This window comes from Aquifex pyrophilus, from assembly GCF_054656935.1.
On record NZ_BAAHXJ010000004.1, the window covers coordinates 1 to 56,716 of the forward strand.

General features: G+C 42.4%; 54 protein-coding genes and 2 tRNA genes (1 of these 56 cut by a window edge). 35 read left to right on the plus strand and 21 right to left on the minus strand.

The features are described 5' to 3' along the window. Positions 1 to 1,123: penicillin-binding transpeptidase domain-containing protein (locus ACYQZ0_RS02765; protein ID WP_459774993.1), on the minus strand; the 1,123-nt coding region annotated here is incomplete at its 3' end. Between the two features lie 8 nt (positions 1,124 to 1,131). Further along, positions 1,132 to 1,839 carry a hypothetical protein gene (locus ACYQZ0_RS02770; RefSeq protein ID WP_459774994.1) on the minus strand — a complete coding sequence of 236 codons (708 nt, stop codon included), beginning with the start codon at positions 1,837 to 1,839 and terminating at the stop codon, positions 1,132 to 1,134. A gap of 16 nt (positions 1,840 to 1,855) precedes the next feature. Here ACYQZ0_RS02770 and ACYQZ0_RS02775 point away from each other — a divergent pair, with 16 nt between their 5' ends. Then, positions 1,856 to 2,305 (plus strand): hypothetical protein, encoded by a 450-nt coding sequence (locus ACYQZ0_RS02775; RefSeq protein ID WP_459774996.1) that lies wholly within the window; start codon positions 1,856 to 1,858, stop codon positions 2,303 to 2,305. Here the strand turns inward: ACYQZ0_RS02775 and ACYQZ0_RS02780 are convergent. Further along, positions 2,302 to 3,504, minus strand: coding sequence for a methionine adenosyltransferase (locus ACYQZ0_RS02780; RefSeq protein ID WP_459774997.1), 1,203 nt, complete (start codon positions 3,502 to 3,504; stop codon positions 2,302 to 2,304). The genes ACYQZ0_RS02775 and ACYQZ0_RS02780 overlap by 4 nt on opposite strands. 46 nt (positions 3,505 to 3,550) lie before the next feature. Here ACYQZ0_RS02780 and ACYQZ0_RS02785 point away from each other — a divergent pair, with 46 nt between their 5' ends. The 5 genes from ACYQZ0_RS02785 to ACYQZ0_RS02805 are packed head-to-tail and all read left to right on the plus strand — an operon-like array spanning position 3,551 to position 7,704. Next, positions 3,551 to 4,531 carry a gluconokinase gene (locus ACYQZ0_RS02785; RefSeq protein WP_459774998.1) on the plus strand — a complete coding sequence of 327 codons (981 nt, stop codon included), beginning with the start codon at positions 3,551 to 3,553 and terminating at the stop codon, positions 4,529 to 4,531. Further along, the gene (locus ACYQZ0_RS02790) at positions 4,528 to 5,223 is read left to right on the plus strand and encodes a uroporphyrinogen-III synthase (protein WP_459774999.1); all 696 of its coding nucleotides are present in this window, start codon (positions 4,528 to 4,530) and stop codon (positions 5,221 to 5,223) included. The genes ACYQZ0_RS02785 and ACYQZ0_RS02790 overlap by 4 nt, the downstream gene beginning before the upstream one ends. 20 nt (positions 5,224 to 5,243) lie before the next feature. After that, positions 5,244 to 6,092: a UDP-3-O-acyl-N-acetylglucosamine deacetylase gene (gene lpxC, locus ACYQZ0_RS02795; protein WP_459775000.1), complete on the plus strand. Its 849-nt coding sequence runs from the start codon at positions 5,244 to 5,246 to the stop codon at positions 6,090 to 6,092. Continuing rightward, positions 6,089 to 6,391: a hypothetical protein gene (locus ACYQZ0_RS02800; RefSeq protein WP_459775001.1), complete on the plus strand. Its 303-nt coding sequence runs from the start codon at positions 6,089 to 6,091 to the stop codon at positions 6,389 to 6,391. The genes lpxC and ACYQZ0_RS02800 overlap by 4 nt, the downstream gene beginning before the upstream one ends. 11 nt (positions 6,392 to 6,402) lie before the next feature. Beyond that, positions 6,403 to 7,704 carry an amidohydrolase gene (locus ACYQZ0_RS02805; protein WP_459775002.1) on the plus strand — a complete coding sequence of 434 codons (1,302 nt, stop codon included), beginning with the start codon at positions 6,403 to 6,405 and terminating at the stop codon, positions 7,702 to 7,704. On the opposite strand, the gene ACYQZ0_RS02810 is transcribed toward ACYQZ0_RS02805, so the two are convergent. Genes ACYQZ0_RS02810 through rpoN form a run of 7 tightly spaced genes read right to left on the minus strand, consistent with a single transcriptional unit; the run spans position 7,676 to position 15,689 of the window. Beyond that, entirely contained in the window at positions 7,676 to 9,772 is a 2,097-nt protein-coding gene (locus tag ACYQZ0_RS02810) for a type IV pilus secretin PilQ (RefSeq protein WP_459775004.1), read from the minus strand. The genes ACYQZ0_RS02805 and ACYQZ0_RS02810 overlap by 29 nt on opposite strands. Further along, positions 9,769 to 10,422 carry a type II secretion system protein M gene (locus ACYQZ0_RS02815; protein ID WP_459775005.1) on the minus strand — a complete coding sequence of 218 codons (654 nt, stop codon included), beginning with the start codon at positions 10,420 to 10,422 and terminating at the stop codon, positions 9,769 to 9,771. Before ACYQZ0_RS02815 ends, ACYQZ0_RS02810 begins: the two co-directional genes overlap by 4 nt. Positions 10,423 to 10,439: 17 nt before the next feature. Continuing rightward, on the minus strand, positions 10,440 to 11,831 hold the full coding sequence (gene glmU / locus ACYQZ0_RS02820) for a bifunctional UDP-N-acetylglucosamine diphosphorylase/glucosamine-1-phosphate N-acetyltransferase GlmU (protein ID WP_459775006.1): 1,392 nt from the start codon (positions 11,829 to 11,831) through the stop codon (positions 10,440 to 10,442). Positions 11,832 to 11,844: 13 nt separating this feature from the next. Beyond that, positions 11,845 to 12,630 (minus strand): acyl-ACP--UDP-N-acetylglucosamine O-acyltransferase, encoded by a 786-nt coding sequence (lpxA, locus tag ACYQZ0_RS02825; protein ID WP_459775007.1) that lies wholly within the window; start codon positions 12,628 to 12,630, stop codon positions 11,845 to 11,847. Positions 12,631 to 12,653: 23 nt separating this feature from the next. Continuing rightward, positions 12,654 to 14,222 carry a hypothetical protein gene (locus tag ACYQZ0_RS02830; RefSeq protein WP_459775008.1) on the minus strand — a complete coding sequence of 523 codons (1,569 nt, stop codon included), beginning with the start codon at positions 14,220 to 14,222 and terminating at the stop codon, positions 12,654 to 12,656. Then, positions 14,222 to 14,473 (minus strand): hypothetical protein, encoded by a 252-nt coding sequence (locus tag ACYQZ0_RS02835; RefSeq protein WP_459775009.1) that lies wholly within the window; start codon positions 14,471 to 14,473, stop codon positions 14,222 to 14,224. Before ACYQZ0_RS02835 ends, ACYQZ0_RS02830 begins: the two co-directional genes overlap by 1 nt. A 13-nt stretch (positions 14,474 to 14,486) precedes the next feature. Continuing rightward, positions 14,487 to 15,689, minus strand: coding sequence for an RNA polymerase factor sigma-54 (gene rpoN / locus ACYQZ0_RS02840; protein ID WP_459775010.1), 1,203 nt, complete (start codon positions 15,687 to 15,689; stop codon positions 14,487 to 14,489). A 40-nt stretch (positions 15,690 to 15,729) separates the two neighbouring features. On the opposite strand from rpoN, the gene flgG reads away from it, so the two are divergent. The 5 genes from flgG (at position 15,730) to ACYQZ0_RS02865 (ending at position 19,576) form a co-directional block, all read left to right on the plus strand. Continuing rightward, complete coding sequence (gene flgG / locus ACYQZ0_RS02845) at positions 15,730 to 16,518, plus strand: flagellar basal-body rod protein FlgG (protein ID WP_459775011.1); 789 nt, start codon at positions 15,730 to 15,732, stop codon at positions 16,516 to 16,518. After that, positions 16,481 to 17,113: a flagellar basal body P-ring formation chaperone FlgA gene (gene flgA / locus ACYQZ0_RS02850; protein ID WP_459775012.1), complete on the plus strand. Its 633-nt coding sequence runs from the start codon at positions 16,481 to 16,483 to the stop codon at positions 17,111 to 17,113. The genes flgG and flgA overlap by 38 nt, the downstream gene beginning before the upstream one ends. 1 nt (position 17,114) lies before the next feature. Then, positions 17,115 to 17,870, plus strand: coding sequence for a 5'/3'-nucleotidase SurE (gene surE, locus ACYQZ0_RS02855; RefSeq protein ID WP_459775013.1), 756 nt, complete (start codon positions 17,115 to 17,117; stop codon positions 17,868 to 17,870). A gap of 45 nt (positions 17,871 to 17,915) precedes the next feature. Beyond that, the gene (locus tag ACYQZ0_RS02860) at positions 17,916 to 19,301 is read left to right on the plus strand and encodes an FAD-binding oxidoreductase (RefSeq protein WP_459775014.1); all 1,386 of its coding nucleotides are present in this window, start codon (positions 17,916 to 17,918) and stop codon (positions 19,299 to 19,301) included. Positions 19,302 to 19,405: 104 nt separating this feature from the next. Next, on the plus strand, positions 19,406 to 19,576 hold the full coding sequence (locus ACYQZ0_RS02865) for a hypothetical protein (protein ID WP_459775015.1): 171 nt from the start codon (positions 19,406 to 19,408) through the stop codon (positions 19,574 to 19,576). Here the strand turns inward: ACYQZ0_RS02865 and rpsT are convergent. Beyond that, complete coding sequence (gene rpsT / locus ACYQZ0_RS02870) at positions 19,567 to 19,851, minus strand: 30S ribosomal protein S20 (protein ID WP_459775016.1); 285 nt, start codon at positions 19,849 to 19,851, stop codon at positions 19,567 to 19,569. The genes ACYQZ0_RS02865 and rpsT overlap by 10 nt on opposite strands. A gap of 28 nt (positions 19,852 to 19,879) precedes the next feature. Beyond that, positions 19,880 to 20,527: a DNA/RNA nuclease SfsA gene (sfsA, locus tag ACYQZ0_RS02875; protein ID WP_459775017.1), complete on the minus strand. Its 648-nt coding sequence runs from the start codon at positions 20,525 to 20,527 to the stop codon at positions 19,880 to 19,882. A gap of 22 nt (positions 20,528 to 20,549) precedes the next feature. On the opposite strand from sfsA, the gene fabZ reads away from it, so the two are divergent. After that, positions 20,550 to 21,002 carry a 3-hydroxyacyl-ACP dehydratase FabZ gene (fabZ, locus tag ACYQZ0_RS02880; protein WP_459775018.1) on the plus strand — a complete coding sequence of 151 codons (453 nt, stop codon included), beginning with the start codon at positions 20,550 to 20,552 and terminating at the stop codon, positions 21,000 to 21,002. Here fabZ and ccsA read toward each other — a convergent pair. Continuing rightward, a complete protein-coding gene (gene ccsA / locus ACYQZ0_RS02885) occupies positions 20,986 to 21,741 on the minus strand; it encodes a cytochrome c biogenesis protein CcsA (protein ID WP_459775019.1) in 756 nt (251 codons plus the stop codon). The genes fabZ and ccsA overlap by 17 nt on opposite strands. Positions 21,742 to 21,765: 24 nt before the next feature. Here ccsA and ACYQZ0_RS02890 point away from each other — a divergent pair, with 24 nt between their 5' ends. The 15 genes from ACYQZ0_RS02890 (at position 21,766) to ACYQZ0_RS02960 (ending at position 36,771) form a co-directional block, all read left to right on the plus strand. Further along, positions 21,766 to 22,341 carry an RNA methyltransferase gene (locus tag ACYQZ0_RS02890; protein ID WP_459775020.1) on the plus strand — a complete coding sequence of 192 codons (576 nt, stop codon included), beginning with the start codon at positions 21,766 to 21,768 and terminating at the stop codon, positions 22,339 to 22,341. A 1-nt stretch (position 22,342) separates the two neighbouring features. Beyond that, positions 22,343 to 23,422 (plus strand): phospho-N-acetylmuramoyl-pentapeptide-transferase, encoded by a 1,080-nt coding sequence (gene mraY, locus ACYQZ0_RS02895; protein WP_459775022.1) that lies wholly within the window; start codon positions 22,343 to 22,345, stop codon positions 23,420 to 23,422. Further along, on the plus strand, positions 23,423 to 24,274 hold the full coding sequence (locus ACYQZ0_RS02900) for a UbiA-like polyprenyltransferase (RefSeq protein ID WP_459775023.1): 852 nt from the start codon (positions 23,423 to 23,425) through the stop codon (positions 24,272 to 24,274). Between the two features lie 2 nt (positions 24,275 to 24,276). Then, entirely contained in the window at positions 24,277 to 25,458 is a 1,182-nt protein-coding gene (tyrS, locus tag ACYQZ0_RS02905) for a tyrosine--tRNA ligase (protein WP_459775024.1), read from the plus strand. A gap of 2 nt (positions 25,459 to 25,460) precedes the next feature. Further along, positions 25,461 to 25,616 carry a hypothetical protein gene (locus ACYQZ0_RS02910; protein ID WP_459775025.1) on the plus strand — a complete coding sequence of 52 codons (156 nt, stop codon included), beginning with the start codon at positions 25,461 to 25,463 and terminating at the stop codon, positions 25,614 to 25,616. Positions 25,617 to 25,625: 9 nt separating this feature from the next. Continuing rightward, on the plus strand, positions 25,626 to 27,338 hold the full coding sequence (locus tag ACYQZ0_RS02915; protein WP_459775026.1) for a proline--tRNA ligase: 1,713 nt from the start codon (positions 25,626 to 25,628) through the stop codon (positions 27,336 to 27,338). Further along, a complete protein-coding gene (locus ACYQZ0_RS02920) occupies positions 27,335 to 27,715 on the plus strand; it encodes a RidA family protein (protein ID WP_459775027.1) in 381 nt (126 codons plus the stop codon). The genes ACYQZ0_RS02915 and ACYQZ0_RS02920 overlap by 4 nt, the downstream gene beginning before the upstream one ends. A 10-nt stretch (positions 27,716 to 27,725) precedes the next feature. Then, positions 27,726 to 29,129 carry a replicative DNA helicase gene (gene dnaB / locus ACYQZ0_RS02925; RefSeq protein ID WP_459775028.1) on the plus strand — a complete coding sequence of 468 codons (1,404 nt, stop codon included), beginning with the start codon at positions 27,726 to 27,728 and terminating at the stop codon, positions 29,127 to 29,129. A 30-nt stretch (positions 29,130 to 29,159) separates the two neighbouring features. Next, positions 29,160 to 29,235: transfer RNA gene (locus tag ACYQZ0_RS02930), tRNA-Asn, on the plus strand. Between the two features lie 31 nt (positions 29,236 to 29,266). Beyond that, a complete protein-coding gene (locus ACYQZ0_RS02935; RefSeq protein ID WP_459775029.1) occupies positions 29,267 to 31,480 on the plus strand; it encodes an N-6 DNA methylase in 2,214 nt (737 codons plus the stop codon). A 12-nt stretch (positions 31,481 to 31,492) separates the two neighbouring features. Then, a complete protein-coding gene (locus ACYQZ0_RS02940) occupies positions 31,493 to 32,908 on the plus strand; it encodes a restriction endonuclease subunit S (RefSeq protein ID WP_459775030.1) in 1,416 nt (471 codons plus the stop codon). After that, positions 32,905 to 34,695: an McrB family protein gene (locus ACYQZ0_RS02945; RefSeq protein ID WP_459775032.1), complete on the plus strand. Its 1,791-nt coding sequence runs from the start codon at positions 32,905 to 32,907 to the stop codon at positions 34,693 to 34,695. Before ACYQZ0_RS02940 ends, ACYQZ0_RS02945 begins: the two co-directional genes overlap by 4 nt. Further along, on the plus strand, positions 34,646 to 35,911 hold the full coding sequence (locus tag ACYQZ0_RS02950; protein ID WP_459775034.1) for a 5-methylcytosine restriction system specificity protein McrC: 1,266 nt from the start codon (positions 34,646 to 34,648) through the stop codon (positions 35,909 to 35,911). Before ACYQZ0_RS02945 ends, ACYQZ0_RS02950 begins: the two co-directional genes overlap by 50 nt. Positions 35,912 to 36,010: 99 nt before the next feature. Beyond that, the gene (locus ACYQZ0_RS02955) at positions 36,011 to 36,331 is read left to right on the plus strand and encodes a hypothetical protein (protein ID WP_459775036.1); all 321 of its coding nucleotides are present in this window, start codon (positions 36,011 to 36,013) and stop codon (positions 36,329 to 36,331) included. Continuing rightward, the gene (locus ACYQZ0_RS02960) at positions 36,331 to 36,771 is read left to right on the plus strand and encodes a ribonuclease H-like YkuK family protein (protein ID WP_459775038.1); all 441 of its coding nucleotides are present in this window, start codon (positions 36,331 to 36,333) and stop codon (positions 36,769 to 36,771) included. The genes ACYQZ0_RS02955 and ACYQZ0_RS02960 overlap by 1 nt, the downstream gene beginning before the upstream one ends. On the opposite strand, the gene ACYQZ0_RS02965 is transcribed toward ACYQZ0_RS02960, so the two are convergent. From ACYQZ0_RS02965 to ACYQZ0_RS02980, 4 genes are read right to left on the minus strand one after another with little or no spacing between them, the layout of a single operon-like run. Next, complete coding sequence (locus ACYQZ0_RS02965) at positions 36,768 to 37,394, minus strand: methylthioribulose 1-phosphate dehydratase (RefSeq protein WP_459775040.1); 627 nt, start codon at positions 37,392 to 37,394, stop codon at positions 36,768 to 36,770. The two genes, ACYQZ0_RS02960 and ACYQZ0_RS02965, sit on opposite strands and share 4 nt — an antisense overlap. Further along, on the minus strand, positions 37,391 to 37,756 hold the full coding sequence (locus ACYQZ0_RS02970; RefSeq protein ID WP_459775042.1) for a cupin domain-containing protein: 366 nt from the start codon (positions 37,754 to 37,756) through the stop codon (positions 37,391 to 37,393). Before ACYQZ0_RS02970 ends, ACYQZ0_RS02965 begins: the two co-directional genes overlap by 4 nt. Next, positions 37,753 to 38,424, minus strand: coding sequence for an acireductone synthase (gene mtnC, locus ACYQZ0_RS02975; protein WP_459775043.1), 672 nt, complete (start codon positions 38,422 to 38,424; stop codon positions 37,753 to 37,755). Before mtnC ends, ACYQZ0_RS02970 begins: the two co-directional genes overlap by 4 nt. Further along, positions 38,417 to 38,968 carry a 1,2-dihydroxy-3-keto-5-methylthiopentene dioxygenase gene (locus ACYQZ0_RS02980; RefSeq protein ID WP_459775044.1) on the minus strand — a complete coding sequence of 184 codons (552 nt, stop codon included), beginning with the start codon at positions 38,966 to 38,968 and terminating at the stop codon, positions 38,417 to 38,419. The genes mtnC and ACYQZ0_RS02980 overlap by 8 nt, the downstream gene beginning before the upstream one ends. Positions 38,969 to 39,008: 40 nt before the next feature. Here ACYQZ0_RS02980 and ACYQZ0_RS02985 point away from each other — a divergent pair, with 40 nt between their 5' ends. Then, positions 39,009 to 40,667 carry an ATP-binding protein gene (locus tag ACYQZ0_RS02985; RefSeq protein WP_459775045.1) on the plus strand — a complete coding sequence of 553 codons (1,659 nt, stop codon included), beginning with the start codon at positions 39,009 to 39,011 and terminating at the stop codon, positions 40,665 to 40,667. Continuing rightward, complete coding sequence (locus ACYQZ0_RS02990; protein ID WP_459775046.1) at positions 40,639 to 41,712, plus strand: N-acetylmuramoyl-L-alanine amidase; 1,074 nt, start codon at positions 40,639 to 40,641, stop codon at positions 41,710 to 41,712. Before ACYQZ0_RS02985 ends, ACYQZ0_RS02990 begins: the two co-directional genes overlap by 29 nt. Here ACYQZ0_RS02990 and ACYQZ0_RS02995 read toward each other — a convergent pair. The 3 genes from ACYQZ0_RS02995 to aspS are packed head-to-tail and all read right to left on the minus strand — an operon-like array spanning position 41,693 to position 44,874. Further along, complete coding sequence (locus ACYQZ0_RS02995; protein ID WP_459775048.1) at positions 41,693 to 42,508, minus strand: MotE family protein; 816 nt, start codon at positions 42,506 to 42,508, stop codon at positions 41,693 to 41,695. The two genes, ACYQZ0_RS02990 and ACYQZ0_RS02995, sit on opposite strands and share 20 nt — an antisense overlap. Then, the gene (locus ACYQZ0_RS03000; protein WP_459775050.1) at positions 42,501 to 43,058 is read right to left on the minus strand and encodes a Fe-S-containing hydro-lyase; all 558 of its coding nucleotides are present in this window, start codon (positions 43,056 to 43,058) and stop codon (positions 42,501 to 42,503) included. The genes ACYQZ0_RS02995 and ACYQZ0_RS03000 overlap by 8 nt, the downstream gene beginning before the upstream one ends. Before the next feature lie 4 nt (positions 43,059 to 43,062). Then, positions 43,063 to 44,874, minus strand: coding sequence for an aspartate--tRNA ligase (aspS, locus tag ACYQZ0_RS03005; protein ID WP_459775052.1), 1,812 nt, complete (start codon positions 44,872 to 44,874; stop codon positions 43,063 to 43,065). A gap of 93 nt (positions 44,875 to 44,967) precedes the next feature. Here aspS and ACYQZ0_RS03010 point away from each other — a divergent pair, with 93 nt between their 5' ends. Further along, complete coding sequence (locus ACYQZ0_RS03010; RefSeq protein WP_459775054.1) at positions 44,968 to 47,991, plus strand: AAA family ATPase; 3,024 nt, start codon at positions 44,968 to 44,970, stop codon at positions 47,989 to 47,991. A gap of 36 nt (positions 47,992 to 48,027) precedes the next feature. Then, a tRNA-Pro gene (locus ACYQZ0_RS03015) sits at positions 48,028 to 48,100 on the plus strand. A gap of 3 nt (positions 48,101 to 48,103) precedes the next feature. On the opposite strand, the gene ACYQZ0_RS03020 is transcribed toward ACYQZ0_RS03015, so the two are convergent. Then, complete coding sequence (locus tag ACYQZ0_RS03020; protein ID WP_459775056.1) at positions 48,104 to 50,524, minus strand: cellulose synthase subunit BcsC-related outer membrane protein; 2,421 nt, start codon at positions 50,522 to 50,524, stop codon at positions 48,104 to 48,106. 35 nt (positions 50,525 to 50,559) lie between these two features. Here ACYQZ0_RS03020 and ACYQZ0_RS03025 point away from each other — a divergent pair, with 35 nt between their 5' ends. The 4 genes in view from ACYQZ0_RS03025 to ACYQZ0_RS03040 are tightly spaced (at most 1 nt apart) and all read left to right on the plus strand, a layout consistent with a single transcriptional unit that may run on beyond the window. Beyond that, a complete protein-coding gene (locus tag ACYQZ0_RS03025) occupies positions 50,560 to 51,330 on the plus strand; it encodes a hypothetical protein (protein ID WP_459775058.1) in 771 nt (256 codons plus the stop codon). A gap of 1 nt (position 51,331) precedes the next feature. After that, positions 51,332 to 53,557, plus strand: coding sequence for a UDP-forming cellulose synthase catalytic subunit (gene bcsA / locus ACYQZ0_RS03030; protein ID WP_459775060.1), 2,226 nt, complete (start codon positions 51,332 to 51,334; stop codon positions 53,555 to 53,557). Then, on the plus strand, positions 53,550 to 55,754 hold the full coding sequence (locus ACYQZ0_RS03035; RefSeq protein WP_459775062.1) for a cellulose biosynthesis cyclic di-GMP-binding regulatory protein BcsB: 2,205 nt from the start codon (positions 53,550 to 53,552) through the stop codon (positions 55,752 to 55,754). The genes bcsA and ACYQZ0_RS03035 overlap by 8 nt, the downstream gene beginning before the upstream one ends. Continuing rightward, positions 55,744 to 56,716 carry the 5' portion of a family 8 glycosyl hydrolase gene (locus ACYQZ0_RS03040; RefSeq protein ID WP_459775064.1) on the plus strand. 14 nt of this gene lie beyond the right edge of the window, so only the first 973 of its 987 coding nucleotides appear in the window; it begins with the start codon at positions 55,744 to 55,746; its stop codon lies beyond the right edge, outside the window. Before ACYQZ0_RS03035 ends, ACYQZ0_RS03040 begins: the two co-directional genes overlap by 11 nt.

The following is a 56,716-nucleotide window of genomic DNA, read 5'->3' on the forward strand; positions in this document are numbered from 1 at the left end:
AGGAGTACACGACTATATCCTCTGGTTTTATATACCTTCGCTTCCGAAGGTAGATTGAGATATCCCTTATTGTTTTTTTATCGAGTTTAAAGACACCGTAATTAATCTCTATTAGGGAGTTCTTTTTTATATATCCCCTTTCAAAGGCATACGCAACAACAAAGGGTTTGAAAGTTGAACCTACCTCAAATAGGTCGTTAACTCCGTAGTTCTTAGTGTATTTTGGGAAATACTTAACGTAGTCATTCGGGTTGTAGTCGGGATACGTAGTAAAACCTCTTATCTTTCCTGTTTCAGATTCCATAACTATAATGACTACCCTCTTAGGACGCCACTTTCTCACAATTTTTCTCTTAATTCTTTCGAGAAGGGTTTGAACCGTGTAATCTATAGAGAGCTTCAAGTTTTCTGGAGGTGTAAAATTATCCTCCTTAAGTTCAAGGAGTTTAAGACCTTTATCGCTGTAAACAAGGAGTTTTTTGCTGTTCTTTCTGCCTCCGGAGAGATATTCGTCAAATTGGTACTCTAAGCCCTCACCTCCTATCCCCTCTTTATTAACGAAACCTATAAGGTTTGAGGCCAGACGTCCGTGAGGATAAAAGCGCTCATACTTTTCCGAAACGCCGACATGTGCGGAAAGAAAGGGCTTTGTGTAGGTTTTATGTTCTTTATCGTAATCAATTTCCTTTATTATTCTTTCAATTACGGCTTTTTTTTCTACAGGAAATGTTAGGAACTCTGTTATACTTTTGTTTCTCACTCTATCCAGTTTCGCTTTTAAACGATTGTATGGTATTTTTAACTCTTTTGAAAGTCTCATTAAAAATTCCTTTTCCTTATTCTTATCCTTAAAAAGATAAAACTTATACAGATATATATATCCGACGGGATAGCTTATAGCGAGAGGGACACCATTTCTGTCCGTGATACTTCCCCTGAAGCGCTGAACCTTAAGTATTTCCGTGGTTCTTCCAAACTCTTCAAGTAAATTTTCCTTAAAAAGATTTATGTAAATTAATCTACCGAAAAGGATTATGGGGAAAATGAGAATTAGAATCATCAGTCCTATAAGTCTGTTTCTAAAAGTTCTTTCCCTTTCCCTGTATCTGATTAAGTGCTCCACTATTAATATTATCTAATCTTCTTATAGCCTTCTGGAAGCCTGTATATGTAATCGGGAATGCTTATCTTCCGAACCTCTATCACCTGAGAGTAAGTAAGGAAAACCTTCCTCTGTTCGGTCCTTATCACTCCTCCGAACTCCCTTACGATGTAACCCAGAAAGTTTTTTATCTCTTTTAGGGGAATATTTTTCTCGCTCAGATTCATTTCCTTCATAATTGCTTTTATAAAGTTTATGTAAAATTCGTTCTCAAGGGTATTTGCTTCTATCAGTTCCTTCCACTCCTTTGTATACCACTGAATAATCTCCTGATTTTCCCCCATAAAGCTCGTTTTTACTATCACCTTTCTCGCTTTATACTTTCCTATTTTTCTGTATTCATTTGTAGGTTTAAAAGAATCTTTGTTTAGTTTACATACTCTCTTTTCACAATCTACAAAGGGAAGGGAGACGAGAAATAGGGGAGCCATCTTTGAGAAATCCATATAGGACTTTGTGCTCTTTATCACCCTGTATATCTTTGGTCTTCCGTTTTCAACTTTCTGAACCATAAACTCCCTTTCCGTCTCGGTTATTAACGCATCCTTCGTTATATAAACCTTTCTTTTTATCTCCTTTTTCAGGCTAAAGCTTCCTAAACTCCCGTTTACTTCCGTTATGAGATACCCTTCTACGCCGAAGGTGAGAGAAATTATGAGTAAAATTATTAAGAGCATAAAATAATATTAACTTATGAAGGTTGATTTGAGCAATCTCTTAAAGAAAGAGGAAACCCCTTTTAAAAGCATTGAAGAGGCAAAGGATTACGTTGCGAGGTATACGCTCAGCTTCATAAACATAGAGCTTGAAGGGACAAAAAGGGAGGAGTGGGAGAAAACCCTTGAGACCTGGTGTAAGATGTGCGAGTTTGCAAAGAGCTTGCTCAAGCTCCCTGAAGAGAAGAGGAAAGAGCTATACAGGAAGTTCAGTTTTGATACGATGATGGAGGGGGTTATGGAGGACCTCGTTAAAGTTTTATACGGCTTTTACTCCCTCGGAATACTTAAGGAAAAAGAAAAGGCTTACAGGGTTCTTGAGAGGGCCGTTGAGCTTATTGAGAATGAAGAGGGTTTAATAGAGAGGGAGAGGTTAAACAGGGAAGCACTCAAGTTTATAAAGGAGTTTGTGAGGAAGAGGGGTTAAGCGACCGCAAACTCTTTGTTAAGGAACTTCTTCCAGGTGTTTGGCATCTCGTCAAGCTCTTCGTTAACTATCCGTTTTATGGGTTCTTCAATCCCCTTTATCTCTTTCTTTGTTCTTACCTTCACGTCGCAGACCTGAGGTTCGTTTATGGGCTTCCCTATCTGGGAAACGAGATAGCAGTATGCTTCCTCAACCTCTTCAATCTCGCTCACAACCCTGTCCGCTATTACGTTTGCGACAACGTTGTAAATCTTACCTATGTGGGATACAGGGTTTTTCCCCGCTGCAGCCTCAAGGCTCATAGGTCTGTAAGGGGTTATGAGTCCGTTAACCCTGTTTCCCCTTCCCACCTGTCCGTCGTCCCCCTGTTCCGCGGAGGTTCCCGTTACGGTTATGTAAACGCTTTCCCTTTCGGGGTCGTCCGCTGTATTCACGAATACCTCAACCTCCCTCTTTGTTAATCCCCTTGCCATTTCCTCAACGGTTTTCCTTATGTACTCCTTCTTTTCAAGGTAGTCATTTAGGTCCTTTACGTATTTGCTCACGAAGGCACAGGCAATCGTGAGCCTTATCCTGTCCCTAATCCTTACACCCATAACCTTTATATCTTCACCGACGTAAGGGTTCTCGTCTTTGAAGCTGGGGGAGTTCAGGAGCTGTTCCGTTTCAAAAACTATCCTTTCCAAGTCGTCAAGGGGTGCGTATCCGACACCGAAGGAGGTGTCATTCGCGAGGGGAACTTCCCCTTTTTGTTGAAACCTGAGGAAAAGGTCAACGAGGTCCTTACTTCCGGGCTTTATTCTCGGTTTTATTATTACGTGCTTGTCGGGGTCAAGATTTCTTATATTTTCCTTTATCCAGTTTCTCGCAACTTCTACAGCGAGCTCTTCAACGGGAAGGGCTTTTCCCTCAAACTCCTTTAAAGCCCTTCCAACGAGGTATATCTCTATCGGGGATATTACCTCCCCTCCTCCGAATACGGGATTAGCCTCACCACCGACGAGGAGAGCCTTATCAACGTTGTGGTGCATAATAGCACCGAAGCGTTCTATATAAAGCTTTGAGAGTGCTACGGAAAGCTCCTCCGCAAGGTTATCGCATATGGTATCGGGATGGCCTATTCCCTTTCTCTCAACAATTTCCGCATCCTGCTCGTAAACGGGTTCAAAGGTCATGGGCGTTACGACAATATTCCTCAATCCCTTACCTCCTGAGGTTCTCACGAATTTTATTAGTATATATTAAATGGAAAACAGCGATAAGGTTTTAAAACTCGCTAAAGAGCTGGGAGCTAAAGTTGTTCAGACCCATGCTTCTTGGGTATTAATCCTTCCCGAAATCGTTTACAAGATTAAAAAGCCCGTGAACTTCGGATTTCTTGACTACTCAACCCTTGAAAAGAGAAGGGAGATGTGTTTTAAAGAGGTTGAGCTAAACAGGAGGCTTTGCTCTTGGATATACCTCGGGGTAGTTCCCATAAGCGAAGAAGGGGGAAGGTGGGTAATTGAGAGCAATAAGAACGTAGTTGAGTATGCGGTAAAGATGAGGAGAATTCCCGAGGAGAGCCTACTCTCAAACAGGCTTGATATAACGACGGAAGAAGATATGAGGAGAGTTGCAGAGGTTGTTGCAAACTTCCATATGAGGGCGAAAAGGGTTGACGAGTTCGGGAAACTTGAGGTTATGAAGTTTAACACCGATGAGAACTTCCAGCAGACGGAAAAGTATATAGGGATAACCATATCAAGGGAGGACTACGAGTTTATAAAGGAAAGAACGAATAAATTTTACGAGGTTCACAGGGGATTGTTTGAGAAGAGAATGAGAGAAGGGAAGATAAGGGACGGCCACGGGGATATAAGAACGGAACACGTCGCTTTCCTGAAGGAGGGCATATGCATATTTGACTGCATAGAGTTTAACGACAGGTTCAGATACGGGGACGTTCTGAACGATATGTGTTTCCTCTCCATGGAGCTTGAGTATTTCGGGAAGAAGAACCTCGCAAAAGCCTACGAGGAGGCCTACAGGGAGGCAACGGGAGACGAGGACTTTGAGGTTATGCTCCCCTTCTTCAAGTGCTACAGGGCTTACGTAAGGGGAAAGGTAAACTCCTTTCTGCTTGAGGACCCAAATCTAAGCAAGGAAGAGAAGGAGAAGGCAAGGGATAGGGCTAAAAAGTTCTTTGAACTTGCGAAGGAGTATGCCAAGATTATACCTTTATGAGGGTAATTCTAACGAGAGAAGAGGAAGACCTTAAGAAGGATAAGGAGATTTTCATAAATGAGGGCTTTGAGGTTGTTGAGCTCCCCCTCATAAGAACCGTTCCTCTTGAGTTTAAGCTTCCCCTTGAGGACTACGATTACATAGTCTTCCAGAGCAAGAGAGCGGTTAAGTACTTCCTTGATAGGGAGAAGATAAGGGAAGGGGCTAAGATAGTTTCGGTAGGAGGAACAACTTCAGAAGAGCTAAGGAGATACGGATACGAGCCCGATTACGTCCCCGAAGAGGAGAACGTGAGGGGGTTGATAAGGCTCTTCAGAATACTCAGGAAGGGAAAGGTTCTAATCCCCCGCTCAAGCATAGGGAGAAAAGAGCTCATAAACTTCCTCCTTGAGGAGAACTTTGACGTTTTTCCCGTTGACGTTTACACCGTTGAACCCGTTCTTTATGACGAGAGGACCCTAAAAGAAAAGCTTAAAGGGGACTACATTCTCTTTTACAGCCCCTCCGCGGTTGAGTCCTTTTTTGCAAATCTGCAAAAAGCCGGAATAAAAAGGGATAAGCTAAAGCTCAATTACGTAGCCATTGGCAAAACTACAAAAAAAGCCCTTGAGAAGGAGGGGATAACGAATATACTCGTCTCCCCAAAACCCTCAACGGAGGAGGTTGTGAAGCTCCTGAAAGGTATGGCATAAAACTTGCATTAATATAGGTGATGGTGAAGGAGAAGACGCTTAAGGAAGAGGTGAGCTTTGAAGGAGTGGGCATACACACGGGAGAGAAGTCAAAGGTTATCCTCTTTCCCGAGGAAGAAGGAACGGGAATAAGGTTCTTCAAAGAAGGCGTTTTTATACCCGCAAGTTATGAGTTTGTCGTAAATACAAACCACTCAACCGACCTCGGAAGGGAGGGCAAGGTTATAAAGACCGTTGAGCATATACTCTCGGTTCTCCACCTCCTCGGTGTAACAAACCTCACTATAGAGGTAAAGGGAGAGGAAATCCCCATAATGGACGGAAGCGGATGGGAATTTTATAAGGTCCTCAAAAACTTAACCCTTGAACAGGATAAGGAAGCGGAGATTTTCAAGGTTGAGGAAATGGTTGAGGTCTTTAAGGAAAACTCATACATACGTGCGATGCCCTCCGAAGAGCTTGAGATTACCTACGAGGGTGAGTTTAACAACTTCCTCGGAAGGAGGGAGTTCACCTTCAGGAGGGGAAGGGAAGAGGATATCGTTCTTGCAAGGACCTTCTGCTTTGATTGGGAAATAGAGTTCATAAAGAAGGCGGGACTCGGAAAGGGTGGAAGCCTTGAGAATACCCTCGTTATGGGAAAGGAAAAGGTTTATAACCCCGATGGCTTGAGATACGAAGATGAGCCCGTAAGGCACAAGGTTTTTGATATACTCGGAGACCTTTACCTCCTCGGAAAGCCTTTTGTGGGAAGGGTTTACTCCTTTAGGGGAGGACACAGCATTAATTACGAGCTCGTTAAGAGGCTTGCGGAGTTTGAGAAATCTCAGAGAATAAGCGTAGAAAAAGCCCCACAATACACAACATGAAGGTATTTCTATACGATACGAACCTTATTCTCTCTTCCAGGATAAAGAGCCAGCTCAAGAACCTTAACGCGGAGCTTGTAAAAAAAGAGGACGTCGGAGAGGATACCGTAGCCCTCATAAACCTCGAGTCCCCAAAGGCCTTTGAAGTTTTAAAAGAGTTAAAAGAAAAAGGGGCAAAGGTTATAGGATACTGCGGGCATAAGAACATTTCCTTGATTGAGGAGGCGAGGAAGCTGGGTGCTGACGAGGTGGTTCCGAATAGCCGTATAGCGGGAGACCTGAGAACTCTCCTGGGTTAAAATTTCCTCTTATGAAGTATGACCTCTTGATAAAAAACGTATTAATTCCCGAGAAAGGTTTAAGGGATATAGCAATTTCCGAGGGGAAAATCGTTAAGATAGGCGAGAATTTAGATGGAGAAGCAAAGGAAACCATACTCGGAAACGGGAAGATAGCCTTTCCCTCCTTTGCGAATATGCACACCCATATATCAATGACGCTCCTTAGGGGGCTCGGTGCGGACCTCCCCTTAATGGACTGGCTCCAAAAGGTTATATGGCCCCTTGAGGGTGAGTTTGTATCTCCCGAGTTTGTAAAGGACGGCGGACTTCTCGGGATTGTTGAAGCGATAAAGAGCGGAACTACCCTTTTTATGGATATGTATTTTTACGAGGAACACCTCGGTGAGGTTTGTGAGAAGGTGGGCATAAGGGCGGGGCTCGGGTTCGGAATTCTCGATTTTCCAACTAAGGTTGCGAAAACTCCCGAGGAGTATATAGAGAAGGCCAGAAGGTTTGCAGAGGAGTTCAAGGGAAGGGAGCTCGTATTCCCCGTTATATGCCCCCATGCTCCTTACACATGCTCACCCAAAACATTGATGAAGGCGAAGGAGCTTGCGGACCAATACAACCTAATGCTTCACATACACGTTTCCGAGACGAAGGGGGAGGTTGAGAGAATAAAGGAGGAATACGGTAAAACCCCGATAAGGCACCTTGAGGATATAGGATTTCTTGGGGAAAACGTTCTGTGCGCTCACGTTGTATGGACCGACGAAGAGGAAAGGGAGATTTTAAGGGAGAGGAAGGTGAAGGTAGCCCACTGCCCTGAAAGTAATCTGAAGCTCGCTTCGGGCATAGCACCCGTTCCAGACTATGTGAAGAGGGGCATAACCGTTTGTCTCGGGACCGACGGGGCAGCCTCAAACGACAACCTGAACATGCACGAGGAAATGTCAACCTGTGCCAAGCTCCACAAAGGTGCAAATCTTGACGCAAAGGCAATAGACGCAAAAATCGCACTGAAGATAGCAACCGAAAACGGATTTAAAGCCGTGGGGATAAAAGCGGGAAAAATAGAAGAGGGGTATGAGGCGGACCTCATTCTCGTGAGGACGGACCTCCCCGAGATGGCTCCCCTTTACGACCCCGTTGCCCAGTTCGTTTACTCCGCACCTTCTGAGGCGATAGACACGGTTATATGCAGAGGAAGAATTCTTATGGAAAAGAGGGAGCTAAAGACAATTGACGAGGAAGAGGTTTACGGAAAGGCAAAGAAGTGGGAAGAGAGAATTAAGGAATTTCTCACTCGCTCTCAACAAGCTCTGGAGTGAGGAATATCAAGAGTTCCCTGTCCGCGTTTTCCTTTATCTGGTCCTTAAAAAGCCAGCCGAGCAGGGGAACCTTTCTTAGCCCTGGAATCCCTCTTTCTGTCTCTCTCTTCTCTCTCTCAACTATACCCCCTATCACAACGGTGTCCCCGTTGTTCACGGGAATCTTTACGTCTATTCTTGAGCTTTCTATTACTGGTATATCCTGCGTTATATTAACGGACTGAAACCTTCTTATCTCAACAATCCTTCCCCTGAGGAGTCCGATGTCTAAGAGTATCTGGTTGTTCGGAAGAACTACGGGAGTCGCTATTAAGGTTAATGGAATTTCCCTATACTCAACGGTTATATCCGCGGTATTTTGGCTAATCGTCACTTTGGGAATAGGCCACTCAACTTGGGTGTTTATCACCGCAGGCTCCCCGTTTAACGTAACGATATATGGCTCGGATATAATTCTCGCCTTGTTTTCCCTTTCGTAAGCCTTCAACCTGAGGTCAAGTAGGTTAAGCTTTCCTTTCTGGAATATAAAAGTAAGAAGTCCCGCGGATTCCGTCGCAGGCTCAAAGGTCGTTTCTGTCTGCCAGAATTTCGGAACCGAAGCCTGGGAAAAGAGAACGTTCCAGCCTGCCAGACCGAGTTCCCTTTTTAAGTCCTTCCTTATTTCAAGAAACCTCGCCTTAATTCTTATCCTTAAGGGCTTTTCGGAGAGAAATTTTTTGAATTTATTGTAGATTTCCCTTATCCTTTCGGGATAATCCTTTATTAAGATTGCGTTCCTCACCTCAAAGTAAGTCTTTCTGGTTTTACTAATACTGAACTCTCCCTGTGTAATTTCAACATTGTCCGTTCCGGTGCCCTGGGCCTCACGCCCTCCCTTTTGAGAACCTCCCGTCTTAAGAACGTAAACTTCTCCTTCTTCGGAAAGAAAAGGTTCTATTTCCTTTTTCAGTTCAAAAGGAGAGATATATCTCACGAAGAAAACCTTTGTTGTAATGTAAGTTTCCGATACACCTTTTGTTAAAGGTTTTAGAATATTTTCCAGTTCTTTATAAACTGCTTCCGAATTTGTGAACACGATTAGAGCGTTGAAATCTTCATCGGTTTCTGTAACAACACCTTCCCCAAATCTCTCCTTCAAGAGAGATTGGGCTACTTCCAAATCTCTTCTGTTTTTAAAGTAAAAAATTCTTATTAGTTCTTTTTCAGCCTTCTTTCTCTTTTCCGCCTTCAGTAGTTCCTCTTTTAAGTCTTTTAATTTCTCAATATTTTCTTTTAAATCCGTTATATAAATCTTCTTCAAATCCCTGTCGTAAACTATCCTTGCGGAAGGGGAAACTCTTTCCTCTAATTTTTTCAACACCTTTTTTATCTGATTCTCATCTAAATCCGAAACATCAATTTCGTAATTTCCTTTAACCGATATTTTAATTATGTTTCCCCTCTCCTTTACCGCCATTAAGTTGTACTCCTCCAGAATTGTATTGAACAAATCTACCGCGGAAATGGGGGAATTAATAACGAGAGATATATCCCTGAATAGGTATGAGGGAAGGGATATGCTCTCGGTTATCCTTTTGTTCTTCCTTAATGCCTTAGTCTCCTTTTTAGGTGAGCTCGTTTCGGACTTCTTTCCTTGTATACTTCCTATTGATATATCTTCGGTTGTAGTTATTTGAAGGGTATACTCAGAAGTTTCTTGTAAATCTTCCGATACATTTTTACTTACCTGAAAACTTTTCCAGAGTTCCGTTCCGAATATTACATTCTTCTTAAGTATCTTGGCGAGGGAAACGATGACTGTTCCCAGTTTAAGGTTCTGGAAATCCGCCCTCAATACGGTGAAGTTTCTATATTTTTTCCCAATTTTCTTTACATCTTCCGTGTATACGTAAGCGTTAACGGTTTTTTCCCTTCCTTTTATAACCTCAAAAATCGTGTATTTATAAACGTATCCGTCAATGTAAATCTCTATCTTTCCTATTCTGTTTATGTTCTCAAGGGGAGGAATTTCCTGCGAAGCACCGAAGCCAAAAATTATTAAAATAAGAATGTAAAGAAGTCTCATCATTTTCCTTCCTCCATTCTTATAGTCCCCAAGGTAACTATATAGAAAGGTATATCCTTGCTTTCCTTATCGCATAAAAACCTTTTGTAATCACCGACCTCACACACAAGAGGTGGATTTTCCCTTCTCATGAGCTCTCTTCTTGAGATGCAGCCTGTGTAGAGTCCTATAACAAAGGTTAAAGAATCCTTCGTTAATCCGTTTAAAAAGCTCTTTAGATTTTCCTCGGAAGCAATTACCTTAAGCTTATAAATATCTAAAGAAGTCTTTATACTTCCTTTCAATTTAGAGGAATCGGAAAACATAAGTCCGTTTTTTTTCGGTAATATATTCTTCGTAAAACTCGCAAGTTCCCATTCAAGTATGTGTACTCCCTTTTCCCTCGCTTTACTGTAAATCTCCTTTACAGTTAAGAACCTTATTTCCCTTTCCCCTTTCAGTTTTTCTATCTCCTTTTCAAGGGCTTTTTTCCTTATGAGGAGGTAAGATACATCTTTCAAATCTTTCAACTCCTTTTCAACCCTATTTATTTCGCTGAGCAATGGATTCAACATGAGGTAGTAGAATACACCGATAAGGAGAAAGGGAAACACTACAAGTATTATCTTTTCCCTTTCGGTTCTCTCGTTAAACCACTCAAAGAGTTTATTCATAGCCCCTCAATTTAATTTTATTCCGAGAGGAGTTTCTTTCCCCTTTTCGGAATTATCTTAAGCTCCGGACGGGATACCGCGAGGGCTTCGTCAGGAACATCTTTATTAAGAACGCTCCCCCCTGCTATAAACGCGTAATTCCCTATCTTTATGGGAGCTATAAGGAGGGAGTTGCTCCCTATGAATGCGTTGCTTCCCACGTGGCTTTCATGCTTTTTCTTTCCGTCATAGTTTGCGAAAACCGCTCCTGCTCCTACGTTTACGTTCTCCCCGAGAGTCGCATCACCTATGTACGCGAGGTGCTTTGCTTTCGTTTCTTTTCCTATCTTGCTCTTTTTAACCTCAACGAAGTTCCCTATTTCCGCTTCTTCCCCTATCTCGCTTCCGTTCCTTATTCTCGCAAAGGGACCTATTACAGCGTTGCTCTTTACGTGAGAGTCTTCTATAACGCTATATTCCTTAACGACCACGTTCTCCTCTATAGTTGTGTTTTTTATCACGCTTCCCTGTCCTATTACGCTTCCCTTCTTTACCTTCGTTCTTCCCTTAAGGGCTGTGTTCGGGAATATCTCAACGTCCCTTTCAAGGGAAACGTCGGGTTCTATCCAAACGGTTTCGGGAAAATGTATGGTTACGCCCCTCTCGCTCCAGTATCTCGCTATCTTCAGCTTTATGACGTTCTCCGCAAGGGCAAGCTCCCACCTCGTATTCACCCCGAGGGCTTCCGTCGGCTCTTTTGCCATGAAGCTCCTCACCTCGTATCCCTTAGCGGTCATATACTCTATAACGTCCGTGAGGTATAGTTCTCCCGTTGTGGGACTCGGCTTTATGCTGTAGAGGGCTTCAAGGAGATGGGGGGCGTAAAAGATGTAAGTTCCCGCGTTCACCTCGTTTATAGCCTTCTCCTCAGGCGTTGCGTCCTTTTCCTCAACTATCCTTATTATCCTGTCCGTTCCCTCCTCCTTTATAACCCTTCCGTATCCCGTGGGGTCCGCCATGTAGGTTGTGAGAACAACACCGCTCAGCTTAACACCCTCGTAAGCCTGAACCATGTAAATGAACTGTTGCATATTCCTTATGGTTTCCCCGCTAACGAGCGGTGTATCCCCGTTTATTATGAGGACGTATCCATCGTAAGAACTGAAGAAGTCCTTCGCGGATAATACCGCATCTCCCGTTCCCCCTTTTGGATTTTTCTGAAAGAAAAACTTTAGGTTTTCTCCCTTAAAGGCTTCCATCACCTCTTCCGCCTTGTGTCCTACGACTACCGCTATATCCTCTATTCTCCCGTTTCTCACGTTTGTTATCACATACCAGAGCATGGGCTTGCCGAGTATCTCGTGGAGAACCTTTGGTTTATCGCTCTTGAACCTCGTTCCCAGTCCCGCTGCGAGTATTAAAGCTTTCATTTAATTCATGATATCAATCCTTGTGGTGTCTCGCTACACCCCTCCTCGTGCTCTTTATAAACTCAACCATCATTCTTACCTCTTTGTAATTCCCGAGCTCTTCAAGAACTACCTTTATGGCTTCTTCTTTTGGCAGGGGACTTCTGAATAGAATTCTGTAAGCTTTGCTTATAGCCTTTATCACCTCTTCGGAAAAGTTTCTCCTCCTGAGACCTATGATGTTTACGCCGTAGAGTTTTGCGTGCTGTCCAGATGCTATAGTGAAGGGGGGTATGTCAAGAGAGACGCCTGTGAGTCCGCCCACCATCGCGTAAGCCCCCACCCTTGCCCACTGGTGAACAGCGGCAAGCCCCCCTATAAATGCGTAATCCCCCACTTCAACGTGTCCGCCAAGGGTTGCACAGTTTGCCATTATAACCCCTCTGCCGACAACACAGTCGTGGGCAACGTGGGAGTAAGCCATAAGCATAACGTCGTCCTTTATAACAGTTTTCTCCTTGTCAAGCTTTGTCCCCCTGTGTATCGTTACGTACTCCCTTATTATCACGTTGTTTCCTATCTCAACCGAGGTTTCCTCTCCCTCATACTTCAAATGCTGGGGCTCCTCTCCTATAACAGCCCCATCGTAAATCCTGCAGTTTTCCCCTATACTCACCTTTCCCTTTATCGTTACCCTGTTTCCTATTTTCGTTCCCTTTCCTATCTTTACATCCCCCTCAATTACCGTGAAAGCTCCTATCTCCACATCATCGGGAAGTTTTACGTCTCCGCTTATAATGGCGGTCTCATGTATACCCATTCCCAACTCCTTTAGGCCATATTTTACATTTCGGGGGAAGGTATATAAAAGGGATACCTTGAAAGCTCCTTTAAAATACCGAAAAACTTCTCTTTATCCCTTACGGAATTAAGGAGTGCCTTTATACTCATCTCGTAAACGAGATTCGGAGATGCGTAAAGGTTTGAGGGAATTCCCTCCTCAACTTCTACAGTCCCCCTAAGGTTAGCTATAAAGTTCTCCCTTTCTTCATCGTCAAGAAGCATAAATATCCTATTTAGAAGCGTTAAAACGATTTCACCGTCAACGGGATACTCTTTCGGATAGTCCATTTCACTTAACATCTTTACCGTATTATTAAGCTTGTAAGGTTTTCCGTACCATGGAAATACTTTTATATCTTCAGAAAGCTCCTTAAATAGGGATAGATTTTTCTTTAGAAACTCCTCGCAGGGAAAGTACGCTGTGTGAAAAATTTTCTTCAGCTCCTCTTCTTCTCCATTGAAGTTCCCGAGAAATCTTCCCGTAAATAAAGCATTTCTCTCTTCAAGAAGGTAGACAACCGAGGGAAAACCAGGGTAGGGAGTAATAGGAAACAACCTTATACTGTATCCCGTCGGTATTTTTATAAGCGAGGTAGGTATATCTTCAACAGCCCTGAATTTTACGTTTCTCAATCCGAGATTCTCAAGGTAGAACTTCAGTCTCTCCCTTCCTACTGTTATCACATTGGGATTTGAGGCGTAAATCCTTCTCAGAATTTCCGCACATTCTGTATCAAAGTCCGAAAGAAGAATTAACTTCACATCTTTGAAACCTATCCCCCTCTCTTTGAGACCTCTGACGAGCTTCCTCAAAACCTTTGAAGGGCACAGGTTCACGAGAATGTAGAAACCATCCAGGTCCAAGAAGTATACGTTTTTTCTGAAAACACCTTTGTACTCTTCTTCCCAGAAAAGAAGTATAAAATCCTCTACAGCTTCCCCTCTTTTTTCCTCCGATTTCCAAACAACTTCCCTTTCCTGAAGGAGATAATCCAGAAGTGCACTTAAACGCTCCTCATTCCCTTTTACATCTCCATCGTAATCCTCAAGGCTATAGACCGCGGATAGAATTTCCCTGAGTTTATCCCTTTCACAGCGGAGTATTAGAGGGTAAGTTTTAAAACAGCATTCCCCCTTTTCGGAAAATACTTTTAGGTTCAATCCTCTTTTCTCAAGGAAGGATTTTAGAATCGTGTTTATAAAGCCGAGCTCTTTAAAGTTCTCAACGCTTAACTTATCAAGAGCTCCGAGCTTCTCAAGAAGTTCTAAGGGATTGAAGGGAATTCTCAGTATGTTAAGCTCGTTAAATCCCGCTTTTAGAAGCCTTTCCTCTTCACTCTCATCCTTCACTATGAAAACGGGTATTAATACCTTCTCCCTCAGAAGCTCAACCCAGTTTTTCACGTGGGAAAAGGGGAGTATGAAGAGCTTTATATCCTGGGAAACAACACGCTTTATATCCTCTTCCTTATTTATCGTTAAGAGTTCGTGTCCCGTTACTCCGAATATGTCCGAAAGGAGTAGCTCTATATCCTCTTCGGGGTCAAAGAGTGCTACCCTCAGTCCCATCACTCAATTTCCTTCTTCTTTGACGCTACATCAAGGAGTTTTAACTGCTCCCTTAATATGTTAATAGATTGAACGACCATAAAGAAGGCGTGTTCAACGTTTATGAGAGCACTCTGAAAGGAGGGACTCCTGTCCTCAAGGAGTCTTAGCTCCCTGAACCTTCTGTAATACTCGTCTATCTCGGTCCCGCACTCCATCAGCTTTAAAAGAACTTCCCTTGAGAGCTTTTTAGCCTCTTCCCTCGTGTCCATAAATAGAAGTTTATTAGATTTTCCTTCTTTTTCTGGATGAAGGAATGCCCAAAATCTCCCTGTATTTTGTTACGGTTCTCCTCGCGACGTTTACCCCCCTGCTTTGGAGAATTTTCGCTATCTCCTCATCGCTCAGGGGTTTTGATTTGTCCTCCTTCTCAATAATCTCCTTGATTAAGGTGAGTATCTCTTCCTGAGACGTTCCCTCAACCGATTCCCTCACAAAGAAAAACCTGAGGGGATAGGTTCCAACAGGTGTTTTTACATACTTTGAGTTAACTATCCTGCTCACCGTGGACTCGTGAACTCCAAGCCTTTCGGAAACCTCCCTGATTGTTAATGTCTTTAAGGTATCCCCGCCCTTGAGGAATCCCTCCTGCTTTTGAACGATTATACCGAGTATTTCTCTGAGATTTCTTTTCCTTATCTCAAGGGCTTTTTTAATAGCCTCATACCTCTCAAAGGCCTCCCTCAGGTATCCTTTAACCTTCCCCTTTGAGCTTCTGTAAATCTCCCAATACTCCTCGTTTAGGTCAATGTCAATAAACTCCTCATACAGGTAATACCTTAGCTCCCCGTCTTCCTCTTCAATAATCGCGTCAACCTTGTAAAGCCTTACATTCTCACCCTGGGGTACAAGGGGTGAGAGCCTAAGTCTTGAGAGCTTCTCCTTTACTTTTTCCTGTATTCTTCCCGTTTCACGAAATTGGGAAAGGGCTTTTTTCAGCTCCTTAGCTTCTTCGGGGTAAACCTCCTCAATTTGAATCTCAAGGAACTCCCACACGTCCCTTGAGCAGACTCCGAGGGGTTCAAGCCTCATTAACTTTCTTCTTATCTCCTCAAGGCTCTGAGGGCTAATCCCGAGCTCCCCCGCTATTTTATTTATATCTTCCCTCAGAAATCCCTTTTCGTCTATAAACCTTAAAAGCTCAAGGGCTATCTCCCTCTCCCTTCCCTTGAATTCTATTCTCACGTTCTCCTCAAGAACCTCAATCTCCTTCGGCTCATAGGGGACTTCGTAAGTGAACTCCTCGGATGTATAAAATCTTTTTGGAATCTTCCTAAAAATACCTTTAACGAAGGGATTACTTATCGCCTCTTCGTTTATTATTCTTTCAAGCTCCTGAACGGGAAGGCTGAGAACTTCAACCTGTTGTTTTAAAAGGAGGTTTAGACTCGTCTTAAGTTTGAGTTCCAGGCTCTGATTAATCTTCATTACCTAAATTAAAATTTTAAGTAAGGGAGGTGGATTTGTAATGTTCAGAGCCCTTTGGACCTCAGCTTCCGGTATGACAGCCCAGCAGACAAACCTTGACATCATATCCCACAACATGGCAAATGTGAACACGGTCGGATACAAGAAGATGAGGGCAACCTTTCAGGATTTACTATACCAGACGGTTGAGGAACCAGGTGCTCCCACATCTCCGACGACCCGCTCGCCTTCGGGATTCCAGATAGGACTCGGAACCTACGTGGCGGATACATACGGGATATTCACTCAGGGAAACTTGACGAAAACGGACAACCAGCTTGATATAGCCATACAGGGGGACGGATTCTTTAAGGTAGTTCTGCCCGACGGGACGATAGCGTACACGAGAAACGGCCAGTTCAGGCTTGACTCCGAGGGGAGGATAGTTAACAGCGACGGTTACCCCCTTGACCCCGAGATAACGATACCCGCGGACGCGATAAGCATAAGCATAGCCTCAGACGGAACGGTGAGCGTTCTAAGGCAGGGGGCAACCGAGGTTGAAGAGGTGGGAAGGATAGAGCTCGCCAAGTTCATAAATCCCGCGGGATTGAGAAGGATAGGAAACAACCTCTATATACAGACATCCGCTTCTGGAGAGCCCATAATAGACAACCCAGGAAATCAGGGACTCGGAACGCTCCTCCAGGGATACCTTGAGAGTGCAAACGTGAACATAGTTGAGGAGATGGTGAACCTCATAATAGCCCAGAGGGCTTACGAGTTTAACTCAAAGGGCATACAGGCAGCTGATGAAATGCTATCTCAGGCGGCTAATTTACGCCGTTAGCCTTCTCCCCTTAATAACCCTTTCCCTTGATTTAGAAAGCTTAATAAAAGAGAAACTAAAGAAAAGGTTCGGAAACGAGGTAAAGTTAAAATCCTACGAAATCCTAACAAAAATCCCCGAAGATTACAAAAGCGTTGAGCTGAAAGTTTATAAAAATCATCCGAGAGGCTTTATCTACTTCAAGAATAAAAAAGTCGGAACCGTTAGGCTTAACCTCCTCTGGAAGTGCGAGGTTCTCGTCTCAAAGAGGGATATAAACCCCGGGGAGAGGTTAAGTAAAATAAACGTTGAAAGAAGGGAGATTTATCTCGGCAGATGTAAGCAAATAAAAGAACCCGTTGAGAACTTCATTTCAAAAAGATTTATAAAGAAGGGAGAGGTGATAAAAAGAAGGGATTTGAAGAAGGATTTTCTCGTAAAGAGGGGGGAAAAGGTGAGAGTTTATTACGAAAAGGGGAATTTATTCATAGTTTTTGACGGGAAAGCTCTTGATAACGGATTTATGAACGAAAACGTTAGGGTTTTGTCTCCCTTCTCGGACAGGGTAATAAGGGGAAAGGTGATAGGGGAGGGAGCGGTTAAAATACTGGATTGACATGGCTGTTTTCTTAATCGTTAACGACGACGGATACTTCTCGCCGGGGATAAACGCCCTCAGGGAAGCCCTGAAGCCCCTCGGGAGGGTTGTTGTGGTTGCTCCCGACAGGAACTTAAGCGGAGTTGGGCACTCCCTCACCTTCACGAAGCCCCTAACGATGAGAAAGATAGATACAGATTTTTACACGGTTATTGACGGGACCCCCGCGGACTGCGTTCACCTCGGATACAGGGTCATACTTGAGGGAAAGAAGCCCGACCTCGTTCTTTCGGGGATTAACGAGGGACCAAATCTCGGGGAGGACATAACTTACTCGGGAACGGTTTCGGGAGCGATGGAAGGGAGAATTCTCGGCATTCCCTCCGTTGCCTTCTCGGTTTTCGGTAAGGGCTCAATAATGTTTGACGAGGTGGCGAAGGTTTGCGTTGACATAGTGAAGAAGGTTCTTGAGAACGGACTTCCCGAGGATACATACCTCAACGTAAATATTCCCAACCTCAGGTATGAGGAGATAAAGGGGTATATGATAACGAGGCAGGGAAAGAGGGCTTACAAGGAAAGGGTGTTCAAGTATCTAGACCCCTACGGAAATCCCTTTTACTGGATAGCGGCCGAGGAGTTCGGCTGGCACGCTGAGGAGGGGACCGATTACTGGGCTGTTATGAACGGTTTTGTCTCAATAACACCCCTTGACCTTGACCTGACAAACCACAGAGCTATGAAGGAGCTTAAATTCCTTGAGAAGTTCTTATGAGTTCCCTCCTTTTTTCATTCTTCCGTTATCTCCTATATTATTCCCATGGCTGTAATTACGAACAAGGTTGAGAGGCTGAAAAAGGCCCTTGGAGAGAGAAAGGTAAAGGACTCAATAGTTGAGAGGAAGTTATACTCCTACGATGCGACGCCTATACCTATTGAGAGGAGCATACCGGCCGCTGTCGTTTTCCCTGAAAACAGGGAAGACGTTATAAAGCTCGTTGAGGTATGCTACGAGGAAGATATTCCCATATTCCCGAGGGGAGCGGGCTCGGGCCTTACGGGCGGTGCTGTTCCCACGAGGGAAGACGGAGTGGTCGTCTCCTTTGAGAAGATGGATAAATTTACCGTTGACGTTGACAACGCTACAGCTACCGTTCAACCGGGCGTCATAACCTATCAATTCCAGGAATACGTTGAGAAGCTCGGACTCTTTTATCCTCCGGACCCATCCTCCTTTAAATACTCAACTATAGGAGGAAATGTTGCGGAAAACGCGGGAGGTCCCAGATGCCTGAAATACGGAGTGACGAGGGAATACGTTCTCGGGCTTGAGACGGTTATAAAGGAGGGGAACGTTATAAAGACGGGAAGCCCCGTTTTAAAGGACGTTGCGGGATACGACATAACAAAGCTCCTCGTAGGTTCTGAGGGAACGCTCGGTCTTTTTACGGAGATAACCCTCAAGCTCATACCCAAGCCCAAGGCACGCATGACAGCACTTGCGGTTTTCAACGACCTTGAAACGGTAGGAAAAGCGGTGAGCAAGATTCTCACATCGGGCATATTCCCCTCCGCCCTTGAGTTCATGGACAGGGATGCAATAAGGGCTGTTGAGGACTACAAACCCGTAGGACTCCCAAGGGATGCGGAGGCTCTTCTTCTCATAGAGGTTGACGGACACCCCTTGGCGGTAAAAGAGGAGATTAAGGAAGTGGGAAGAATTCTCTCGGAGCTTGGTGCGAAGGTTGAAGTTGCCCAAAGTGAGGAGGAAGCCCAGAAGCTCTGGACCGCAAGGAAGAACCTCGGGCCAGCCCTCGGAAACCTGAAGAGCGGAAAGATAAACGAGGATATAGTTTTTCCGAGAACATACCTCCCCGAAGCCCTGCCCAAGCTCAGGGAGATAGCGAAAAAATACGGACTCCTCATGGTTGTTTTCGGACACATAGGGGACGGAAACCTGCACGTAAACCTCCTGTATGACAAATCAAACAGGGAGGAAGAGGAAAGGGCGGAAAGGGCGGTTGACGAAGTCTTTGAGCTTGCCCTCTCTTACCACGGCTCAATCACGGGAGAGCACGGCGTCGGACTAACCAAGAGAAAGTTCTTAAAGTGGCAGTTCGGGGAAACGGGATACGAGCTCTTAAAGGGAATAAAGAAACTCTTTGACCCCAAAAATCTCTTCAATCCGGGGAAGCTCTTCGCCTGATTTTAAAACCCTGTTTTAGAATTTCTCAAAAAATTGTTTTAAATTTGCCTTTTTCGTTTTAAAAATTTAGATTAAAACTCGTAAAAATCCCGAGGAGGTGTGTTATGAGCAAGGAATTAATCCAATTGCTTGAGGATGCAAACCTGATAACCTGTCTTGAGGAAGACGATTACTGCACAACTCAAGACCTTAAGGAGGAATACATAAGGTTAATTAAAGAGGAAGAGAGAAAGGAAGACTCCTACGTTGATTTCAGCGACACACCTCAGGATTGAGCCTGTTGTTGCTGGAGGGCTTTATTCAGGAGTGCGTAAACCCTTGAGGCTCTTCTCGCAGCCTCGTTCTTGTGAATAACTCCCTTTGAGGCGGTGTGATAAATAACGCTTATAACCTCGTTTATATACTCCTTAGCCTTCTCAATCTCTCCGTTTTCAATCATCCTCCTGAAGTTCTTTATGTAGGTTCTCATCCTTGAGAGGTGATACCTGTTTCTCAACCTTCTTCTTGCGTCCCTTCTCATTCTCTTCTTTGCCTGTCTCGTATTCGGCATTTCCTACCTCCTTCAGAAGTTTATTAGTTTAAATCTCAAAAGGTATCTTTTCAACAATTTTAACCTCCTCAAGCCCAACACTGCACTTATAAATTTCAACGGGAAAACCCCTCTCAACGTATTCGTAAAAAGCTTCGCAGAACTCCCTGTCCCTCTCGCAGTTAGGCATGAACCTATAAAAATCCTCCCTTTGAACCACAAAAACAAGAAGGGGATTATACCTCTTACTGAGCTTGATAAGCTCTCTTATGTGGCTTGCTCCCCTCTTTGTAGGAGCGTCGGGAAATAGGGCAACCCCGTTTTTAACGAGGTTAACGGATTTTACTTCAACGAGCTTATTTCTCACGAGGAAATCAAACCTGTGTTTTCCCACCTTTACCTCTCTCTTTATATCCTTAATGCCTTTTTCCCTTAAATACTCCTCGTAAAGCTTTACCGCGTAATGGGACTCTATGCAGACAAGACTCTTTTGTGCCCTTGAAAGTATGATTTCGTATCCGTACTTTCCGCCTTTCTTCTCCCTAACGAATACCGCGTTCCCGAACTTGAGGAGCTCCTCAAGCCTTCCCGTATTCCTTATAAGAGCCTTCTCAATTCTCCCTTTTAGGAAAATCTCTCCCACGAAACGGTTAAGCCTTCTGAGAAAGACAGCGGGCATTAAAGGAGGAAGAACCATAAAAAAATGTTAAAATGTCCTTATGGATATTCAGGAAATAATGAATATCTTGCCCCACAGGTATCCCATACTCCTCGTTGACAGAATACTTGAGATAGAAGAAGGGAAAAGGATAGTGGGGCTTAAGAACGTGAGCGTTAACGAGCCCGTATTTCAGGGACACTTCCCCGGCTTTCCCCTCTTCCCGGGCGTTTACATTCTTGAGGCCATGGCACAGGTCGGCGGGATACTCATGATAAAGTCCCTGAACCTTGAGATAGGGAAGTATGCTGTGGTTTTTGCGGGAATAGACGATGCGAGATTTAAAAAGCCCGTTTACCCCGGGGACCAGCTAATCCTTGAGCTTGAGGTGATATCCCTAAAAAAAGTTCTCTCAAAGATGAAAGGTGTCGCTAAGGTAAACGGGGAGGTTGTGGCGGAAGCAGTGTTGATGGCGGCAGCCAGAAAGCTTGAAGATATTAAAAGGAATGCCTGAAAAAGAGAAGGGCTATTAAACCCAGAAAGGTTCCGAGAAGGGAGAGAAAGGAAATTTGGGAAGGTTTAAATGCCCTTATTAAATACATATGGGAGAGGAAGGCGTAATAAATCCATAGAAGGAGCGTAGCGAGAAGTTTCGGGTCATTTACCCAGTGGATACCGAGGTACGCCTTCGCCCAGAGACTTCCGAATATCAACGTGAGCGTTAAACCCACGAAGGTCAAAATTATAAAGCTCTTCTCAAGCTTCTTTAAAATCCTCAGGGGAGCGAAAGGAAGCTTTATATTACCCCTCTTTAAACCCCTCTCAACGAGAATCTTTGAAAAGGAGGTAAAGCCCCCGAAAATAAGAAAAACGTAGGAAAGCCCCGCACTTATTATGTGAAGTATATAAAGGGGATTTGAAAAGCCGAGGGACCTTGAGGGAATGGTGAAAACGGTCGTCAGGAAGGCTATGAAGGAAACTATAGCCCCGAAAAGGGAGAAGTCATACTTCCTTGAGAGAAGTATAAACATAAATGCGGAAAGGTTTCCTATCAAAGAAACCATTCCGTAAATGTCCCCTACGGGAAAGGTTTTCGTTTTAACGTATTCCGAAAGAAGTGAAAGGAGATAAAGGGAAAAACCGATTCCCAAGAGGGCATAAGATACCTTTAATGCTCCCTTTCTCTGGGAGAAGTTCGCAAATAGAAAGGTAAGGAATGCGAGAAAGTATGAAAGCAATATAATGAAGGTCATAAATAGGAGTATAATTCCATTTCTATGAAAAACGATAACGTCTTTATAGCTCTTCTCCATTACCCCGCAATGGATAAGGAGGGAAAAATTATAGTAACCTCCTTCACGACGATGGACCTCCACGATATAGCACGTCCCGCAAGGGCTTACGAGATTAACAGGTTTTACATAGTCCAGCCCATAGACGCCCAGAGGATTGTTATCCAGAGACAGATAAACTACTGGCTCTCGGAAGAAGGAAGGAGGGCAAACCCCACGAGATACGAGATTGTTCAGCTCGTCAGGCTTGCCTACACCCTTGATGAGGTGATTGAGGATATAGAGAGGGAAAGGGGAAGGAGGCCAGTTCTTGTGGGAACGGATGCGAGAAAGTATCCGAACACGATTAAGTATTCTGAGTTGAAAAGGGAGATAGAAAAGAGGGACAGGGACTGGTTGATTATCTTCGGAACGGGGCACGGCATACCCCCCGACCTTATGAACACCTTTGACTACATACTTGAGCCCATATACGGAGCGGGGGACTGGAACCACCTTTCGGTAAGGAATGCGGTCGCCATAATACTGGACAGGCTTTTCAGCAGGAACAGGTGCGACTGAGATGCTTTACCACCTTGCCATAATCCTGAGGGATTACTGGTTCATCTTTAACGTTTTCAAGTACATCACTTTTCGTTCATTTACCGCCACGTTAATAGCCTTCTTCATAACACTCCTCCTTTCTCCCGCCTTCATAGAGAGGTTAAAGAAAATTCAGGGAATTTTCGGGGGATACGTCAGGGAGTACACGCCCGAGACCCACCAGAGCAAGAAATACACCCCAACTATGGGGGGTATAGTTATCCTCATAGTTCTTCTCATTTCCTCACTCCTCCTGATGAGGTGGGACGTAAGGCACACCTGGGTGGTTCTCTTTTCCCTTCTCTCCTTCGGACTCATAGGCCTTTGGGACGATTACGTCAAGCTGAAAAACAAGAAGGGGATAAGCATAAAAGCTAAGTTCTTAGCCCAGCTTCTTTTTGCTTTCATAACCTCCCTTCTCATTTACCTCTGGGCGGGAATAGATACGAAGCTATACTTCCCCTTCTTTAAGGATTTATACCTTGACCTCGGTCTTCTTTACATTCCCTTTGCCGTCTTCGTTATAGTGGGAAGTGCGAACGCGGTTAACCTAACCGACGGGCTTGACGGACTTGCGATTGGGCCCGCTATGACCACCGCGACAGCCCTCGGGGTTGTTGCCTACGCGGTCGGACACCACGGGATAGCGAAATACCTCGGCATACCCTACGTTCCCTATGCGGGGGAGCTTACGGTTTTCTGCTTTGCCCTCGTCGGTGCTGGGCTCGGGTTTTTGTGGTTTAACTCCTTCCCCGCACAGATGTTTATGGGAGATGTCGGAGCTCTCAGCATAGGCGCGTCCCTCGGGACGGTGGCACTCCTCATAAAGTCCGAGTTCATATTTGCTGTTGCCTCAGGCGTTTTTGTTTTTGAAACCATAAGCGTTATACTCCAGATAATTTACTTCAGATGGACCAAGGGGAAAAGACTTTTCAGGAGAGCTCCCTTTCACCACCACCTTGAGCTTGCGGGTGTTCCCGAGCCGAAAATCGTTATAAGAATGTGGATAGTATCCGTTCTCCTTGCTATAGTAGCGATTGCGATGCTAAAGTTAAGATAGATGGAAAGGATAAGGAGTTATGCCCAGCTCGTCAAGTTTGAACACACCATATTTGCCCTACCCTTTGCCCTCGCGAGCGTCTTAATCCTTGCGGAGGAATTCCCTTCCTTCTGGAAGCTCTTCTGGATTGTGGTCGCCCTCGTGAGTGCGAGAACAGTGGGCATGGCCTTAAACAGGCTGATTGATGAGCCCTACGACAGGTTAAACCCCAGAACCAAGAACTGGCCCCTCGTAAAGGGAGAGGTATCAAAGGAAGAGGTGAGGAGAATAATCCTTATAGGAAGCCTCATATTCATGTTTTCCGCCCTTATGCTTAACTTCCTTGCCTTCCTTCTATCACCGATAGTTCTCTTTTTACTCTGGTTTTACCCCCAGGCAAAGAGGATAACCTATTACCCCCACCTCGTTCTCGGTCTCGTTTACTTCCTGATACCCGTTGCGGTTGACGTTGCCCTAAACGAGAGGGTTTCCTTTACCGCTTTCATACTCGGTCTTGCTATGGCCTCCTGGGTTGCGGGATTTGACGTCCTTTACGCCCTTCAGGACTACGAGTTTGACAAAGAGGTGGGACTCAAGTCCATTCCCGTTAAATACGGAATAGAAAAGGCCATAAAGTTCGCAAGGGCCTTTCACACAATAACTTTTTTATCCCTCTTTATTCTCGGTTTATACCACGAGAGGCTCGGCTTTTTATACTTCCTCGGTTTAATCCTGATAGCCCTCTTCCTCCTTTACGAGCACAGCCTCATAAAGCCCTACGACCTTTCAAAAATAAATAAGGCCTTCTTTACGGTGAACGGCTGGATAAGCGTCGCTTTCTTTCTTATAGTCCTTCTGGATTACTATATTTAAGTATGACTCCCGAGGAACAGCTAAAGCTCATAAAAGAGGGAACGGTTGAGATAATAGAGGAAGAGGAGCTCCTAAAAAAGCTGAAAGAAGGAAGACCCTTAAGAGTTAAGGCGGGATTTGACCCCACCGCTCCCGACCTTCACCTCGGACACGTCGTTTTACTTCAAAAGCTGAGGCAGTTCCAACAACTCGGACACGAGGTTTACTTCATAATAGGGGACTTTACCGCGATGATAGGAGACCCGACGGGGAGGAATGAAACGAGACCTCCCCTCTCAAGGGAAAAGGTTCTTGAGAACGCAAGGACCTATGAACACCAGGTTTTTAAAGTTCTTCTGCCCGAAAAAACTACTATCGTTTTTAACTCAACCTGGCTTGAGGAACTCGGGACGAAGGGACTCATAGAGCTCTGCGCTAAATACACCGTAGCGAGAATGCTTGAGAGGGATGACTTCTCAAAGCGATTCAGAGAGGGCATACCCATATACATACACGAGTTCATATACCCCCTCCTTCAGGCTTACGACTCTGTAGCCATAAAGGCGGACGTGGAACTGGGAGGAACGGACCAGAAGTTTAACCTCCTAATAGGAAGGGACATACAGAGGGAATACGGACAAGAACCCCAGGTGTGCATAACCCTTCCCCTTCTTGTCGGACTTGACGGCGTGAGGAAGATGTCAAAGTCCTACGGGAATTACGTCGGCATAACCGAGGACCCAAAAACGATGTTCTCTAAGATTATGTCCATACCCGACGAGATAATGTGGGACTGGTTCCTACTCCTCACGGACTACACAAAAGAAGATATAGAGAAGTTTAAAAAAGAGATGCATCCTATGGAGGCGAAAAAGCTCCTCGCATACACCATAGTGAAACGCTTTCACTCCGAGGAGGAGGCAAAGGAGGCGAAGGAGTGGTGGGAAAGGACTTTCTCCCAGAGGGAGTTTCCCGAGGATGCACCCCTCGTTAAGCTGAAAGAGGATAAACTCAAGGCGGTTGACTTCCTTCTGAAGATAGGCGGGGCAAGTTCAAAGAACGAGGCAAAGCGTATAATTCAGGGAGGAGGGCTTAAGATAAACGGAGAGAAGATAACGAGCCCTCAGGAGGAGATAGAGATAAAAGGGGAGCTCAAAGTAAAGGTGGGAAAGAAGAAGTTCTTCAGAGTGATTAAGGAGGCGTGAGTATGAAGGGAGAGGCACTTCTCTTTATGCTCTTTTCCTGGATGCTCATATGCTCCCTTTCGGTATTTTGCTTTACGATGCTCTTCACACACCCCGAGGTTAAGAAAAAGGTAGAGAGGGAAGAAAGCTTTTACGAAGAGAGGGAAGAGATAACTTAAAATATTTTCATGCGTTGGAGCAGGTATTTTTTATACACAGAGAAGGAAGAACCCAAAGAAGCTGAAGCACCTTCCCATAGATTACTCCTAAAGGCGGGCTTCATAAAACAAGTTTCCGCGGGCATATACGAGCTTCTTCCCCCCGCATACAAGGTTCTCAAGAAGGTTGAGAACATAGTAAGAAAGGAGATGGACAGGAGCGGAGCTCAGGAGCTCCTTTTAACGGTTCTAAACCCTAAAGAGCTGTGGGAAGAAACGGGAAGGTGGGAGAGCTACGGGGAAGAGCTATTCAAACTCAAGGACCGAAACGGAAGGGAGTACTGCCTCGGACCTACCCACGAGGAGGAGATAACGGACCTCGTTAGGAGAGTCGTTCGCTCTTACAGACAGCTTCCCGTAATCCTCTACCAGATACAGGTGAAGTTCAGGGATGAAAAGAGACCGAGGTTCGGACTCATAAGGGCAAGGGAGTTCATAATGAAAGATGCTTACTCCTTTGACACCGACGAGATGTCCGCAATGATTTCATACGAAACTATGAAGTTCGCATACCAGAGGATATTCAATAAACTGAGGTTAAACGTGATAATGGCTGAAGCGGACGTCGGACAGATAGGGGGAAAGATGTCCCACGAGTTTATAGCCTTCACCGATTACGGGGAGGCTAAGGTCGCCTACTGCGAGAACTGCGGATACGCCGCAAACGCCGAAATAGTGAGCCTTCCAAAGCCCCCGGAGGAAAAGGAAGAGGAAAAGCCACTCCAGAAGGTTCACACGCCCAACGTTCACACAATTGAGGAGCTTGCAAACTTCCTGAAGGTTCCTCCATCAAAGATAATGAAAGCGGTTCTCTACATGGTTAACGAGAAAGAGCCCGTCCTTGTTCTGATAAGGGGAGACAGGGAGATTGACGAGAACAAGCTTGAGAAGGTTCTCGGAACCGATAACTTCAGGCTCGCTACCGACGAAGAGGTTCATAAGCTCCTTGGAACGAAGAAGGGATTTATAGGCATATTTAACTTGCCGAAAGGCATAAAGATTCTCTGGGATAACTCCCTTTACGGCGTCAAAAACCTCGTTGTCGCCCTGAACGAGCCCGACTGGCATTATATAAACGTAAATCCCGGAAGGGATTTTGAATACGGGGAGTTTGTTGACGTTGCCCAGGTGAGGGAAGGAGACCCCTGTCCCAAGTGCGGTTCACCCCTCAAGGTGAGGAGGGGGCTTGAGCTCGGACATATATTCCTCCTCGGAACGAGGTATTCGGAACCGATGAAGGCTTACTTCACAGACAGGGACGGAAAGGAAAAGCCCATAATAATGGGATGCTACGGGATAGGCATATCAAGAATTCTCTCGGCACTCGTTGAGCAGTATCACGACGAGAAAGGTATAAAGTGGCCGACACCCGTCGCACCCTTTGAGCTTGACGTTATACTCCTGAATACGAAAGACGAGGAAATGAAACAGGTCGCGGAAAAGATATACCTTGAGGCGGAAGAAAAGGGCATAGACGTTATATACGACGACAGAGATGAAACTCCCGGATTCAAGTTTGCGGACGCGGACCTCGTCGGATTCCCCTACAGGATAGTTGTCGGAAAGAAGGTAAAGGAAGGAAAGGTGGAGGTCCAGAGCAGGCACACAGGCGAAAAGTGGGACGTCCCGATAGAGGAAGCGGTTAACTTCGTCAAGGAGAAGATTGAGGAGGACAAGAAGTGAGGGAGATAAGAACCAATAGGACCCCCTCCCCCGTAGGGCCCTACTCCCAGGCGGTTGAGGTGAACGGATTTATATTCCTCTCGGGACAGATAGGCATAGACCCCGAAAGCGGAAAGCTGAGGGAGGGCTTTAAAGCTCAGGTTGAGCAGATATTTAAAAACCTTGACGCTATCTTAGAAGAGGCGGGAATATCAAGGGAGAATATAGTTAAGGTTAATATTTACCTAACCGATATAACTAAATTTAAAGAGTTGAACGAGATTTACGAAGAATACTTTAAGGATGTGAAAGTTAAGCCTGCGAGAGTTACCGTTGGCGTGAAGGAGCTCCCCCTCGGTGCGGAGGTAGAGATAGAAGTGACCGCGGTCAAGAAGTAAATTTTTAAGAATGCAGTTTCAGGAAAAACTACCCTGCGACGAGTCCGCTGAAAGAGCCGTTCTCGGGAGTATGATTGTTGACCCCGAGAACATTCCCATAGTCCTTGAAAAACTCAGATTAGAAGACTTCTGCAACGAGGACCACAAAATCCTTTTCTCCCTGATACTTGACCTATGGCACGAATACGGGAATGAGTGGGATGCAGTTATTCTTAACGATTACATAAGAAAGAAAAACCTTGAGACGAGGCTCCCCCCCGACTGGATAGACGAGCTCATGGACGAGGCGGTCGGCCCCGAAACCCTTGAGCACGTATGCCAGATAGTTAAGGAGAAGTCCGCAAGGAGAGCGATAATAGAGCTCGGAATAGACCTCATACACAAGGCGAGGGAGGTGAGCGATTTTTATACACTCATAGAAGACGCCCAGATGAAGATATTCAACATAGCGGAGGGGGCTACACCCACCCAGTTTTACCACGTAAAGGAAGTAGCGGAAAAGGTTATAGAGCTCATAGACAAGTTCAAGCACTCCGAAAGAGTTGTCACGGGAATTCCCTCGGGATTCATAGAGCTTGACATAAAAACGACGGGATTCCACCCCGGGGACCTCATAATCCTCGCGGCAAGGCCTGGTATGGGAAAGACCGCCTTTATGCTATCCATCGCTTTTAATATAGCGAGCCAGGAGGAAAAACCCGTTGCCATATTCTCCCTTGAGATGAGCAAGGAACAGCTCGTGATGAGACTTCTCTCAATGATTTCCGAAATCCCTCTATTTAAGATAAGGAGCGGTACTATATCGGATGAGGAGATGAAGAAGCTTGAGGCTGCAGCCCTTGAGCTTTCCAAATACGAGATATTCCTTGACGACACGCCCGCCCTTACGACGACGGACCTCAGAATAAGGGCGAGAAAGCTGAAAAAGGAGAAGGGAGTTGAGTTCATAGCGGTTGATTACCTTCAGCTACTCAGGCCTCCCGTAAGGAAGCAGTCAAGACAGGAAGAGGTCGCGGAGGTATCAAGGAGCTTGAAGGCACTCGCGAAGGAGCTCGGCATTCCCGTTATGGCTCTGGCCCAGCTCTCCCGTGAGGTTGAAAAAAGAAGCGACAAAAGACCCCAGCTCGCGGACCTCAGGGAATCGGGGCAGATAGAGCAGGACGCGGATCTCATTCTCTTCCTCCACAGGCCCGACTACTATAAGAAGAAACCCTCACCCGAAGAGCAGGGAATAGCGGAGCTCATAATAGCGAAGCAGAGACAGGGACCAACAGACATAATAAAGCTCGCTTTCGTTAAGGAGTTTACGAGGTTCTCAAACCTTGAGGTTGATGAAACCGAAAAACAGGAAGAGGACATATCCGAAATCCTTGATACTCAAGAGGAAGAAGAGGAGCTTGATATTGACTTTTAAAAATTGAGGAGCTATAATATTTGACTGGTATCCGGGGTAGCTCAATCGGCAGAGCGGGTGGCTGTTAACCACCTGGTTGGGGGTTCGAGTCCCTCCCCCGGAGCCATTTTAATCGTTATAAGAGTAGGTAAGATAAAATGAGCTTGGTAACAGAAATCCAAAAAGTACATGATTTTTTATATAAGGAAATAGGAAATACGAAAATTTTATTGCCTTTAATGTTAACAATACTGGATAAATACAAAGAAAAAAAGAAATCTGGAAGCACTGATCCGCTGAATGATTTAAAAACAGAATTGCAGAGATTAGACAGGAGAATGATGGAGCAAACGCTACAAAAAATTAGACGAGAACATTCTAATTTAAATCCATTGCTGGAACGCTTAATAAACGACTCTTTAAATGCAATAAGCCCCGATAGGCTTCCAGATGCTAAAATAGATAGAGCAAAGCAAAGAATACTCAAGGCTGATAATTTCTTAAGAGGTTTGGAAAGAGAAGAAGATTTCATCGGTATTCTTTTTGAAACTTTAGCCGCTCATAGCGGAGTGTTTGATAAAAAGGAAGGACGCTTCTTCACTCCCAAAAATATTATTCTTATTGTAGTAGAAATAGTTGGTTCTCTTTTTGAGAAAAATTCTATTGAGTTTTCTAAACTATCGGTTTGTGATCCATGTTGTGGTTCTGCCAGATTCTTAGTTCACTGGGTAAATAGACTGAAAAGGGAATATGATTTGTCTGACGAAGAAACACAACAAATTTACTCAAATAAACTTTTTGGAATAGATATAAGCCCGGATGTAGCAAGCTGGGCAGCGTGGAACATGATTTTCCACGGAGATGGAGCATCAAATATAGAAAATGCAGACTCATTGAACTGGTATGGCTTTTTGGTTTATTGGGATTTGATTCAGAAGTTATTGGAAGAACTTCCAGAGAAAATAAACGAACTGAAAAGAATATACCGACAAAGAGATATTTTAGAAATAACTAACCAAATAGAAAAAATTTCTTTGCAAGTTCTTAGACTGAAAGGGAAGAATGAAGTGGATCTAGAATCTGAGGAAATAAAAAACCTGTTTATAATGCTTGATAAATTGTTAGGCCTTCATCACAGACTAAATTTAAGCTGGGATACTCTTGATGAGCTTAGCCGAAGACGAGATTTTAAGAGCATAGCAGAGATAATTAAATTGAACTGGTCAAATACTCATCCAGAAATCAAGAACGGATTTGATTTGGTCATAACGAATCCTCCTTTTGGTAGAGGAAGCCAAGACTTAATGGTTACGAATCCTTTTATTCTGTGCCAATACAAACTAGCAACTGAGCTTTGGCTGGGTGATATGAGTAAAGAAATTACCGAAAAACTTTTGGAGAAACAATTTAGAGACATTGCAGATTTTTACAGGCAATGTTTAGAAGAGTTAGGAATTAGTGAAATAAAGGAAGAATATGAAATAAAATTCAAAGACTTGCCAAGCGATTTGTTAAAAGAATTGGCATCCAAATACGATGTTTCAACGCAAGGAAGGACTAAAAATCAAATTGTAGAGGAGTTGCAAAGCAAACTTAACCGTGAATTTTTAACAGATGGTGAGTTATCTTTAGATTTAGACTCGTTACCCGATTCGTTCATCAAGAAACTTGCATCTAAAATTCTTTATGAAAAAGAAGGTGGAAAATCCAAAGTTGGTGAATTTTTGTATGAAAAGATTAAAGAAAAGTTGGGAAGAGAATGGATAACGATTGAAGATGTTTATGATTATGCGAGAAAGATCACTATAAAGGATAGTGCTACGGGTGATGAGCATACAATCTATTATGATGATAACGGAAATCCAATACTTTTCAAGGATGCTTTACCGAAGCAAGTTGTCTTCCTTGAGAGTTTCCTGAGGTTCGTTAAAGAAGGAGGATATATTTTCACTGTAGTTGATACTGGCGTTCTGTCTAACAGCGAAGACGAATATGTCAGGAGATTTCTTTACAGAAACTCAAGAATTCATGCTATTGTGGAGTTTCCGCACAATGCCTTCAAAGCTGCCGGAACAGGCGTTAAGACTGCTGTGATTCTTTATCAGAAAATGAAAAATCCACCTGAAGATTACGAAATCTTTGGTTCATTACCTCAAAATCTCGGCTACATACTCAACAAACAGGACACTCCACCAGACCCGGATCACAACGATTTGGGAAAAGTTCTTTGCGACTGGAGAAATTACATAGGCTTGGGCAGGATGTGCGAAGCTTGTAGAGAAGAAAATGCCATTCTGGAAGAATGCTGCGATTGGTATAAAAAAGAATATTGCCCTGTCTGGAGGGAGAAAATTGAAAAAGCAGATTTGTAAGGGTGTGGAAAGATGAAGGTAATATCTGAAATCTCTGTAGTTTCAACGCTTCAGGAATACCAAATGTTTAAGAGGGCAGATCCTTATTCAGTTCATCCAAGGAAAGTGAGGAGTATTGAAAAGATAGAAGAAGTAGCCGAAGAAAAAGGTTATGATATCTTACCTTTGATAGATTTATTAGAAATTCCACCATCATCAGGAAGAGGCGGTTTACCTGTTATATCTAATGGAGAAGTCAAAATAGTAAAACCGGCAAATCTTACCGATTTATTCCTTGTAGATCTTACCGATTGTGAGAGAACTACTCTTGATGCTTACAATTCATCAGAAAAAGGACGATTGCAGAATCTGGATATTCTTGTCCTTTCTGCGGCTCATGCAGAAGGATATATTGGAACAAATACATCCATAGTTCATTTAAATGATGATAAGAAAGCGATTTGTATAGGGGAATTAATTCGTCTGAGACCTAATATAGACAGAATTAATCCTTATTATCTTACCCTTTACCTTAACAGCATAATTAGTAAATACATGCTCAATTACTCAGTAAGGGGTCAAACTGTTCATCTGTACCCAAAAGACATAGAACTTTTACCCGTCTTACTACCACCGCGAGAAATCCAAGATTCTATAGGCAACAAACTAAAGCAAGCCATAGAGGCAAAAATTGAGGCTGAGAAGAAGAGGAAAGAGATTGAGGAAATAATCTATAGAAATCTATTAAATATCCCAATCTATCCAAGAGAAATTTCATCAAAATATAATATTAAAGAAATCAAATCCACAAAGAGATGCGATCCTCATTTTCATAATCCAAAATTTGTTAAAATATTTGAATTCATAAAAAGCAAATCTTCTTATAAGATCAGGGATTTTTTCAAGCTTCTGAAAGGTGTTACACCGTCTGGGAACTACTATGATGAAGGAATACCTTTTATTAGAATACAAGACCTTACGCCTTTCGGAATTGATATAGAACACGTAGCCAAGATAAGAAAAGAAGAGGCGCCTGCTAATGCTACAATAGTTAGGCAATATGATATACTTCTTGCAATTACCGGGGCTACAATAGGTAAAATATCCATTTATCTTGAAGAAAAAGGTGCCTTTTGTACTTCTGATATTCTCATATTAAGACCAAAAGATAAGCTTTCCCATGAAGAAATATTCGGGTTTCTTGCGTTATTTTCAACACAACATTATAACTTAGTTTTTAAAAAGGGTGTGACTGGAGTTACAAACCAGCATCTTAGCGCTGAGTATGTTTCTCAAATACCAATTTTATTCAATAGATTGATTAAAGAGATTGGCGAAAAGTACAAAGATATAATCTTGAATTCTAAGAGATCAAAACAACTCCACTCTCAAGCCATGGAAGAACTTAACAAACTCCTTGGCTTAAATTCCAGAGGTGATAAATCATGAAAAAAGAAGAACTCATAAAAATTATAGAAGAATTTAAGCAAAACTACCTCAACACCCAGCAGGGTAAAAAGCATTTAGAAGCATATAACAAAGAAAGAGAAGAAGTAAGGAAGATTTTTAATGAAATTAGAGAAAGGAAAGAGCGTGGAGAAGATGTAACAAAACTTGTTCTGGATTATCTGCTTCCGATAAAAAGACAATCTGTAACTCCTGCCGGTGTTAAAACAATAGAAGCCTATTACAAAAGAGCTGGTGAGTCCTTAAGTGAGGAGGATTTACCAAAACTGGCAGATGCAATTTTTAATCTAATAAATGAATTGGTAAATAATGCAGATGATGAAAATAAACAAAAGGAAATTATCAACAAATTTGTGTCCAGCCCTTACTCAAGAGGGTTACAGTCAGGTATTATTTCTCCCATTTTATACTACATAGAACCAAAATATCTACTCATTAACATTAAGGTAGTAGATACCGTGAGATTCATTTCAAGAGAATTCATGCATCAAGAAATCAGGTTGTCTACCTCACTCGAGGAGTACATTGCTAATAATGCTAAGCTGAAAGGCTTTCTTGAAGTGTTATCCAAAGAAGCTCCGGAATTCAAAGATTTTGATGTGTTTGATATGTTCTGTCACTGGATGTGCGACAAAAATTTAGGTGGTTATGCAAGAAGGGTTGTTTACGTTCCACATGAAGAAAGAGAGGCAATTGAACTTGCCCAAACAACAGATGATCCGAAAGTATTAGAAGAACTCTATAAACAACAAAAGGAGAAGCCAAGAGTTGTAAAAGCTATTGTTAACAATCCATATTGCCCGTCTAATATCAAAAGGGATTATCTGGATTATGTCCTCAATAATTATCTTAGGGCATATAGAGCAAGATTAAGAACATACATCACTGACTGGGATGAACTCCTTGATGCTATGGAGATATGTCTTGAAGTGTGGAATCCTCCTCGTGAGGTTGCACCCATCCCAGAAATTGACTTAGAAGATCCGAGAATGAGAGAAATTTTCGAATCATTACAGAACTACAAACAAGTTATTCTCTATGGTCCGCCGGGAACGAGCAAAACATATTATGCTAAGGGCTTGGCATTTGCTATTGCTAATGACCAGAACAATATTGAATTTGTCCAATTTCATCCTTCATATTCGTATGAAGATTTTGTGGAAGGGATTTTCCCCGAGGTAAATGAAGATACGGGACAGGTAACCTTTAAAATTGAAGATAAGATTTTCAAGAGGCTATGCAAAGAAGCGGAAAGAAATCCAGATAAAAATTATGTCCTTATAATTGACGAAATCAATAGAGCAGATTTGTCAAAAGTTTTTGGAGAGATATTCTCTGCTCTTGAGTACAGGAAGGAAGCTGTTAAATTGCTGTATTCAAGAGAGAGTTTAGTAATTCCTACGAACTTATACATCATTGGCACTATGAATACATTGGACAAATCCACAATCGACATAGATTTTGCTTTGATGAGGCGATTCAAATTCTTTGAGATTGGTCCAGATAAAGAGGTTTTAAGAAAAATACTGAAAGAAAATGGAGTAGAAAATGATTTAATTGAAAAGATTATAGATGTTTTTGAAAAGATACAAGAGTTCTACCCGTTAGGACATGCCTACTTTAAAGATGTAAAGTCTAAACAAGACCTGAAATTACTTTGGGAGCATCAATTGTCTTTTCTCCTAAAAGAATATTTTACAGATTTAAAGAAAGATGTTTATGAAAGAATTAAAGAGATATATTGGGAGGGGCTTGGACTTGAGGATTGATCTTAAAGAATGGCAGGATATAGGTGAACTGCCCGAATTTAGAGATAATCCTTTCTTGCCGATCAGAAGTATCCCACCAGAGATTAAACAGTTCATTGATATTTCAGACGTTTCCCCAAATGGAGTAAGGATTAAGGCAAAAAACTATGTTGGCATTCTACCCCTAAGCGAAGAAATTATACTAACAGTAAATCCCAAAGCACCCATAGAAGATTTCCTCTATATACTCTACAAAGCACAAGGGAGAAGCGTATCAGTAAAAGAATTAAAAGAAATAGTGCATGCTGGAAGGAGATATGCGAGGGACTATCCCAATATTTTTCATTTTTTAATATACGTTCTTTTAGTTGAGTTAGAAAAGATAAGAAGTTTTGGCTTATTAAAAACATCAAAGTTTACTGTTCAGAATAGAGTTGTAAAAGGGAAATTATTGGTTAAGGACACAATTAATAGTTGGTTAAAAGGTAAAACATCAACTATTATATTTGGGAGTTTTGAACTGTCAAAAGACAATCCTGTAAATAGAGCTATAAAATTTACTTTAAGACTACTTTTATCCCTGTATTCACAATTTTTGGAAGAGGAAATAAGAGATAACTTTTTTGAAAAATATAAATGGTTTGAAAGCATTCCACTTGGACAAGGAACCGAGTTTGTAAATGACATAGAAAAAATAATTACTCACAGCTCTCTTCCCAGTAGTAGAAGCTATTACTATGATATACTTAATTTGTGCATATTCTTTATCACACATTCCACTTTAGAATATACTTCATCAAAAAAAGTTAAGGTGAAATCATTTGTTGTTGATATGAATAAAGTCTTTGAGGAATATATTTATAACATCCTTAAGGAAAATTTAAAGTATCCATATAAAGTAAAAAGATATCAAAAACAACCTCTCTTCGATAATACACTAAAATATAAAATTGAACCCGATTACTTAATTCTAAAGAATGATAAAATTAAGCTTATTATTGATACAAAATATAAAAGTGGACCAATAACTAATGATTTTTACCAAATCTTGGTTTATGCAGATAGATGTAATACAACAGAAAGTATGCTCATTTATCCTTCTTGGGTTGGTAAAACTTACATAGAGTCTTTTGTATTCAAAAATAAAAAAGTAAAACTTTTATACTACAATATGTTAAATATTGAAGAATCAGAAAGGATTTTAATTTCATCTATAGTTGGGGAAAATGCCTTATAGTTACACCAGGACCGCTTTTGCAGTTGTAGGAATGCCTCTTTAAGAACTTTATTTCAGCGTTTCACGCAAAGTAATAAAAATAATTATATATTTAATGATATGAAAGTTAAGGAGCTTTCCGAGAAGCAGAAGGAGTTTCTGAAAAACGTTTTTGAGATTGATGAGCTTCCCGAGGAAAAGGAGCTGAAGGAATTCCTTGAGGAAAAGGGGTGTAAGCTTTACGAGTGTAAGGGTTGCGGAAAGCTTATATTCCACGATAACTACGAGTTCTGGAACTTAACCGATTGTTGTGATGATAACTCTAAGCTGGTTGAGGACGGAGTTTTATGTGAGGTCTGTTATGCGAGGACTCCCGAGAATTTGAAGGACTGGATATTCTTCCGACCTACCTGGTATCAAAAGGTTGATTTTGAAAAGTAATGCCTTCCTTCAGGGATATTGAAGAGGTTAGGGAGTTTATAAGAAAAACGGATAAAGATACCGCGGTTTATGTTGGCTGTGATTCAAGACAGCTGAGGGACAGAACGGTATTCGTCACCGTTATAGTGGTTCACCTGAGCTCAAAGCACGGGGCAAAGGTTTTCTGGAAGGTAGATAAGACAAAAAAAATAAGCTCTTTAAGACAAAGGCTTATGGAGGAAGTAAACAGGGCTGTTTACCACGCACTCCTTATTTCAGACGTAATTGATGGGAGACATTTTGAGGTTCATCTTGATATAAATCCCGATGAAAACACCGCCTCAAGCGTAATAGTTAAGGAGGCTGTCGGATACGTCCTCGCTCAGGGATTAAAGCCTGTTTTGAAGCCCGATGCTATAGCCGCTTCCTGTGCTGCGGACTACATAACGGAAAAGTATTAATTCTTTTTCAATAAAGATAGCTTTATCTCACAATCAAAAATGAACTCAAGGGCTTCCGTATGAATGAGGGCTTCCTTCATGCTCCTTCCCCACGTATAAAGCCCGTGCCCTTCTATTAAAAATCCGTATCTGTCTTCCGTATTCTTAAAGAACTCCTCAACCTTTCTTGATAGTCTCTCAATATTCTGGTCGTTGGGGAATACGGGAATTCTTATCTTTGCTTCGTGGGTGTGTATATCGGGAAAGGCCTTCAGAAGCTCGTAATCTTCAAGTTCAACAATATCTTTAAAAACCATTGATATAACAGTTGCGTTTGGGGAGTGGGTGTGAACCACCGCGTTAACCTCGGGAAAAAGCTTGTAGACCGCTACGTGTAGCAAGGTCTCCGCGGAGGGCTTTCCCTCTCCGATAGGTTTCCCGTTTCTGTCAACGAGGAGTATATCCTCAGGCTTGAGATTACCTTTATGCTTTCCAGAGCTCGTTATGGCTATATACTCCTCATTAATCTTTACGGAAATGTTTCCGCTCGTTGCGGGAACCCAGCCCCTCTGGTGGAGCTCCCTTCCCGCTTCTATAATCTCCTCTACCGCTTCCGAAAACTTCCTTAAGATTTCGTAATTCATAGCTCCACCTTAACGCTGTCCTTTCCGTCGTATTTGGGAGAGAAAACAGCGAGTAAAACCGAAATCTCAGAGGTGTTTTTATAAAAGTGAACCGCTTTCTTAGGTATAAAGGCAACGTCTCCCTCTTTCAGCTCCTCAACTCTCCCGTCAAGGTATAACTCACCTTTGCCTTTAAGAACTATAAAGGTGAGGTCGTGCTCCGCATGATAATGGGGCTTTTCCGAGGTCTTTATAAATACGAGAAGCTGAGTTATGTTCTCAGTCTCGTTTAGCTTAACCGCTTCAATTTCCCTAACACTCCCTATCTTCTCCTCTATCAACTCGTCAAGAACCTGAACCAGAGAGGGAGAAAACACCTTCATAGCTTCAACTCCTCAAAGCTCTTTATCTGTTCAAACTCGGAAGAAGGCTCAACTCCTTCCCTCACCGCTTGAAAGACCTTTATCCCCGCTTCCCTTGCTGCTTTCAGCTCTTCGGGGTTGTCGGATATAAATACAACCTCTTCAGGTTTTAAGTTTATCTCCTTTAGAATTCTCCTGTAGGATTCCGCTTCTTTCTTGCTTCCTATTCGCGTGTCAAAAAATCCGCTGAAAAGCTCAAGAATATTCCCGTAATTTGTGTGAGAAAAAAAGAGTTTCTGGGCTTTAACCGAGCCCGAGGAGTATATATAAACGGGAACACCTTTTTCTTTCCACTCCTTAATCTTCTCATAAGCGTCCTCGTAAAGGGGGGCTACGAGCTCACCGCTTTTGAATCCTTCCTCCCATATGTATCCCTGAAGCTCCTTAAGAGGCGTTATCTTCTTATCCTCTTCTATCCACCTTTTGAAGGTCTCAACCGCCTCCTCAAGGCTTAACTTCTTCCCGAGCAATCCATCCGTTTCCTCAATAATCTTCCTTATCTCGGGCTTTTCCCAGTTTTTCCTAAGGAATTCCTCAAGTCTTTCCTTTGAGTAGGGAAACATTACATCCTTCACGAAGGAGAGGGGGGCTATCGTTCCCTCTATATCAAGGATTACTCCTTTAATCATTTACGACTTCCTCGTATTTGGGAAACTTCTCCGCTATATCCGAGCCCGTGTACTGGGCCACCCATCCCTCTTCCGTGGTGAAGAGCCTTATACACTTGAAGTTCGGGCTGTCTCCCATATCAAACCAGTGTTTTGTATTTGGAGGAACGCTTATGAGGTCTCCCGCTGTGCAGTGGAGTATGTAAACCTTGTCGTTGGGGTGGAGGTAAAAAACTCCGTCCCCGTAAACGAAATACCTCACCTCAAAATCGCTGTGGGTGTGTTCCTTTAGAAATTTATCCCTAAGCTCCTGCTTCTTGGGATGGTCGGGTGTCATCGCTATAACGTCGTAGGATTTAAAGCCGTATTGCTTTATGAGCTTATCTATCTCATGCTTGTAAGCCTCTATAATTTCATCGTCCGAAGGATTATCACCGAGAGGTTTATTTGCGGTCCACCTCTCAAAGAGAACGTTTATCTCCTTGAGCTTCTTTGCTATCTCCTCGGGGGAGGTTATATCCTCTATAAGCTCACCACTTTCCGTATAAATCTTTAGCCTGCTCATAGGAAATATAATAGTTTATAAATATCAGAGGTAATAAATTATGAAGGTGGGAATAGTTCTCGGAACGAAGCCCTCAAATCCCCTTGAGTTCTGGGTGGGGGTTGAGAAGGGAAAACTCGTTCAGCTTGACGATGTCATAGTTGTAAACTCAAAGGCGGACGGCTCAAACACCGAAATAAAGTTTTACGGGATAGTTCAGGAAGTTGTTAAATATCTTGAAGGGGTTGAGCTCGTTTACGATGCCCAGCTCGTCAACAACGGCGTTGTTCCCGCAAATCTCGCATACATGGCTAAGGTCTCGGTTACCCGTATAGAACCCGAGATATTCATTCCCCCAAATCCGGGAGCCCCCGCATACAAAGCGGAAGGTATAGACTTTGAAAAAGCCCTTTACTACGACAATATGAAAAGAAAGATACCTGCAGGTCTTACGAGAAACGGGGACGTAGTTTATCTCAATTACGACTTTATAAACGGAAGGGAAGGGGCTCACATATCCATATCGGGAATGTCGGGAGTTGCTACAAAGACCTCTTATGCCCTGTTCCTTCTTTACTCCATATTCCAAAAGGCTGACGACAGGACAAAGATTCACGGAATTATATTCAACGTAAAGGGAAAGGACCTTCTATGGATAGATAAGAAGAACAAGAGGTTCACGAAGGAACACAGGGAGGCCTTTGAGAAACTGGGTCTTTCCCCCGAGCCCTTCAGGAACGTGTCCTTTTACGCACCACCCGAAATGGAGTGGAGCGATGTTCCCTCATCGGGAGACAGAAAGGAAGGGGTGAGCGTTTACAAGTGGTCAATGAAGGACTTTGCACAGGAAGGGCTCATTAAGTTTCTCTTTGCGGAAGGAGACGAGGGAGCCACATCCCTTCACTACGTAATAGACAGGGTTTCTGAAAAGCTCCAGCAACTCGCAAAAGACAGCCCCGGAAGCACTTTACTTGACGAGAACGGAAGGGAAATTAATTCCTTAAGCGACCTTATAAAGCTTTTCCACGAAGTAATAGAAGACAGGGAAACGAAGAGGGACCCTGACAGATACAGGGAGTGGTTCGGAACCGCTGCAACAGCAACCGCTTACGCTTTTTTGAGGAGGTTTCACCACGCCGCTTCTCATGTAAAACACCTCGTTCACGGGGATAAGACGAAACAGATAGACTGGAGGGATAAACAGCTTAGCGTTATTGATATCTCGGACCTCCACGGAATAGCAAAGATGTTCGTTGTCGGTTCAATCTTGAAGAAGATATTCAAGGAGAAGGAGGAAAGCGGAAATCCCTATCCAAAGGTATTCGTTGTTCTTGACGAGCTGAACAAGTATGCTCCCAAAGACAGGTGGAGTCCCATAAAAGACATACTCCTTGACATTGCGGAGAGGGGAAGGAGTCTCGGGGTTATACTCATAGGTGCTCAGCAGACCGCGAGCGAGATAGAAAAGAGGATAGTTGCGAACGCTGCGGTTAAGGTTACAGGAAGGCTTGACAGCAGTGAAGTTCTCAGCAAGGAGTATGAGTTTCTCACCGGAAACTTCCGACAGAGGGCTATAATGCTTAAGAAGGGGAACATGATTCTATACCAGCCAGATATTCCGAACCCCGTTATGATTAAGTTTCCGCTCTCCCCTTGGGCTACCAAGAAAGAGGAGGTGGAGGAGGAGATAAGTGTTCCCGAGGAGTTTTCTCACTTTTAGTTTACTCTTACTGATTGTAAGCTTTTCTTTCTCGCTCACACTCGTTAAGGTAAGGTACGGCGTTCATAAGGAAAAAATAAGAATAGTTTTTGAGCTGAATAAAAAGGTGAAGTATAGAGTCTTCGCTCTGGAAAGACCCTACAGAGTTGTTATTGATATCTTTGACAGAAAGGTAAAATTCAGGAAAATTTCCCTTCCACGCGGTATAAAATACAGGACGGGAACGCACCCTTGGGGAAAAAGGATAGTTTTACAACCTTCTTATGAGTATGAAGTAAAAGCTTTTTCTTTAAATAGACCATTCAGAATTGTAATAGACCTTTATAAGACCTTAAGGTTTAAACCCAAGTTCGTGAAAAAGGTAATAGTAATAGACGCGGGGCACGGCGGGAAGGACCCCGGAGCTATAGGATGGAGGGGAATAAAAGAGAAATGGGTAAATCTCAGAATAGCCCGCTATCTTGCCTATTACCTCCGTAAGGACGGAAGGTTTAAGGTAATAATGACGAGAAAAGGAGATTACTTCGTTCCCTTGGGCAAGAGGGCTGAGATAGCGGTAAGGAATAAAGCTCATTTGTTTATAAGTATTCACGCAGACGCAGCTCCGAGGAAAAACCCGAGGGCACGGGGAACCCAGATATTCGCCCTATCCCATCGGAGTGCGGAAAGAAAGAAGCGAGAGATGTTAAGGAATACGTATCTGGCTAAGCTTCTCATAAATAATGGAGGGTATAAATACAGGAGCACGAGATTAATTCTTACAGACCTCGCTTTCAAGATAACCCTTGAGGAAAGTGTTGAGTTCGCCAAAATCCTCGCACGGGAGCTTAAAAGGAACCTGAAAAGAAGGGTTTACTTTAAAGGCATAAAAAGAGCCGGGTTTGCGGTTCTGAAAACGCCCGGGACTCCATCTGTGTTAATAGAGGTCGGTTTTATAACAAATCCCTACGAAGCGAGAAGGCTTGCAAGCAGCAAGTTTCAAAGAAGGGTAGCCTACAGCATATACATGGCTATTCTCAAATACTTCAATCTAAAGCCGAGGTGAGCTTCTTTGCAAATTCGGGGTTTTTTGATAGAACGAACTTAATAATCTCCGAGGCTTTCTGAGGGTTCATGTTTGAGAGTATTTCCCCCGCCTTCCTCGGTTTTAGCCTGAGTATAACTTCAGAGGCGAGTCTCGGCGGTAGGTTTTCAATTGCTGGGGCTATCTCATCAGCTGGAGCCTTCTCTACAGCTTTTACAATTTTCTCAACCTTTTTTCTTTCCTCCTCGGTCAAGGGTGCCTTTTTTAGAGCTTCAAGCTTCTTCCTTTCCTCCTGAAGGAGTCTCACTTTTTCCTCAATAATTCTTAAGACTTCTTTAAAATCCTTATTTAAACTTTCCTCAAACTCTTTTTTGACCGCCTTTTGCGGTGCTGTTTCCCCGAATAGGAGAAGGGAAAAAAGTAAAAAAAGTCCCATTGATTTCTTAATCAGGTGTAGAAAGCCCAACTGCTGGAGCGTTATTGCTATCTCCTTTTTCAATACTTCCCTTTCCTTTTTCCTTTCTATAATTTCAAGGGATTTTATATCCCTCTTAACTTCCATTAGTTTTTCAATAAACTCCCTCTCCCTCCTTTCAATTTCCTCCAATTTCTTTTCCCTTTTCTCCACTTTCCTCATTATGCTTTTAAGAGTGTATATACTCCGAATACTTTTAGCCCCTTCCTTGACCCTTTCGTATTGGGAAATTAAATCCTCTATCTCCCTTTTGAGCCTTTCTTTTTCCCTTCGTAAGTTTAAAAGCCCCTTTTTTAACTCTTCCTCTTCCCTTTCCTTTACGTTCTTTACCTTCTCAAACATCTATCTTTGCGAACTTCTTTCTCCCTTCTTCAAAAACGTCTCCCCCGTATATGTCGTTTGCGACTACAACGGGAAAGTCCTCAACGTATAGCCTTCTTATGGCTTCGGTTCCGAGGTCCTCGTAAGCTATCAGCTCCGAGCTCTTAATGTGCTTCTGGAGGAGTGTCGCAACACCGCCGACCGCCGCAAAGTAAACCGCCTTATACTTCTTAAGGAGCTCCCTTACCTGGGGACTTCTGTATCCCTTCCCTATCATTCCCTTAAGACCGAGCTTAAGTAAGGGCTCAACGTACTTATCCATCCTTATCGCGGTTGTTGGACCCGCGGAACCTATCACCTGACCGGGTTTCGGAGGAGTGGGGCCAACGTAGTATATTATCTGGCCTTTCAGGTCTATGGGTAGCTCTTTTCCCCTCTGGAGGGCTTCAACCATTCTCTTGTGTGCTGCGTCCCTTGCGGTGTATATGTAGCCCGTTATGAGAACCTTATCGCCAGCCCTCAGCTCCTTTATCACGTCCTCCGTAAGAGGTGTCGTAATCCTCTTCTCCATAACTTTATTCTACTACTTTTATATGTAATTCCTTGAGTTGCTTCGGGTCAACGTAATCGGGTGCTCCCGTGAGGGGACATATACCCTTCTGAGTTTTGGGGAAGGCAATAACGTCCCTTATTGAGTCAAGACCGAGCATGAGTGCAACTACCCTATCAAGACCGAAGGCAAATCCCCCGTGGGGAGGTGCTCCGTATCTGAGAGCTTCAAGGAGAAATCCGAACTTCTCCTTCGCCTCTTCCCTACTTATCCCGAGGAGCTTAAACACGACTTCCTGTATGTCCTCCCTGTGGATACGGATAGAGCCCCCTCCTATCTCCTCCCCGTTTAAAACCATATCGTAAGCCCTCGCCCTTACCGAATGAACGAGCTCCTTCTTTTTCTCAAAATCCTCTGTCTCAAGGGCTTCCCTTAGCTTAGGAATATCCTCTTCCCTCGGCATCGTAAAGGGGTGGTGTAAGCTCACAAACCTTCCCTCTTCTTTGTCCCACTCCATTAATGGGAAGTCAACGACCCAGAAAACATCCCACTTTCCTTCCTCTATGAGCTTGTACTTCTTCCCGAGGTGTAGCCTGAGATTTCCCAAAATCTTGTAAACCATCTCCTTCTTATCCGCGGAAAAGAGTATTACATCACCGGGCTCGGCTTTCGTCCTCTCAAGGAGCTTTCTCGTTTCCTCCTCCGAGAAGAACTTAACTATGGGAGAGGTTAGTTTATCCTTTTCCACCTTTATCCAGGCAAGACCTTTAGCCCCGAGTCCCTGGACGTATTTAGTAAGCTCGTCTATCTCCTTCCTTGAGAGATTAGAACCTTTAAAGTTTATTGCCTTTACTATCCCTCCCTTTTCTATGACCGCTTTGAATACCTTAAACTCCGTATCCTTGAAGATATCGGTTAGCTCTATGAGTTCAAGTCCGAACCTCCTGTCGGGTTTATCGGTTCCGAACCTTTCCATAGCTTCGTGGTAGGAAATCCTCTCAAAGGGTGTTTTTAGCTCAACGCCGAGGAGCTCTTTAAAGAGCTTTGCTATCAGTCTTTCCGCAACGTCCATAACGTCCTCTTCTCTCACAAAGGACATCTCAAAGTCTATCTGGGTGAACTCTGGCTGTCTGTCAGCCCTTAGGTCTTCGTCCCTGAAGCACCTTACTATCTGGAAGTACTTATCAAAACCGGCAACCATGAGAATTTGCTTAAAGAGCTGGGGAGATTGAGGAAGGGCGTAAAACTTTCCGGGGTGAAGCCTTGAGGGAACGAGAAAGTCCCTCGCACCCTCGGGCGTTGACTTTGTAAGGAAAGGGGTTTCTATCTCTATGAAGCCCTCATCGGTAAAGAAGTTCCTCGTTATCTGGTAAACCTTATGTCTGAATATGAGGTTATTTTTCATGGACTCCCTTCTCAGGTCTATATACCTGTAGCGGAGCTTTATCTCCTCAGAGACGGGCGTTTCCTCCTCAACGGGGAAGGGAAGGACGTCGGAAATGTTAAAGACGAGAATTTCTTCAGCAACAACCTCAACGTATCCCGTTTTTAGCTTCGGGTTTTCCGTTCCCTCGGGTCTCCTCCTTACCTTTCCCCTTACACCTACGACGAACTCGGGTTTTAGCCTGTCCGCAATCTCGTAGGCCCTCGGACTGCTCTTTTCCTCAACGACGACCTGAACTATTCCCTCCCTGTCCCTCAAATCTATGAATATAACACCTCCGTGGTGTCTCTTCCTGTGAACCCATCCCGCGAGGTTCAATTCCTTTCCCACGTCCTCTAAGGATACCTCTCCGCAGTATTTACTCCTTCTGAAGTTTCCAAGGTTCGTAAGCATAGGAATTTATTTTTACACACTCCGAAAAAGAAAAACTTGACAAAAATTTACTCAAGAAATATTATAAAAGACAACAAAACAGGAGGTAGGGTAATGATAAGTGAGAACCTCTTTTCCGCTAAATCCCTTGAGTATCTGGAAAGGGCAAAGGAGATAGCGAAAGAGTTTAAAGACACTAAGGTTGATACTGACCACCTTATGCTCGCATTACTCAGTGATGAGAAATCCCCTTTAACAAAATACCTTGAAAAGAGGGGAATAGAGAGGAAAGAATTCCTGAAAAGGGTAAGGGAATACCTTGAAAATTTGCGTTCCCAGTTGGAAAAGGCGGTAGAAGCGGAAGCCCAGAACCTAATAAACCTCAGAACCCAGATAATGGAAGTTAAGTCAAACATAGGAAACGTTCAATCGGAATTATCAAGGATAAGAAGCGCAAAGGAAAGGCTCCTCAGGGAGCTTGAGTATGCGAGGAGATACGGGGACTGGTGGAGTGCGGAAACCTTAGAGCTTGAACTGAGACAGCTTGAGGCAACCGAGAGAAATATAAGGAGACAGCTTGAACAGGTTGAGAAAAGTCTGAGTGCGGTATTCCCTCCCGAGGATGTAAAGGCATTCCTTGAAAACAAACTCTCAATAGATGGTCTCATAAGGAAGGCTCTGGAGAAATCCTCACTCATAGAACAGGTGAAAGAGCTCGGTATATCTCCCGACAGGGTGATGGACAAGATAGCGGAAAAGGTTTTCGGTAAGAAGCCCACTTTTGATTACAGCCAGTATTTAACCCAGGTTCTTGAAAAAGCTCAGGATAAAGCGGTATCAGAGGGTGAGTCACAGGTAAGCCCCGCTCACATAGCGGCTGCATTAATAGAGGCAAAAGAAACCATAGCGGGTAAATTAATAAATCAAGTTTTAGGAGGTGAAAAAGAGATGAAGAAGGACGTAACTCAGGAGCTCAAAGAGGAAGAAAAGTCTCCCCTTGAGCGTTTCGGTGTAAACCTGAACGAGCTTGCAAGGCAGGGCAAGCTTGACCCCGTAATAGGAAGGGAAAAGGAGATTAACCAGGTTATAGAAATACTCCTCAGGAGAACGAAGAACAACCCCGTTCTCGTGGGAGACCCCGGAGTAGGTAAGACCGCAATCGTTGAAGGACTTGCCCAAAGGATAGTTAACAAGGAGGTTCCCCCTGAGCTTCAGGATAAGGAGATATGGTCCATAGATATGGCTTCCCTCCTTGCGGGTTCAAAGTACAGGGGAGAATTTGAAGAGAGATTAAAGGCTCTGCTTGACGAGGTAAAGGAAAAGGGTAACGTAATACTCTTCATAGACGAGATACACACCGTTGTAGGAGCAGGTGCTGCGGAAGGTGCGGTTGACGCGGCAAACATAATGAAGCCCGCACTGGCAAGGGGTGAGATTAGAGTCATAGGTGCCACAACCGTTGACGAATACAGGAAGTATATAGAAAAGGACCCTGCCCTTGAGAGAAGATTCCAGCCCGTATTTGTGGATGAACCCACCGAAGAACAGACGATAGAAATCCTCAAGGGACTAAGACCAAAGCTTGAGCAGTATCACAAGGTAAAGATATCCGACGAAGCAATAGAGGCTGCGGTTAAGCTCACGAAGAGATACGTAACATTCAGAAGACTTCCCGACAAGGCGATAGACGCCCTTGACCAGGCAGCCGCGAGGAAGAAGCTGAAGGTAATAGGCGTTCCTCCCGAAGTTCAAGAAATAGAGAGGAAGATAAAAGCCCTTGAAGAGGAGATAATAGAGGCAAACCTTAAAGGCGATTACGAAAGGGAAGCCCAGCTAAAGATACAGAAAGCCCAGCTTGAGAAACAAAAGCAGGAGCTCCTCAAGAAACAGGGCGGAGTTGAAGCAAAGATTAAGGAGCTTAAGAAGAAGATAGAAGAGCTTGAGGAGAAGATTAAGGAAGCTGCGGAAAAGGGAGACTACGAAAAGGAAGCGGAGCTCAAGATAGAGAAGGTCAAGCTTGAGAAGGAGTTAAAGGCTTTAGAAAATCAAAAATCCCAGGAACTCGTCGTCACGTGGGACGACGTTGCTGAAGTCGTATCCGAGTGGACCGGCATACCCGTATCAAGACTAAAGGAAGAAGAAACCCAGAAGCTCTTAAGACTTGAAGAAGAACTGCACAAGAGGGTTGTTGACCAGGACCATGCGGTAAAAGCTGTAGCGGAAGCTATAAGAAGGGCAAGGGCAGGACTCAAGGACCCCAAGAGACCTATAGCGAGCTTCCTGTTCTTAGGACCCACAGGTGTAGGTAAAACCGAGCTCTCAAAGGCACTTGCAGAGCTTCTATTCGGGGACGAAGACGCTCTCATAAGGCTTGACATGTCTGAGTTCAAAGAAGAACACTCTATCGCAAAACTAATAGGTGCACCTCCCGGATACGTTGGATACGAAGAAGGCGGAAAGCTAACGGAAGCGGTAAGGAGAAAGCCCTACTCCGTTATACTCCTTGACGAGATTGAGAAGGCACACCCCAGAGTTCTTGACCTCTTCCTCCAGGTTCTTGACGACGGAAGACTCACCGACTCCCACGGAAGAACCGTTGACTTCAGAAACACCGTTATCATAATGACCTCAAACATAGGTTCTCAATATCTCCTGAACATTCCCGTGGATGCGGACGAGGAAACCCTAAACAGGGAGTTTGAAAAGGCTAAGGAGAAGGTTCTTGAAGAGCTTAAGCTCTACATGAGACCCGAGTTCATAAACAGGATTGACGAGATTATCGTATTCAAACCTCTCACTATGAAGGAGCTTTCCCAAATCATAGACCTCCTTATAAACAACGTTAACAAGAGACTTGCGGAAAGGAACATAAAGATAGAGCTAACGGAAGAGGCAAAGAAGGAACTCGTAAGGAGAGGATACGACCCCGCGTTCGGAGCAAGACCCTTAAAGAGAACAATCCAGAAATACATAGAAACACCCCTTGCGGACAAGATAATCAGAGGAGAGATAAAAGACGGGATGACGGTAGTTGTGGATTATAAAGACGGAGAATTCGTATTCATTCCCAAGGAAGAGTATGAAAAGCAAAAGGCAACGGTTTCCACGGAGGAGAATAAAGAAAACTCTTCCTCCTAATCTCCCTTTTTCTTTTGCTATATTTTTTTATCTGAACGGGGCGTAGCGCAGGTGGTAGCGCGCTGGCTTCGGGAGCCAGAGGTCGCCGGTTCGAGTCCGGTCGCCCCGATACTCAGAAAATCTCTTTAAAGTATTCGTTTGTCTTTAAACTTCTTTCTTCAATATTCATAAGGTAGTCAGTTCCGCTGAAGTAGTAGGTTATAAAACCTCCCGCTCCTATAACCGAGTAATCCTTTGAATTGTCGAAGGCAACAAAACCTGTTATGCTTAACTTTCTATCAAATAAGTGTATGAGATAAGCCCTAAGGGAGTATCCCAATGTTTTTTCACTTTTCCCATTGTAATAGGTAGAGTCGTCACTAAAGGGAAAATTCCTTGTAGGTTCTTCCTCAAAACTCAAAAAGCCTATAGTCCCACTTAGCCTTCCTACAGTATCCTTTGAAAACTTCTTCCTTATATCCCCAAATATTCCAACCAAGAGGAATCTTTGAGGACTGAAATATCCCCCGTGTCCAAATGTATAGAAATTTGTGTTTTTATCAAAAGCTTGATAAAAAAGCATGGGACCAACTATAAAATGTTCGTATCCTTCAAACATTTCTGTTGTATTGTGTAGCTGTACATAGGGCAGTAATGTAAGCTCAAAAGCTTTATTTTCTATAGTGTTTTCACCTTTTATTCGGTAAGAATACTTGTTTTTAAGGGATATTCCAAAAAATTTTGATTGAAGTTCAAGCCTTAAAGATATGCCCTCTTTTGTAACCCTTCCCCATTTAAGCCCATTCACTTCGTTTCCTGAGAAAGATAATAAGCTTTCTTTTATAGGTTCTTTGTAGATTTCTATATAATTCTTTTTATAGCCTAATCTAAAGTTATAAACTAATTCGGGGGAAAGCACAAACCCTATAGGTGTTGTTGAAAGATATATTTCTCCCGATATCCCCTTGTAATGGATGTAATAAATCCTTACGTAAGGGGATACTCCATAAACGGAGGATTTATAGCTATCGTCTTCCTCTCCCAGTCCTACATTTGCCCAGGTATTCCCTTCTGGCTTTCCGCTATCCAGATAGTAAAAATCTAATCCCGTAGCCAAATCGTAAGCTTTTATTTCTGATTCCTTTAGTCGAAAAACCTCAAGTGTAAATCTGTGAGAGAATAAAGCTCCGGCACCTTTTTCCCCACTTTTGAAGGAAGAGAAGAGACCAAAACGTAAACCTGATTTAACCTCTCCTTTTAGTTTTTCCATAAGCACGTAAGAGTAGGAACTATTCTCCTTTCTCACTTCTTTCCTTATTTTTTTTTTGAAATTCTCCTTCTTTTCTTTACTGCTTTCTTCTCCAATAAAGGGAAGTTCTTTTAACTCTTCCTCAGTTTCTACTTCTTCTATTTCTTCTGCAAGCTCAAACATATCTTCTTTCTGAACTTTAGCATAGCCCTTTTTCAATTTATTCAACACCCTTAGTGCGTCCTCCTTTTCCCCAAGAGCGTAATAAAGCTGAGCTATCTTGTACATAAGCAGTCTATCTGCTTCCTTTTCAGCGAGTTTTAAATACTTTTCCGCCTCATTTTTATCTCCTTTCTTTGCATATGCAAGAGCCAATGCATAGTAAATGCTTGGAGTTTCTTTATACTTAACTATTTCCTTGAAAAGTTTTAAAGCTCCATCGTAATCTTCGAGGTTAAGTAAAGCCCACGCCTCAAGCTCCATAGCCTCTCTCATATTAGGTCTGTACTTCTGTGCCCTTTTAGCGTACTCGTATGCCTTCTCGTAGTTTCCCTTCTTAAGAAATAAATAACCTTTCTTAACGTAATATAGGGCGTAAAGGTTTAATAAAGCTTCACTATCTAACTTCCTGAGCTCCTCAGAGGAAAGAGAATTAATAATTTCCCTAACTTTATCAAGTTGTCCTTCGTTTAGAAAAACAAATGCAATACTTAACTTATCCGCAGGGGTTAGGAGTTCAGGTTTACTTCTATAAACCTTGAGCATATATTTCTTAAAGTTTTTTTCATCAAGAACATTCTTATATGCGTATGCCAGCAGTAAGTAAATCCTATACTTATCCTTATCTCTCTTAAATTTTTTTGTTTTTGTATAATTTTTTAAATACTCAATTGCCTTGAAGTAATCCCCTAAGTTGTAGTAAGCTATACCTAATGCCTTTAAATTGTCAGGGGTTTTTGGTTTCCTTTCAAGTATCTCTATGGCTTTTTGTGGGTCTTCTTGGATATACTTCCATATAACCAAGCTCTCCTTTAATTTTCTCTTTGATTTTTCTTTCTTAGATTGTTTCTTTAATTTGCCTTTTTTTTCTTCCTTTTTTTGCGTATTTTCAGAAGATTCTCTTCTTTCCTCTATTTTTTTGTTTTTTAGCAGTTCCTTGTACTTCTTCGCTTCTTCATAAAGACCTTCTTCCTCAAGTTTTTTAATAATTCTTATTATCTCATTCTCCGTAAGGGAGAAGGTGGGGAAGCTTACAAGAAGTAGGGGAATATAAATTAATAAACTTATTACCCTTCTCTTTACCATTATATTTATTATATTAATACAAAAGGGGGTTTGTTATGTATATATCTTTAGAACTCCAAGAAAAGATTCTTAAACTCCATAATAAGTGCACAAGCCAAGGGAAAGTAACGGTAGTAATTCTTAAAAATATACAGGACTTTGACCCTTCCTACGTTGAGTTTGAGAATAAGATAAAAACATCGTCCGTAGCATCCTATATGGATATAAAGGTATATGGTTATAACTTTGAAAACGATAGAGAGGTAGAAAACGCATTTAAGTTTATAAGCTATGAAAATCCAGATGTAGTAATTATTCTTTCAAATTCCATAGGTTCATCTCTACATAAGAAGTTACTAATTGAATTGAGCCACAAGGAAGACATAGTTCTATGCACGCTCGGACAAAAACCAATAGGAACAAACGGAGAAATATTCTTTGACATTATCTTTTCAAGTGGAGAGGAGTTTATAAAGTTTTTTGAGAAAACCTGTGAGGTTTTCAGACAAGTTGAGAAAAAAGCTAATCATAAACTTATAGAAGTTAAAGATGCTGAAGATGTGTTTAAAAAGTTTTCACAAAAACACCAGAAGTATGAAGAAGAACCTAATAATTTGAAGGAAATTTTAGAAAAGTATGAAGAACTTAAAGAGGAAGTGGTAAGGTTAAAGGAAGATATAGAAGTCATAAAGGAATTTATCCTAAAAAAGCGTGAAATTGAGAAGGAGGATAAAGATTCGGAAAGTGGGAACAACGTAAATATACTAATAAACTTGCTTAATGTAGCACTATTGATTACTTTAATAATACTAATACTTGTGGGATAAGATGTTTAAACTTTTTAGCAATATAAGGGCAGTAGAAAAGCTAGCGTGGTTAACACTTCTAACCTTATTAGTTATATTTCTTATGCTAATATCTGTAAATTTTAATATGCATTCTCAAATTCCTCTTGGATGGATTATATTTGGAATAAGTTTTCTATTTGCTTTAGCATTCTACTTCTATAGGAGTGAAAACTTTTTAAAGAAATTTCTACTTACTGCGATTATAATCCTGGCTTCTTTTAATGTATTTAAGTATTTTTACTGGAGAACTACGGTTTCACTAGTTAGCGAAATTAAGTTTCCAGATTTTATACCGGCATTAATGCTTTACCTTGCGGAAGCATATGCGGTCTTTTTGTTTTTTACCGGTATTTTTGCTTCATTAAGGCCATTGAATAGAAAGGTTATTCCGTTAAATACATTTAAAAAAGATGAACTTCCAACGGTTGATGTTTTCATTCCCACCTACAATGAACCATTAGAGGTATTAGCTCCTACTGTATTAAATGCTCTAAAGCTTGAATACCCGAAGGATAAGCTTAAGGTTTACATACTCGACGACGGGGGAACGGACCAGAAATGCAACGACCCGGACCCTGAAAAGGCAAAAGAGGCAAGGGAACGGAGAAAAAAACTTCAGGAATTTGCCAAGAAGGTGGGAGCAATATACCTGACGAGAAAGGAAAACACAGGAGCTAAAGCCGGGAACATAAACGAGGCTTTAAAGAAAACAAATGGGGACCTAATACTTATACTTGACGCGGACCACATACCTGCAAAGGACTTTCTGGAAAACACGGTGGGATGGTTCATAAGGGACCCTAATATATTCTTAGTCCAGACGCCTCACGCCTTTTACAATCCGGACCCTATAGAGAAGAACCTTCGTATTTTTGAACATCAGCCACAAGAAAACGAGATGTTCTATAAGTGGTTACAGAAAGGTCTTGACTTCTGGAACAGCTCCTTCTTCTGCGGTTCGGCCGCGTTGATAAGGCGAAAATACCTTGAGTCGCTTGGAGGACTTCCCGGTGATTCTATAACCGAAGATGCGGAAACTGCCCTTCTCCTCCACTCAAAAGGACTAAAAAGTGCCTACATAGGCATACCTATGATAAGAGGATTACAACCCGAAACCTTTTCAGCACTTGTCACACAGAGGATAAGATGGGCTCAGGGAATGGTTCAAATCTTTCTCCTGAAAAATCCCCTTCTCCTTCCCCTAAAGTGGTATCAAAAACTAAATTACCTTGCAGCAAGTGTTTACTGGTTTTTTGGATTCGCCAGATTTATATTTCTGATAGCTCCCTTTTTCTTTGTATTTTTCGGAATGAAAATATACAACGCTTCAGTTTATGATGTGCTGGCACTTCCCCTACCTGCCCTTTTCTCCTATTATCTCGTATCCTTTGTTCTTTACAGAAATGTAAGGGCATTCTTATCCTCCGAAGTTTATGAAAGTGTCCTTTCCCTCTTTATTTTTCCCGCACTTATTTCCGTAATAAGGAATCCCAGGTCTCCAACTTTTAAGGTAACTCCAAAAGGGGAAAGGGTTGAAAGAAATTTTGTGTCTCAACTTTTTCTGCCAGTGGTTCTTCTCTGGATACTTACTATAATTGGGATTGTTACCGCTTTTGTTAAATTTTTCCTTTATACAGACCAGAGATACGCGTATGCTATTAACTTGGGCTGGCTCTTCTTTAACTTTGTTAACCTGACCGCGGGACTTGCAATAGTTTCTGAAAAAGCTGAAAAGAGGAAGTTTTTCAGAGTTAAACTTGATGCAGAAGTTGAAATAATAGAAAATGGAAAATCCATAAGAACAAAGGCTATAGATATATCCCTAGGCGGAATAGCGGTGGAATTAACAAAAGAACTTAAAAATTACCTTTCTCGTTTTAAAGAGGGAGAGGAAGTTGAGTTTATTATTACGAATCCCGCAAGGGAAAGCAGACTTCTTAAAGGAAAGTTTTATTACGCGAGCGGTGAAAAATTAGTATTTACATTTGATTATACAAATTTATCATTCCAAGAGTTTTTGAGTGAAATAATTTTTGGAAGAGCTGATAACTGGATTGTTTACGAAAGAAGGAGACCTATAGATTACTTCATTCTTATAAAGAAGCTCCCTGAAATACCCAAGCTAGTATATTGGAAAGATATCTTCACGCTTACTCTCGCTAAACTGAAAGAACTAATTTTCTGGAGGAGGATTTTGAATGCGTAAATTGCCACTTATAATCTTGGTTATACTGATAGGTTTTTCTTTTGGAAAACTGAAGGAGTCTAAAGGCTACGTAATAAAGAAAAATAAAGATGGAACTTACACTCTAAGGATATATCTGAATTATTACGACCTAAGTAAAGAAGTTTTCCACCTGAGAGGTGATGAAGCAATATATAGGTTTAAATTTCCCATACCGGATAGATTTATTCCTCTCAGTGGGAAAGTTGTACTCAAATACGTATCTTCTCCCCTTCTTGTAAGCGAAAGGTCGGAAATTATTGTAAAGCTTAATGGATATGCCCTTGCATACAGGAGAATCGGTGATGAATATAGAAATAATATATTTTCGCCCGATGTGATAAGTGTAAATGTAGATGGAAAACGTTTTAAGGATTATAACTCGCTGGATATAGTTGTTCATCAGCATTATACCATAAAATACTGTGAAGACCCAAGTGCACCCGAGCTGTGGACAGACATATATACGGGAGAGAGCTACATAGAGATAAATTTCGTTTACAGGATAATTCCCGATGAGATGGTTTCCCTCCAATCTTACATATACGACCCTAAATACCTCTACTTTGATAGAGTCAATATAGTTATTGATACTGAAGCTATAAATGGGGATTACCTCAAAGCTCTATCCCTTTTTATAGGCAGCCTCGCAAATATATACAAGTATGTAGATATCAAGATAAATGTCAGTGATACGTTATCGGAAAAGGGAGATAACTACATAATAGGTCTTAGAAATTTCGTAAGTAGTTTAGTGAAGGAAAAGATTGATAAAGATTTTTTAATAACTTCTAATCCCAAGAATCCGGTATTTAAAAATATAGTTATAACGGGTGATACTTATAGGGACTTATACCGCAGTGTCCTAATAAATTTCATAGGAAGGATAAATTTATTTAAATCAAGAGGTATTAAGATTGTAAAGGAAAAGATACCCGAAAAGCTTCCTCCTTATTCTGCCCCAGGATTTATACCTACAGGCAAAAAGGTATATTTAAGGGACTTGGGGATAAAAACTACCACTCTGGGGTACGGATACGAACCTGAGCTGAGGATACCTTACAAGATATACCCAGACATTCTTTGGGGAGATAAAGATAAAATAACCTTTTACCTTGATATGGAATATCCGCCCGTTGTGAGAAAAGATTCAGTAGTTAATGTATTTGCTAATGATATTTTCTTAACTCAGATACCGGTTGTAGGTAAAAAGAAAGAGGAACACTTTACATTTTATGCTTATACTCTTCCTAAAGGTAGCGGAAATTTTAGGATTTCTCCATCTCTTATACCTTTCAAAGAAGGATTTTGTGAAATTTATAATAGGAAAAATCTTGTTATAACACTAAAAGAAACGTCCTATATATATCTTCCGAAAGGTATCCATATAACAGAAATGCCTTACCTGGAGTTTTTCGCCTCAGCGGGATATCCTTACTCCATATACGGAGACCTCCAAGATACAGCCTTAATTTTAACCTCTAATGACCCAGATACCGTGGCAGCAGCCCTTAAGATAGTTTACTTTATATCCCAAAGAACGGAATATCCTCCTTTCTACCTTACCGTACTTACAGTTAATGAACTGGGGAGGGATAAAAGTGTTCTCAGGAAGAACCTTATAGTTGTTGGTCCTTACAACAGCAACCTTGCTAACGTATATACGGCTGGAGCTGTAAAACTATTTATTGACGGAAATACGGGTTACACAAAACCCCTCAAGTGGAGCTTCAGGGATGTAGTTTATCCCGTAAGCGAGCTTGATAAGAAAAAACTTGAGAGGGTAATAAGCCTGATTACGGCGAACGGAGAAATAGCTTCATTCATACAGATGTTTGAATCTCCTTACGAGGATGGGAAGACAGTTACGCTCGTTTACTCCTCGGATACGGAGGAGTTAAAGAGTTTTGCAAATCTTATATTTAACCTGAGCACCTCTTATTACATAAAAGGGGATTTCCTTATATACTTTCCGAAAATAGATGAAGCTTACTCCTTTTACTTGAATGAGAAATACGTTGTGGGTAAGGCACCACAACCTACAAAGGTTAAGTATGAGCTGAGCAAGGACTGGAAGAAGTATCTATTGGTTGTTCTGCTTACCGCGATAGCAATCGGTATAGTTCTTTACATACTTCTTGAACTCTACAGAAGGAAAAGGCATAAAAATGTTGAATAAATTCTTCCTTCTTCTTTTTTCCGTATTTCTCTTATCCTTTACCGAAAAATTTTCTGATACTCTGTTTAAAGCTTACGAAATTTATCTAAAAAATGTCATCCAAGAGGACGGAAGGGTTATCGATTGGCATAATAATGGCGTTACTCATTCGGAAGGCATAGGATATACTCTTTTCCTATCCGTTATTTTTGGAGACAAGGAAACCTTTTACAAGGTCTTAAGGTGGATGGAATACAATATGGGATTTAATAAATTCGGACTAATTCCCTGGTTATGGGGAGAAAAGGAAGGTAAATGGGGAGTTATAGACTACAACGATGCTTCCGACGGAAATATGTGGATAGCTTACTCCCTGCTCCTCGGCTATGAGAAGTGGGGAGATAAAAGCCTTAAAGAATTAGCTCTAAGGATAATAGAAGCAATAAAAGAACACAATATTTATAAGGGTGAAAAATGCTTATACATCCTGGGCGGTTCAGAGGGTTTCCTGAATGATAGATACGTAGTAATTAATCCCTCATACTACTTCCCTCCCATATTTGATAAGTTTTACAAATACGATAAGGACGAAATCTGGAAAAAGCTAAAAAAAACTACAGAAAAAATCTTTAAAAAATTCGTTGTAACGGATATACTTTTATATCCTGAATGGGTTTACATAAATAGGAAAAGCTGTAAAGCTGAAGAGTTCAAAGGAGTGATGGGTTTCAACGCCATAAGAATTCCCATATGGATACATCTTTCGGAAGGATTTGGGGAAGTCAAGAGAAGATTAAAATCTCTTGCAGAAGATTTTAACACAAATCCTAAAAAGGTGTGTTCTTATGTATCAATGGATTTTTATTCCTGCAGAACATACTTCTCAATCTCACTCCTTCCCTACAACAAAGCTCTTAAAAAGTTCATAAAGGAAAACTTTGAGGAGAGGAATTACTACTTTTTATCTCTGTATATATTTGCAA

Bases quoted from the DNA above. Each gene is read 5' to 3' on its own strand.
- ACYQZ0_RS02770 (WP_459774994.1), bottom strand. From the start codon at position 1,839: ATGCTCTTAATAATTTTACTCATAATTTCTCTCACCTTCGGCGTAGAA.
- ACYQZ0_RS02775 (WP_459774996.1), top strand. From the start codon at position 1,856: ATGAAGGTTGATTTGAGCAATCTCTTAAAGAAAGAGGAAACCCCTTTT.
- ACYQZ0_RS02785 (WP_459774998.1), top strand. From the start codon at position 3,551: ATGGAAAACAGCGATAAGGTTTTAAAACTCGCTAAAGAGCTGGGAGCT.
- ACYQZ0_RS02790 (WP_459774999.1), top strand. From the start codon at position 4,528: ATGAGGGTAATTCTAACGAGAGAAGAGGAAGACCTTAAGAAGGATAAG.
- lpxC (WP_459775000.1), top strand. From the start codon at position 5,244: ATGGTGAAGGAGAAGACGCTTAAGGAAGAGGTGAGCTTTGAAGGAGTG.
- ACYQZ0_RS02800 (WP_459775001.1), top strand. From the start codon at position 6,089: ATGAAGGTATTTCTATACGATACGAACCTTATTCTCTCTTCCAGGATA.
- ACYQZ0_RS02805 (WP_459775002.1), top strand. From the start codon at position 6,403: ATGAAGTATGACCTCTTGATAAAAAACGTATTAATTCCCGAGAAAGGT.
- ACYQZ0_RS02810 (WP_459775004.1), bottom strand. From the start codon at position 9,772: ATGATGAGACTTCTTTACATTCTTATTTTAATAATTTTTGGCTTCGGT.
- ACYQZ0_RS02815 (WP_459775005.1), bottom strand. From the start codon at position 10,422: ATGAATAAACTCTTTGAGTGGTTTAACGAGAGAACCGAAAGGGAAAAG.
- glmU (WP_459775006.1), bottom strand. From the start codon at position 11,831: ATGAAAGCTTTAATACTCGCAGCGGGACTGGGAACGAGGTTCAAGAGC.
- lpxA (WP_459775007.1), bottom strand. From the start codon at position 12,630: ATGGGTATACATGAGACCGCCATTATAAGCGGAGACGTAAAACTTCCC.
- ACYQZ0_RS02830 (WP_459775008.1), bottom strand. From the start codon at position 14,222: ATGGGACTGAGGGTAGCACTCTTTGACCCCGAAGAGGATATAGAGCTA.
- ACYQZ0_RS02835 (WP_459775009.1), bottom strand. From the start codon at position 14,473: ATGGACACGAGGGAAGAGGCTAAAAAGCTCTCAAGGGAAGTTCTTTTA.
- rpoN (WP_459775010.1), bottom strand. From the start codon at position 15,689: ATGAAGATTAATCAGAGCCTGGAACTCAAACTTAAGACGAGTCTAAAC.
- flgG (WP_459775011.1), top strand. From the start codon at position 15,730: ATGTTCAGAGCCCTTTGGACCTCAGCTTCCGGTATGACAGCCCAGCAG.
- flgA (WP_459775012.1), top strand. From the start codon at position 16,481: ATGAAATGCTATCTCAGGCGGCTAATTTACGCCGTTAGCCTTCTCCCC.
- surE (WP_459775013.1), top strand. From the start codon at position 17,115: ATGGCTGTTTTCTTAATCGTTAACGACGACGGATACTTCTCGCCGGGG.
- ACYQZ0_RS02860 (WP_459775014.1), top strand. From the start codon at position 17,916: ATGGCTGTAATTACGAACAAGGTTGAGAGGCTGAAAAAGGCCCTTGGA.
- ACYQZ0_RS02865 (WP_459775015.1), top strand. From the start codon at position 19,406: ATGAGCAAGGAATTAATCCAATTGCTTGAGGATGCAAACCTGATAACC.
- rpsT (WP_459775016.1), bottom strand. From the start codon at position 19,851: ATGCCGAATACGAGACAGGCAAAGAAGAGAATGAGAAGGGACGCAAGA.
- sfsA (WP_459775017.1), bottom strand. From the start codon at position 20,527: ATGGTTCTTCCTCCTTTAATGCCCGCTGTCTTTCTCAGAAGGCTTAAC.
- fabZ (WP_459775018.1), top strand. From the start codon at position 20,550: ATGGATATTCAGGAAATAATGAATATCTTGCCCCACAGGTATCCCATA.
- ccsA (WP_459775019.1), bottom strand. From the start codon at position 21,741: ATGACCTTCATTATATTGCTTTCATACTTTCTCGCATTCCTTACCTTT.
- ACYQZ0_RS02890 (WP_459775020.1), top strand. From the start codon at position 21,766: ATGAAAAACGATAACGTCTTTATAGCTCTTCTCCATTACCCCGCAATG.
- mraY (WP_459775022.1), top strand. From the start codon at position 22,343: ATGCTTTACCACCTTGCCATAATCCTGAGGGATTACTGGTTCATCTTT.
- ACYQZ0_RS02900 (WP_459775023.1), top strand. From the start codon at position 23,423: ATGGAAAGGATAAGGAGTTATGCCCAGCTCGTCAAGTTTGAACACACC.
- tyrS (WP_459775024.1), top strand. From the start codon at position 24,277: ATGACTCCCGAGGAACAGCTAAAGCTCATAAAAGAGGGAACGGTTGAG.
- ACYQZ0_RS02910 (WP_459775025.1), top strand. From the start codon at position 25,461: ATGAAGGGAGAGGCACTTCTCTTTATGCTCTTTTCCTGGATGCTCATA.
- ACYQZ0_RS02915 (WP_459775026.1), top strand. From the start codon at position 25,626: ATGCGTTGGAGCAGGTATTTTTTATACACAGAGAAGGAAGAACCCAAA.
- dnaB (WP_459775028.1), top strand. From the start codon at position 27,726: ATGCAGTTTCAGGAAAAACTACCCTGCGACGAGTCCGCTGAAAGAGCC.
- ACYQZ0_RS02935 (WP_459775029.1), top strand. From the start codon at position 29,267: ATGAGCTTGGTAACAGAAATCCAAAAAGTACATGATTTTTTATATAAG.
- ACYQZ0_RS02940 (WP_459775030.1), top strand. From the start codon at position 31,493: ATGAAGGTAATATCTGAAATCTCTGTAGTTTCAACGCTTCAGGAATAC.
- ACYQZ0_RS02945 (WP_459775032.1), top strand. From the start codon at position 32,905: ATGAAAAAAGAAGAACTCATAAAAATTATAGAAGAATTTAAGCAAAAC.
- ACYQZ0_RS02950 (WP_459775034.1), top strand. From the start codon at position 34,646: ATGAAAGAATTAAAGAGATATATTGGGAGGGGCTTGGACTTGAGGATT.
- ACYQZ0_RS02955 (WP_459775036.1), top strand. From the start codon at position 36,011: ATGAAAGTTAAGGAGCTTTCCGAGAAGCAGAAGGAGTTTCTGAAAAAC.
- ACYQZ0_RS02960 (WP_459775038.1), top strand. From the start codon at position 36,331: ATGCCTTCCTTCAGGGATATTGAAGAGGTTAGGGAGTTTATAAGAAAA.
- ACYQZ0_RS02965 (WP_459775040.1), bottom strand. From the start codon at position 37,394: ATGAATTACGAAATCTTAAGGAAGTTTTCGGAAGCGGTAGAGGAGATT.
- ACYQZ0_RS02970 (WP_459775042.1), bottom strand. From the start codon at position 37,756: ATGAAGGTGTTTTCTCCCTCTCTGGTTCAGGTTCTTGACGAGTTGATA.
- mtnC (WP_459775043.1), bottom strand. From the start codon at position 38,424: ATGATTAAAGGAGTAATCCTTGATATAGAGGGAACGATAGCCCCCCTC.
- ACYQZ0_RS02980 (WP_459775044.1), bottom strand. From the start codon at position 38,968: ATGAGCAGGCTAAAGATTTATACGGAAAGTGGTGAGCTTATAGAGGAT.
- ACYQZ0_RS02985 (WP_459775045.1), top strand. From the start codon at position 39,009: ATGAAGGTGGGAATAGTTCTCGGAACGAAGCCCTCAAATCCCCTTGAG.
- ACYQZ0_RS02995 (WP_459775048.1), bottom strand. From the start codon at position 42,508: ATGTTTGAGAAGGTAAAGAACGTAAAGGAAAGGGAAGAGGAAGAGTTA.
- ACYQZ0_RS03000 (WP_459775050.1), bottom strand. From the start codon at position 43,058: ATGGAGAAGAGGATTACGACACCTCTTACGGAGGACGTGATAAAGGAG.
- aspS (WP_459775052.1), bottom strand. From the start codon at position 44,874: ATGCTTACGAACCTTGGAAACTTCAGAAGGAGTAAATACTGCGGAGAG.
- ACYQZ0_RS03010 (WP_459775054.1), top strand. From the start codon at position 44,968: ATGATAAGTGAGAACCTCTTTTCCGCTAAATCCCTTGAGTATCTGGAA.
- ACYQZ0_RS03020 (WP_459775056.1), bottom strand. From the start codon at position 50,524: ATGGTAAAGAGAAGGGTAATAAGTTTATTAATTTATATTCCCCTACTT.
- ACYQZ0_RS03025 (WP_459775058.1), top strand. From the start codon at position 50,560: ATGTATATATCTTTAGAACTCCAAGAAAAGATTCTTAAACTCCATAAT.
- bcsA (WP_459775060.1), top strand. From the start codon at position 51,332: ATGTTTAAACTTTTTAGCAATATAAGGGCAGTAGAAAAGCTAGCGTGG.
- ACYQZ0_RS03035 (WP_459775062.1), top strand. From the start codon at position 53,550: ATGCGTAAATTGCCACTTATAATCTTGGTTATACTGATAGGTTTTTCT.